Raw genomic sequence first — 57,671 nt, 5'->3', positions numbered from 1 at the left:
ATCCGAAGGAATCATCTCTTCGACAGGGCGTGCCGGCATTTTAGGAGGTGTCTCCGCTATATTTAGATCGACCGACGGATCAGAGATCGTTGGTTGATCTTGCTCATCAGGCCATTGTTGCCACGTTTCTTTATCAGAATGGGTCATGTCGGTAACTCTCCTCCTGTTTTTGTTGTTCGGTCTCTTGTGCTAGAACCTTTTCAATCGTCAAGAGTTCCCGTTCTAAATCAACGGTATCCCCTTCGAGCAATAAGGTTTGTTGTTGTTTTAATTTTTGACCAATCATTTTCAAATTCGAAATCAGTTGATTTTTCGTATCAACTTGAACTTGGGCACCTCGGCGTTCCAGATCGGCGTATTTTTCTGAAATCGATAATAAGGAATCTAGGTAGAATGTAAAGAAGTCTCGGACTTTTTTGACGTCTCGTGGACTTTCATATAACTCTTCGAACAATACATGGGCTTCGCGTGAAACCATTCGCATCTCACTTCTAATTTCACCATCTCGTATGGAGGGAACGATTTGATCATACGTCTGGATTTTCACAAATCCTTCCTCAATCGTCCGTTGCAAGACTTGAAGTTCTAAATCATCCGTCTCCTCAAAGCGTCGTGTCGCCCGCTCGGGTTTTAAGATGACACTGCCCACAAACTCATCTTCGTCATCGAGTAGTAGTTTCTTTTTGACATTTTTCCGCTTGATTTCGGTCGATTTTCGTTCAGTCCGATATCGTCGTCCTGGTTTAGTCCGGTAACCACTCCAAATGAACCATAACCCAAGTGCGATGAAGATTCCCGAAAAGTTGAACGTATCAGCCAATTGTAAAAATACGAACATCATACCGATGGAGCCAAATATCCACCATGAAGACTTCATATCATCCCCTCTTCCTTCTTGCTGATTCTTTTATCAGGTCTACGTGTCTTTATTTTAACATTACGTAACGTTTAACAAAAAGTTTCCCGTTTTCCCGAAATGTTACGCCTCGTATATTTATATTTCAACATACTTTTGCAGTAATGACATCAGACCGAAGAACGAACTGTTCGCCTTTTTTTATATCAACTCTTACGATAAAGAAGGTAGTCGACACACGTTGTCGACTACCTTCCGAGAGTTTTATTTATATATCATCCAAAAATTGGCCAGATGAGAATAATCAAAATCGCAATCGGACTCAAGTAGCATACGCTTACCCGCCACACAGGAACGATTTTTTTCATGAATGGACTTGTTACTAGCTCCTGCTCGATAAGAGTTCGGTCGAGTTTGTAACCGGCAAAAATTGAAATCAATAATGCACCAATCGGCATTAGAATGTTTGAGACGAGGAAATCAACACTGTCAAAGAATGTTTTCCCCATGAATTGTGCATCACCTAGAATTCCAAACGAGAGTGCAGATGGAATCCCGACGATGGCGATTGCGAGTGTCGCAAGCCAAGTCGTCCGCTTTTTATCGCGCATCGTCGCGTTTTCTTTTCGATCCGTCAAGGAAGCAACGACGACCTCAAGCATCGCAATCGATGAAGTGATCGACGCGAAAGCGAACAACAAGAAGAATAGTATCAAGAACAACGAACCAAATTGAATTTGGCTGAAGACGGTCGGCAAGACGATAAAGAGTAACGCTGGACCTTCTGCCGGGTCAAGACCTGAAGCAAAAACGGCTGGGAAAATCGCAAATCCTGCTAATAATGAGACGGCTAGATTCATCGCAACAATCCATGCTGCCGAACGGTTAATTTCTCCACGTTCCTTCATATAGGATGCATACGTCAGCATCGCTGATACACCGAGCGATAAGGAAAAGAACGCTTGCCCAAGGGCACTCAGGACAGAAGTTCGGTTGAGCACCGAGAAATCAGGCTGAACGAAAAACTTGACGCCTTCCATCGCACCATCAAGCGTTAACGATCGTAAGACTAGAATGATGAAACACACGAATAATAATGGCATCATGATCTTACTCATTTTTTCAATACCAGATTGAACACCACGTAAAACGATCCAACATGTCAGAGCGAGGAAAATCAATTGCCCCGAGATGACATAAAGCGGTGAGGCTGAAATCGTTCCGAACAATTCACCGAGTGCTCCACTATCCATTGTCGTTAACCGACCTGTAAAACCAAGAATGGTATAAATTAAGACCCAGCCTCCGATGACGCTGTAGAAAGAGAGCAACAAGAAACAGGCGATGACACCCAGGACACCAATGAACGTGAACTTCTTATGACCAAGCGCCGAGAACGCTTGAAGTGCCGTTTTCCCACTCGTTCGACCGATTAAAAACTCAGCAATCAAGACAGGCAATCCAAGTAGCAAGGTAAACACGAGGAATAAAAGTAAAAAGGCGCCCCCTCCGTTTGTTCCAGTCGTATACGGGAATTTCCAAATGGCCCCCAGACCAATGGCGGATCCCGCTGCTGCTAAAATAAATCCAACTTTTGAAGCCCATGCGTTTCCTTTCATGGTGCTCCACCTCCTTTTCAAAATACTTTTTCATTGTACAGAAAGAAATCATGAAAGTCATCCTTTATCAAATATTTTCTTTAAAGCGTCAAAGCATAACCGCATATACGCATTGCACGAAAATAAAAAAAAGGTCGAATATTATCTCGACCTTCTCTCGACTCAATTTGTATTAATCAGTGCCACCATACATTCGAAGATATTCCGGTAACACTTTGACGGTAATTGGCGTATGGATGGCTTTTTCACCATCTGTATCAATGACTTTTGCTTCTTTTGTCTTTAATTGAAATCCGCTCGTCAAGATATGGGTAAAAGATGGATCATTGGCGAGTCCAATTTTTTGAAGGATGACGTCCCGGATTGTCGTCAGATTTACCTCATCAACAATTACCAAATCTAGTTTCCCATCATTATAAGCTCCATCCGACAAATTCGTCTCGATTCCACCCAGTGATTCTCCATTTGCTGCCAGAATCAATACTGCTTCACCTGTCATATGACGACCTTCATCTAAAATTAATTCATATTCGAATGGTTTTGCTTCTAAACTCGAGCGAATCGTCGATAAATAATACCCCATCTTCCCAAGACGTGCTTTTTCTTCTGTATCGATCCCAATCGATGCTTCGGCGACGAGACCGACACCGAGAAAGTTCAAGAAATAGCTATCTCCGACTTGCCCAAGGTCGACTTGAACGACATGTTGCATAGCAATTGCTTCTGCTGCAAGCCGTGGCGCCATCGGTAAGCCAAGTGTTCGTGCGAAATCATTACACGTACCTCCAGGAATAATGCCAAGTATCGGGCGATTTTCTAATTTCGCTACACCATTGATCGTCTCAAAGACCGTCCCATCTCCACCGATGACGACGACAGCGTCAAACGCGGATGATTCTTCCGCAAAATGCATCGCATCTCCTGCTTGTTTTGTATTTCGAATGACGATCTCGTCGAACAACGTACTTAACGGTTCGATGACTTCTCCAAGTAATCCTGTACCATTCGTACCGGCTGTCGGGTTACTGATCAGTAATAGTTTCATTGGATGATGCCTTCCTTCTTCAAGTAATCGCGGGCGACCGCATTTGCAGTTTTTCCACCATACGCGACAGCTTCGTTCATTTTCGACATCTCTTCATCGGAAATCTTACCCGATAATTGCTCAAGCGCTTGTTTTACCTCTGGATACTCATCGATTGTCTCTTGACGAAGTAAAGGTGCTCCTTCGTACGGTGGGAATAATTGCTGATCGTCTTTTAGAACAAGCATGTCGTATTTCGCAATCTCTGGATCGGTCGAGTACGCATCAATGACATCGATTTCACCAGATTCAATCGCTTTATAACGCAATTTCGGTTCCATCGTGACGACCTTATTGAAATTGACATCATATTTATCTTGGATTCCTTTATAACCATCTTGGCGATCCTTGAATTCTAATGTAAATCCAGCCGTCAGTTGATTCGCGACCTGTTTTAAATCAGAAATCGTCTTTAAATCGTAGCGTTCCGCTAATTTCTTCGGAACGGCTACAGCATAGGTGTTGTTATAGTTCATTGGTGGCAATAAGGTCAAATCTTGTTTTTTCAGACCGGTTTTCGCCTGTTCGTATACTTCTTTTGCATCGTTTGATTTTGGTTTTTCATTCGTCAAACTAGCGAGCACCGTTCCTGTGAATTCTGGATAAGCATCAATGTCTCCTGACTCGAGTGCTTTATAAACGAATGTCGTCTTCCCGAAGTTTGGTTTGACTTGAACCTTTAAATCCGTCTCATCTTCGATGACGATTTTATACATATTCATTAAGATCTCCGGTTCCACGCCCAGTTTTCCGGCAACGACGAGATCTGGTCGTTCGCTACGGCCGAATGCGAAAGGTGCGATGACGATTGCGACCATTAAGACGACTGCCGTCACGAGACGTGCCGTCTGCCGCTTACGAGTTGCGACTTCCGTTTGGCGTAGTAAACCGTCAAATAGAAGAGCAAGGAGAGCTGCAGGAATCGCACCAAGCAAAAGGAGATAGTTATCATTACGGTCAATTCCAAGGAGAATGATCGACCCTAGTCCACCAGCACCGATCAAAGCGGCAATCGTTGCCGTACCAATGATCAATACCATCGCCGTTCGAATTCCGGCCATCATGACAGGCAAAGCTAACGGAAGTTCGACTTTCCATAGACTTTGCATCGGGGTCATCCCACATGCGCGTGCCGCCTCTTTGATTGAAGGATCGACTTCGGCGAGACCTGTGTAGGTATTACGAACGATTGGTAATAAAGAATAGAGAACAAGTGCAATGATAGACGGGACTGTACCAATTCCGACAAGTGGAATCATCAGACCAAGTAGCGCTAATGATGGAATCGTTTGAATGACGGAAGTCATACCAATCGACCACTCACTCAGACGTTTATTCCGTGATAAGTAGATCCCAAGCGGAATGGCGATGATACATGCGATAAGTAACGAAATGACCGATAGTTGAATATGCTCAATTAACGCTTGAAGCAATTCACTTTTCCGATCTTGATACGTTTCAATCAAGCCGTTCATTCGACTTTCCCCCTAACTTGACGCATGAACTCTTGAACAAATGGATCATTACTCGCTAGTACTTCTTCCTTTGTTCCGATGAAAGCAATCTCCCCAGCATTCATCAGACAAATGCGACTGCCCAGTTTTAATGCCTCGTTCATATCGTGCGTAACGAATAAAATTGTTTTTCCAAGCTCTTCGTTTAGATGCAACAAATCATTTTGTAATTGTTCACGTGAAATTGGATCAAGGGCGGAGAAAGGTTCATCCATCAAGATGACATCTTGCTCTGCTGCGAGCGCACGCATGACACCGACACGTTGTTGTTGCCCCCCCGAAAGTTCACTCGGATATTTCTTCTTAAGCGATGTGTTTAAACCTGTCAGACGGAATAATTCATCGACTCGACGCGCCACCTTTTCTTTGTCCCACTTTAATAATTCTGGCACGACACTGACATTTTCTTCGATCGTCATATGTGGAAAGAGGGCAATCTGTTGTAAGACGTAACCGATTCGCCGCCGCAATTCATGTTCGTTGATTGACATGATCGGCTCACCGTCGATCCAAATTTGACCCTCTGTGTGATCGATCAATCGATTGACCATCTTCATCGTTGTTGTTTTTCCGCAACCCGATGGACCAATCAAACAAAAAATCTCACCCTGATCAACGGTGAAGTTAACGTGTTGCACCGCTTTTGTTCCATCCGCATACGTTTTGCCGACATCTTTGAACTCAATCACTCCTCATCCCTCGTTTCCCCTGTTTATTATCTTTGTAAAATTCCCCTTTCTCTCGTATTCTAAAACCTATTTTGACCAATTGATCTCTTGTTTCCTAAACAATTTGTTTTACAACCGAATACTGATTCATCTTTACTAACACAAAAAAGACGATGGAGTTTACCCATCGTCTAGTCTCGATATTCATTTATTCGAACGTTACTGTCACTTGGCGGCGTCCCCATTCTAGTGCTTCTTGTTTTGATCCTACTAGAAGGTCCATGATTCTTCCACGAATCGCACCACCTGTATCGAGTGCGATTGCGTCACCAAAACCTTCTACATGAACTTTTGTTCCAAGCGGCACGATAGATGGATCAACAGCCACGATCCGACGACCTTCATATGTAATCGTATTCGTGACGTCATAACCTGATGCCGTTAAGGCACGACCATTATACAAGCGGCTTCCATTGTTTTCTGGATTTGTCGTATACGCTGTCGTTTCAAATGTTACCGTACGTTTTGATGAACGATCCGTCTTCACTTGCTTCCGGCTTTGCTTCGCAGCTTGTCTAGCTCTCTTTTTAGCATTTGCATTTGCTTTCTGCTCCGCTTCTGCTTTTTGTTTGGCTACGGCTTGTAATCGAGCTCGCTTTTTTGCCTCAGCTTGTTCCCGCTTTTTTTGAGCAGCTTGACGTTTCATCTCTAACGGATTTTGTACGATCGTCTTCTCTGTTCCAATCCCGATTTGTGCCGCTGAAGCTTCATGATGCGGCAAAAGAATAAATATGAATCCCGCTAAACAGAGGGATAATAGGAATGAAGTTCGTTTCATGTTGGTGCCAACCTTTCTCGCCGTTTTACGACCCGCACACCGTATCACGGCGACAAACCGTTTGAAAAGCGAACACCATGATTTGAAATATATCTGTCAAAAAGTAACGAAATGGTTACACGCTTACAAAAAACGCTCTCATTCGTTGTATAGCAACGTTTTTATATTTTGTAACCGTTCTGTTACGATTTATCTTTTGTTACTCTTTTGTAATAAATGTATCTTTTCGATGTTTTCAGTCATTTCGATTGACCTAACAACACTCCAGCCAATATCATATTTCATTATTATTCATTTTTTTGAATGAACATAAAAAAAGCACACCATAGTAGCTTGGTATGCTTTCATGTATTATTTTGTTTTACGTTCTAACAATTCGATCTCTGACTTTAACAAGACTTGTTTTTCAAATTCTAAGCCGAGTGCCTCAAAGTTTTTCGTATGGGATACATCACCGACGACCGTATTTGTCAATACAGCTGTTACTTCCGCAACCCAGCCTTCTTTTGTTTTTACCATATCACCAACGATATAATCGAATAACTCTTCTGTTTCTTCCATTTGACTCATCTCCTGACACGTTCAATTACAGTTAATCATATAAAATAACGACCAAAAAAGCTAGTCACGCGTCAATTGAGCTAAGAACTGGCGCAAGATTTTAGCGGTTAATCCCCAAATTAGATAATCCCCGTGCTCATAGAAATGCTCCGTGACTGTATACGTACGATCAAGATATGCTTCTCGATTCGCCATTCGTTCGGTCGGCACTTCCTTACCAGGGCGTATCCGCCACTCCATATCCCCTTTGATTGGTTTAGAAGTCATCAATTCTGTCAAGGATACGAGAAAGACATGATCGACTTCTGCCGGTGAAGGATTAAAATCCGTTGCATGTAGAATACCAAGATACGGATAAATAATTGACCGGTTTGGTGTCACGAGTGGTTCGAGCGTTCCAATCACTTCAATCTCGGAAGCACTAACATTTAATTCTTCAACCGTTTCACGGATGGCTGCTGCTTTCGGTAATTCACCGATATCGATCCGACCACCCGGAAAAGCGATTTCGCCTGGTTGCGAACGTAGGGTTTTGGCTCGTACTTGAAATAACAGATAGACTTCGCCATCCTGTTCAACCAAAGGAACGAGTACGGCTGCTGCATGTCGAGGTAAACGTTCTTCTGAATCTACATAGTGTTTTCGGATATCGGCTAAGTTCACCTGCTTCATCGCCCTTCTTGTGCAACATGATGATACGCTTCTTCAAGATGGCGCATACGAACGATCAGATCCGCATTTTTAGCGATCCGGTCCGATAAAATCGATCCCGCTACCGTCTTGTAGTAGGCGTTTAAAGCATTGCGCTTTGTCAGATGAGCCTCGTTCTGACGGATATATTCCTTAAAATTCGCAATCAATCGTTCTGTCGTAAAAAGTTGTTCGTTCACAAGTTTCATCCTTTCACACGTCGAGCGTGTCATCAATAGTTTAATGGTAACGAGTTTTGGCTAAGATGTAAATTAAGGGGGGTTATCCGTGAATAAAAAATTAGATGTCCTCATTATTGGTGCCGGACCAACCGGTTTAACACTCGCACTCGCACTCTCGCGCTATGGATTATCCTTCCGCATCGTCGAACGTGCAAGTGGACCATCTGTCGTCTCCAAAGCCATCGGCATTCAAGCACGTTCCCTTGAATTGTTCGCAAGACTTGGCGTGGCAGAAGATTTAATGGAAAATGCGATTAAAATCAATCAAGGAAACCTCTATGTTAATGGTGCATGGCAGGCAAAGCTTGATTTTACTGATTTAAATACACCTTTTCCGTTTGTTACGCTCTTGCCTCAAAGTGAGACGGAACGGATTCTCGAAGCACGACTCGCCACTTACGGACATACCGTTGAACGAGAGACGGAATTAACAGGATTCGCTCAATTCCCAACGTTCGTTACTGCTACCTTACAACATAAAGGAGAGACAGAGACGGTAGATGCTTCCTTTATCATCGGAGCTGATGGCGCGAATAGCTTTGTTCGTCGAGAACTTGGACTTCCATTTAGCGGAAAATCGTTCAAAGAGTCGTGGGCATTGGCCGATATCGAAGTCGACTGGCCACTCTCTTCCGAAGAGGTCCACATTTTCTTCTCTGATCATGGGGTCATCGAGTCTTTCCCACTTCAGTCGAATTTATTCCGCATTACGGGCAATCTAACGAGCGGACCTGTTCCGACTGATCATAAAGCGATTGATGATTTTTTACAAAATCGAGCCAAAGTACCGTTCGAGCTAAAAAAAGTCCATTGGTACTCCATGTTCCGTGTCCATAATCGAATTATCGAGAAATTTGGTCACCATCGAATTTATTTGATTGGGGATGCGGCACACATCAATTCCCCTGTCGGTGGTCAAGGAATGAATACAGGGATTGCTGATGCGATGAACCTTGCTTGGAAACTTTGGTGTGTGCATCAGTTCAAAGCGAGTTTTCCGTTGCTTGATTCTTACAGTGTCGAACGCCGCGAAGCGGCACAAGGTATCTTACGATCAACGAATTTAGCAACCGAACTCTTGCAGATCAACATTCCGTTTTTGTTGCCTCTACAAGAAAAAGTCATTCGAAATAGTCTCAAGATCGCACCCTTACATCATTTCGTGACAAATCGAATTGCTCAACTCAACAGTCACTACCCAGCAAGCCTGACCTTTGTCACGCAAGGATACTTCAGTCCATTGACACCTAAGCCGGGTGAACCGATGCCCTACAGTGAAGTCGTACATCCGCGGACGAAAAAAAATGAACTCTTGTTACGTCGCGCGGATCGAAATTTCTTATTACTGTTGTTCTTACCAAAAAACGCAACTGACGATCTTCTTGAGCCATTTAAGGAACTCGCCTATACCTATCCAGATCTATTTGAGACAGTACCCATCCATCAATCCCTTAAAGAGGATGGTGTCGTCGATCAAGGTGGCGAACTCGCACGACGCTTCGGCATTAAGCAATCCGGACTATATTTGATTCGCCCTGACGGTTATATCGCGTATCGCCAGCAAGGTTTAAAAAGTAAATCGTTCGCCCGTTATGTTGAACGTTTACTTTATGCGCGCTAACTCGGTATGATAGAAGATGAGGTGAAGGCAGATATGGATATACAACTGATTCGAACGATTTTGATCATTCTTCTGATTGTGGCATTTCTTGTCATCGTCAGTAGACGAGCGAAGGAAAATCTTCGATGGTCGCTTCTCGGAGAAGCATTCGGTGAAAAAGGAGAAGATTTATTGAAGGATGCTGCTCGACTTGAGGCAGCTGATCTAGACATTCGAGTCGAACGCGGCGTCAAGACTTCGTTTTTATTCCGACGCTTCAGTAAAGATTTAGACGATCGCGTAGCGGTGTATGTCTTAAAAGAAGACCTGGATCAAGCCGAGAACATCCTTGCGTCTCGACCAAGACGATAAATTTATAATGAAAGGCAGTGAAGCGTTCGCTTCACTGCCTTTATTCATTCCTGTTGCTGCGCGAGATAAAACGCGACTTGTTTTCGTTCTTGCTCTTGAACAGGAGAGGATTTCTTTGAAACAATGAACGCTCGCACATCTTTGAATGTATGACCCGTCGGAAATTTAATTCGTTCCGTCCGCATCTGTGGTGCATTCGGAAAAAGTGTGATGCCATGAATCGGTATGACGATCCCTTGTTTTTTTAGCGTTTTTCGAACCATTTGGACAATTCGTTTCGATTGATTAATCGGATGGGGTAAAAACACCTTTTTCCCATGCATAGGATCGCTGACATGACAGGATTCTTCCGTCATCCATTCTACGACTGCATCGTTTTGCAACACAAGAAACAACCCTTTTGGACCAATCAAAGCAAAGGGAATGATAATCGTTTCAGTTAGACGTATACGTTCAAATAACATCCAATCAAAACGACATACATGACGGATTTCATTGCAGAGCGCATCTGTTTCATGCGTCATCGTATTCACTTGCTTACTTGCAAAAAAGCGACGGCGTGGTGGTGCCGGAACAGAAGCAGTCATGACTTGTAACATGATTCATCATCCTTTGTAATATGTATTAGTAGTTATCTTAACACCGTTTTCGTATACATGACGATTCTTTCAAAAAGAAGGAAATCAAAAAAGACATTTCTGACGATTGGCAGAAATGTCTTTTTTCATTAGTCTTGATGAGGGCGACCGAAAACCGCCTTCTCAAGATTCGAAATACGACGTAACATATCATAATTGGATGAACTCGACACTTGTGGTTCAACGTGTTCAACACGACGCTCTTCCCGTTTTTCTGGTTGAGCAGGTGCTTGTTTCAACGCCTCATTCTCTTTCTTCAGACGCTCGATTTCACGTTCGAATCCTTCATAGTCTTTAATGATTTGATCCAAGTATCCATCGACATCCTCGATGACATAGCCACGGAGGCCGGTCTTGAATTCCTTTTTGTAAATATCGTCCGCTGTCAACAATGGCTTATACATCCTCTTCACTCCCACTGATCATTGTATTGTAATTCTTGTTCGAGCCAAGATAAATCATCTTGTGTAATCAAAAATAACTGATAATCGGATTGTTCCATTTCCATTCTAGCACGCTCTACTAAAAATTTCGCTGATCCTCCATGCTCTTCATCAAAAACCGACAACAATCCTTGGCTTTTTTGGATCATGAATTCAGTTTTATTACGCAACTGCGATGGATCCGTATACGGTTTCTGACTGATTGCTTCGACAAAGTCAGCTTGTTCAAGAATCGAAAGATACTGTGCTTGGACTGGTTCTTTCCAGCGCGCTTCCTGTTCTAAAAACGGCAAGAGGATACCAAGATGAATATCTGGATACTCTTCTTTTAATTCAAGAACGACCTCGCATGCCCAGATTTCGCATCCAGGCGAGGCATTCGTAATGAACCACTCTGTTCCACGGTCTTCAATCAAGCGAATCATCCGCTCTCGGTATGCTGCCTTTAAGACCCGGATACCCGGGTGTTTTTGATCAAAGATGCCTAGTTCATTTGGTTTGTATCCTGTGATGGCGACTACTTTCACGAGTTACACTTCCTTTTTAACCGACGTTCTCGATGATCCAGTTCAGCTAATATTCGTTCTTTTTTAGTGATTAACCAATGATGCCGTTCGACGTGTTGTCGTGCTCGTTCCGTATAATCATAAGCAAGCACAGGATTTTTTGCAATGTGCTCTGCCCACTTCGCAAGTTCGAGATACCCCAAGTAACTATCGCTTTTTAAAAAGCAGTCTCTGGCTTGTTCATGGTTCTTCATTTTTTTATGCAAATACCCTTGGCGTAGCCATCCTTCTGCTGATAATTCTTTAACCTGCTGAAAATGAGCATGGGATCCTTCATGGATTCCAAGATCCGCTAACCAAATCGCGATGTTCTCTTGAATAGGAGAAGGTGCTTCCGCCCGATGCGTGACAAGACGGTTACACGCATCATACAGTCCAACGAGCGTTAAACAGTCATCTAGATGATGTTGTAAGACGCCCGTCATGATTTCCGGTTGCTGATGTTCGACATATTGGAAATAATGCATTGGTGCCAAAAAACCAGGTAGGTCACCTTCCCGCTCGAATCCAATCCGCTCTTCCATCGCTGTCAATCGATACGAGTCATACATTCCTTTAAAAATGCGCCGCGCAACATGGAGTAAATCAAGATGACCGACTTTCGGTAATCGTGGAACACGTTCCCGAACGAAAACGTGTCGTGTCTTGATTTGCGGCCAATCAAAGCTTTTTCCATTATAGGTCACGAATCGGACATCATCCCCGATATCATGCAGGAAGTGATGGTAAAAGGCAGCCTCAAAGTGCGGATGCGGTAAGAAATATTGTCGCATCAACAATCCTCCCTGCTCAAAGCGCGCAAACCCGAGTAAAAAAATCGTCGTTCCGGCTCCCCGCAATCCTGTCGTCTCCGTATCAAAGAAGATGACCTGCTCAAGTGGGACATCCAGCGCAAGTGGTGGATGAGGAAGCTGTAAAGACTCATACACTTCGGCAAAACTCCGGTCTCCATGCCGGTCCGTCAAAGCATAGCGTTTGTCGACCCTGACAATCCACTCTTGTTCGAATGTTAAGATATCCGCCCCACGATCAATCCAGGCTTGTTGCTCTTCAGTCCATCCGCTTGTTGGCTTTAGCGTTTCCATTTCGAGGACAGAAGGCTCTATATTCTCCGATGAGACGTCTGATGTAGATTTCAGCATTCGTCTAAGACGATTTTTCATGATAATTCCTTCTCCATTTCTGCTAACAACTGAATCGTTCGTTCTTTCTCGTCTGCTACGCCGACCATGCCGATACAAGCAGGACAACCGTCCTGGCAAGGACATGTGACAATCGAATCACGCGCTGCGCGTAGCATGACACCGCGTTGTTTGTAGATTGATTCCGCGAGACCAACGCCTCCAGGATAACGATCATATAGATAGACGGTCGGTTGCTGCGTGTGTGTCGCCTTGACTTGCGGCACGACGAAGACATCACTAGCGTCACACATCAAATAAAGCGGAGCAACACGTCGTAAACTATTCGCGACACCTTCCAACACTTGTTCAAGCTCCGTCGAGGAGCGTGCATGATCGGGTAAGGTGAACCAGACACCTGTCGTATGAATCTCTCGTTCTGGTAAGTGAATCGGACCAGACCCGATGTTCTCATGTGTTCCGAACTTGATCTTCTTGAACATCGTCGCCATCCCCCGAACACTGACATCTCCACGCGCAACACTGTATTCTCCCTCTGCATACTGTTCATCTTCTTCGAGAACGGAAAGGTCGACTGAAAAATTAGCATCTGTATAATAATCAACGTCTACTGCACGGACGAATGCTTTTTTCTCCTCAAAATCCAAGTACTCGACTTGGTATTGATCGGCCCCATGCAAATAAATGGCCTCGTCATGTAACAACGTCATTGCACTAAAGGTATCCATCTCGCCGATGACTCGATTCGGTACCTCAGTCTGATCGACGATGATGACATTCTCTTGATCACTGGACCGTAGCGATATCCCGTGTGCTGGAAACGCGTCATTCATCCAATAAAAACGATCGCCTCGCTCGTGCAGGACACGCTCTTCGACTAAGTACTCGAGGATGTCTTCCGTCTCAAGCGTTCCAAATGATTCGCCTTTCGTAAAAGGCAGTTCAAACGCCGCACATTTGACGTGATCGACGGCAATGATCAAATTATCTGGATCAAGTCGCGCTGCTTCCGGGGATTGATTCAAGAATAACTCTGGTCGTTCCGCAACATATTGATCGAGCATACCAGATGAGGCGACAAGAATGATTAGTGCATCATCTTGCCGACGCCCCGCTCGTCCTGCTTGTTGCCAAAGTGAAGCAATCGTACCCGGATAGCCGTTCATGATACACACTTGCAGTTGACCGATGTCGACACCGAGTTCAAGAGCATTTGTCGAGACGATACCTGTGATTTCTCCTTGGCGTAACCGTCGTTCGATATCGCGACGTTCACTTGGTAAATAACCACCTCGATACCCTTCGATGGATCGAGGACCAAGCTCGTGCGGATAGATACTTCTCAGATACGTCAGTAAGACTTCGACGCGGACGCGAGACCGTGCAAAGACGATTGTCTGAAACTTGTTCTTGATGAAGCGCATCGCTAATTGTTTTGTCTCAAGTGTCGCCGAGCGTCGAATACCGAGTTGTGCGTTGACGATCGGTGGTTGATAGACGAGAAAATGTTTACGTCCTGTCGGCGCACCATTCTCATCAATTAGTCCGACTGTTTTCTCCGTTAATCGTTCGGCTAGTTCCTTTGGATTTGCAATCGTTGCACTTGTCATGATGAAGACGGGATTACTGCCATAATACCGACAAATCCGTCGTAAGCGACGAATGACATTCGCGACATGACTGCCAAAGACACCGCGATACGTATGAAGCTCATCGATGACGATATATTTTAAGTTCTCAAATAGTTCGATCCATTTTGTATGATGTGGTAAGATTCCGGAATGTAGCATATCTGGATTCGTAATGACGATGTTCCCGGCTTTTCGTACTTTTGTTCGAATCGTCGGTGACGTATCTCCGTCATATGTGAAACAACGGATTGGAGCCTCTAATTGATCGATCAGTTCGAGTAATTCACTATTTTGATCTTGTGCCAGCGCTTTTGTCGGGTACAGATACAACGCTCGTGCATTTGGATGTTCGAGCAAGTGTGATAAGACCGGTAAATTAAAACAATAGGTCTTTCCCGAGGCGGTTGGAGTGACGATGACCGTCGACTCGCCTGCTTGTACGCGTTCATACGCCAATCCTTGGTGACGGTATAACTGAGTGATGCCACGTGTCCGGAGGGCTTGGCGCAAGCGTTCCGGTAACTGTTCTGGAAAATCGACATAGTGTCCCGCTGTCGCTTCCATCGTTTTCATATACGTAATCCGCTCCATGAATGAACGGTCCTGTTTCAATTCTTCAAGAAATGCAACGAGCGTTTGTTTCGCTTGCATGCCTTCACTTCCTTCCACTTTTCATTATACAAAAAAAGAAGCAAGACCAAAGAACGATCTACTCGTCTTTGGTCTTGTCTTTCTTTACAAGTCGTGCTTATGGTGTTGTAGAATTCGTAGCGTCGTTTCCACGACCATTATTTCCATTATCATTCGAGTTGTTTCGTTCCGTTGAACCGTTCGAATTGTTTTGTGCATTCGCACCATCATTTGAATTCGGTGTATCTGTTGACGGTTCATCTGTCGTTGGTTCGTCTGTCGTTGGCTCGTCCGTTGACGGTTCGTCCGTCGTTGGTTCGTCTGTCGTTGGCTCGTCCGTTGACGGTTCGTCCGTCGTTGGCTCGTCCGTCGTCGGCTCGTCCGTCGTTGGCTCGTCCGTTGACGGTTCGTCCGTCGTTGGCTCGTCCGTTGACGGTTCATCCGTCGTTGGTTCATCCGTCGTTGGCTCGTCCGTTGACGGTTTTTCTTCTTCAGGATCGGTGACCGTTACCGTCGTCGAGACTGGTCCCGATTTTTCTCCTGACGCTTTCGCTACAACTTGGAATATCGAGCGACCTGGCTTTAATCCACTGATACTGATTCGATTCGTCGTACTCGTTCCGACTGTCGATGATTTACCATCAGCATCTGTCATCTTTACTTCAAATGATACATTATCATACCCATTGGCACGAAGCGCAGCGTCATTGTAGTTCCAAGTCAGTTCACCGCTCTTTTTGTCTTCATCGTAAGATGCTTGTAATCCAGTCGGAGCGGGTACCGTCTTTTTTTCAACGACAGGTTCCTTCGTCCCTTTCACGTATAATTCGTTTCCGATACTGAGGACAGAACTTGGTTGTTCAAATGGCGCTGGCGTTCGATCGCGTGTTTTCGTGATGAAATCTTTCCAGATTTGCTGTGCCATCGTACTGTTATACGGACCACTGAGTCCGGATCCATTGTTGTTTCCTGATTTCGTTGTTCCTGTCCAGACACTGATCGAGACATCAGATGTATATCCTGCAAACCAGACATCTTTATAAGCATTGGTTGTCCCTGTCTTACCGGCTGCATCAAACGACAACCCAGCACTTGGGAACGTACCACCTGGTTTCAAGACATCACGAAGCATATCCGTCAACATATAAGCTGTGTAGTCTTCCATCGCCTTTTTCGATTTGATTGGTGACTTGATTTTAGATCCGTCACTGTACTCAATCGATTTAATGACGTGCGGTTTGATATAATCGCCCCCATTACCCAGTGTTGCATAAGCTCCTGCCATCTGAGTCGTATTAAAACCATGCTTCATCCCACCAATTGCATAAGCTGGTGAAATCGACTCATCGTCTTTCATTTTCAAGCCAGACTTTTCAGCGAATGCTTCGACTGCATCCCCACCAATTTCTTGGAACGTTTGAATGGCAGGTGTGTTAGCCGAGATTTTCAACCAATGACGAATCGTATTCGTACCACGATATCCATCATAATAGTTTCCAATCTCTTTTCCGTTGACTTCTGTCGGCTTATCCGTCAATTGTTTCGCAGTCGACCATTTGTCATTTTCGATGGCCGGACCGTATGCGAAGAATGGTTTTGCGGATGAACCCGGTTGATGGGGTTCATTTGCATAGTTTCGTCGCGCTGTTCCTTTACCTGGATTTTTACCATCGACGACTGCAAGAACTTCTCCGGTTTGCGTATTAATTGCCGTAGCAGCCGTTTCAGCATATTCCGGTAATTGAACGATTTGATCTTTTTTGATCGCTTCGTTCATATAGTCATGCATCGGCTTATCAATCGACGTATAGATCTTTAACCCTTGACCATAGATATCTTTTCCTTCTAGACCAAAATCATCTTCTAACTCTTTTGATACCATGTCGAAGATGACACTATCATATGATTCATCCTTCGTTGACTTCGGCGCCGGATTGATTAATTTCGAAATTGGTTGTTTGACCGCTTTATCTCGTTGCGCTTTTGTAATGACGCCTGTCGTTTGCATCGCATTGAGGACTTGTGTCTGACGCCATTTCGTTAGCTTCGGATCTCCTTTGATTGGATCATAAGCTGTCGGACGTTGCGGTAATCCCGCGAGCATTGCAGCTTCCGCATAATTCAACTTATCAACTGATTTATTGAAATAGGCTTTTGAAGCGGTCTGGATGCCAAATGAGTTTTGACCATAGTAGTTTTTATTCAAGTACATCTCTAAAATCTGATCTTTCGTATAATCCTGCTCTAAGCGGATCGCAAGCCATTGCTCTTGGACTTTCCGTGTGATTGTTTTATCAAAGCTGAGGAATGATTGTTTGACGACCTGTTGCGTAATCGTCGAAGCGCCTTCAGAACCAAATCCATCAGTGACGTTCGCGATGATGGCACCTCCGAGACGGCGGAAATCAATCCCGTTATGCTGATAAAAACGACGGTCCTCGATCGAGATGAATGCGTCCTTGACGACTTCTGGTACTTCATCGATCGACACATATTCTCGGCTCGTTCCACCTTTTGTGATTTCCTCTTTATTACTTGCATAAATCTTTAACGGTAAAGCATCACGAAGCTCTGCTTCATCAAGCTCAGGTGCCGTAGCAATCGCATATGCCGCAAATCCGCCTCCGATCAACATCATCAAGATAAATAATCCGGTAGCAATCAACAATAACTTTTTCCAGAGTGGACCTTTCCCACCGGATCCTCCACCTGATTTTTTCTTTTGGGGACGTTTCGTCCGTTTCATCTTTTTCTCAGATGACTTCGTTTCTTCACGACNNACGACGTGCGACACGACTTCTTTCCATATGCTATCCTTCTCCTTCAATCAAAAAGTGTCTGAATTGAAATATAGTTCGTCCACTGCCTTTAAATAATCGATAGCAGGGTACGCGCCAGTCTCGACTTTGATACCGTCTCGTTCGATGATCGTCAGCGGAATGGATTTCCGTCCACTTTCGAGTTGATCCCACCAGGGGAACACGTGCTCGACTGAAAGCACATATTGCACATTATACAGACTGAATCGAATGATGACAAAACAAATTCCTCCATGTTCGACACATTGACGCATGTGTGCGATTTGATGGGGGTGAAAATTTTTTATCGGGAAGGACGTTTTATTTGTCGTCTCCTTCGCTTCGAAATCAATATATTTTCCGCGGTAGACACCATTATAATCGGTCGTCGATGGTTGCTTAAAATAAGCTTCTTTGACGACAGCTGCAGATCGCTTTGGATAATCCACTTGAACGATTTGTAACGGAGTGGGTTTCTTGTGAATGATTGCCCGATTATGAGTCAGATAAAACGTATTACTTTCATTCAATAATTTTTCGAGCGTCATCCCACGATTTGAAAAGGTTGAATCGGTTGATCGTGCCTTCTTGATTCGGGTTCCGTGCGACTCGAGTGGCTTTTGAAATTTTTTCCCATTCGGGTAATTCAAAACGATTCCCCTCCTATCGCGTTTATTGTACCATGATATGTGATTGTACCGTATCGGCCGAGAGGAGTAGTTAAAAACCAATGACAATTGAACCGTTATTACAAGAGATTGAACGTATATATCAAGAAGGACGTGCCGGAACCGAATATGACTTCAATCGAGACGTCGTACCGTTCGTCGAACGAGCAGATCAACTGATTGCGCAGTGGCAAACGAATGCCCAAGATAGTCCTTACTTACGTCCGAGCATGGTCGAAAGTGCTGTGGATCAACTGAAGCAGATTTCTGTCCAAGCCTTTCAGCCGAAGACGAGTCTGAAACGTTTCAATGAAACGATTAAATCCGTCCGCTATATCGATCGATTGATGAATGGCGAAGAATAATAATTAAAAACAGGAATTATCTTCCTTGAGTCGAACACCTAATCTATAAGGGAATGTTTCACCGGTTTCACTTGCCAGGCTATAGCTTTTCAGTCGCCTAGCGTGTAAAGTGGCATCAAGAGCATTTCTTTCTTAAAGACTGTGTAATTATCGTGCAATTGGAGGAGATTCATTTGAACAAACGGGTACAATCGAACGTCAAAGGCGTTGATGTCAAAGGATTTCCTAAGAACTCAACCCCTGCCCCGAAGAAATACATCATGTTCGTTGACGAGACAGGAACACCTAAGGGGAATACACAATTCAATCTAACAGGTGTCTTGATGGAATATAAATATGCCATCGATTCGGATGAGACGGGCGAACCGAGTCCGCTTCGTCAACGTTTAATGGACTTCAAGGCAAAAGTCTTTGAGGATCCACATATTCCGCTTCATCTCAAAGAAATTTTAAAAGCCGAACATCCATATGGAAAAGAAGACGGGATCACGATCGATATGTTGCGTCACTTCTGGATTGCCTTACCGGAATTTTTAGTCGATATCGATTGTACGATCGTCAGTGTCGAAGTCGATAAACAGAAGCTGCAAGACTTCTTCTCGACACCGAAGGATCCGTATGTCGTTGCCTTCGCTCATCTGATGAAATCGTTCTATTCCTTCCTTGATGAGACAGAAGCGACGAGTGCACGTGTTGTGCTTGAAAGTCGTGATGATTATCAGAACTTGCTGATTCAAAAGGCATTCTTCGATATCTTCAATTCAGGAACGGTCCATCTCGACGTTGAAAAAAGCCGTCAAAAAATCAAGGGCTTCATCTTTGCTGAAAAAGACAGCGACCTCTACCAATCTGGTCTTGAGATTGCCGATTTGGTCTGCTTACCTTTGTCCCGCGTCCGTCGTGGTGTCATCGAGGTAAAACCACGGTTTGTCCATTATGGGGACGAAAACCGGATTTTTAAAGCCATCAAAGATAAAATTTACATTCGCCGCGATAGCCCGGACCAAGATTTCCGAAACTGGGGTTTCAAAAAAGTACCAATCACGAAAAAGCGTCGTGAATGGTCCGATACCCCTTGGAATGGTTGATGACTCAAAAAAAGTGGATCCGATAGGGATCCACTTTTTTATGGTGTCGCTAATCCTTTTGTCCGCTTTTTCCCTTCTCGACACATGTCGAGTAACGGGCAAGCTTCACAGTTCGGACGTTGTGCCTTACAGTGATAACGTCCAAAGAAGATGAATTGATGATGGAGTTTTGACCAACGTTCTCGTTTGAAACGGCGCATGAGTGTCGCTTCAACCTGTGTGACATTATCCTTCCACCGACAGATTCCGAGACGTTTCGAGACGCGCTCGACATGTGTATCAACCGCAAATGCCGGGACATCGAAGGCGACAGACAAGACGACGTTCGCCGTTTTACGCCCGACACCAGGTAATGCTTCAAGTCCGGCTCGTTCCGTCGGGACTTCACCGTCGTGTTGCGCAAGGAGTTGTGCTGCCAGTGCCTTGATGTTTTTTGCTTTATTCCGGTATAATCCAAGTCGTTTGATCTTGTCCTCGATTTCCTCAACCGGCGCCGCAGCAAGTGAAGCAGGATCCGGATACGCAGCAAATAATCCAGGCGTCACCTGATTGACGAGTACGTCGGTCGCTTGCGCACTCAGTGCGACCGCGACGACCAGTTCAAACGGATTGCGGTGAATCAACTCGCAAAATGCATCCGGAAACATCTCTTCTAACGTCGCTTCAATCCGATTGATTTCTGCTTTCCGTAACATCTACTCAGCCTCCTCGCCCGGCAAGATCCTCAAGTGTCTTGATGCCTTCGCGTTCCCATGTTCGTAAAATTTGATTGATATAAGTCATCTTGCGAACGTTATGATAGACCGCTTCTCGAAGTGCGGCAAGTACCAGCTCTTCCGAAATGTTCTCGATCGTCAACCACTGAATGATTTGCTCCATCTGAAACGGTGACATCATCCCGAGTTCCCGCTCGAATTGTTGGAAGACGGATGGGTTGATCGTATCAAAGTTCGGTGCTTCCTGTTCCGGTGGTGCCATCAGTTTTTCGTAAAGCGGCACAAGCGAATAACGTTCTGATCCGTTGACGTTCTCCATCGCTAGTAATCCTTTTTGTAATAAACCGAGTGTCGTCTCGATCGTTTCCGTCTCGGATAGTCCAAGTCGATTACTTAACTCTTCCGGTGACGGCATCTCCATGCCCTCTGCCCGACAGGCAAACAATTGACCAATCAACGTGAACTCGACAAAACTGATGCCTAACCGTTTTGCCTCGGTGAACAATCGTTTCGGTAAGACGACCGTCCCTTCCTCGAATAATTGCACTAAATTATGATTCATCGTAATTCCTCGATTCTCTAGTCTAAACAAGAAATCGACCCGTCGAGACGATGGGTCGATGTTTTTCCTTACTGCTTATGGATAGAGGCGGTTCAGCAGACGTGGGAACGGAATCGTTTCCCGAACGTGCTCGACGCCTGTAATCCAAGCAACTGTCCGCTCTAAACCAAGACCGAAGCCACTGTGTGGAACAGAACCGTATTGACGTGTTTCAAGATACCATTTATAGGCACCCGTCTCATCAAGACCATGTTTCTTCATCTCAGCGAGAAGTTTGTCATGATCTTCTTCACGTTGTGAACCACCGACGATTTCCCCGTATCCTTCAGGGGCAATCAAATCATCACATAAAACGAAGTCTGGATTTTCCGGATCTTCTTTCATGTAGAACGGCTTAATTGCTTTTGGCCAATGCGTGATGAAGACAGGGCGCGCAAAGCTGTTTGCGATCGCTGTCTCATGTGGTGCACCAAAATCATCCCCGAATTCGATATCGTCGAATCCTTGCTCTTTGAGCATGTCGATTGCTTCTGTATACTTGACGCGTGGGAAAGGTGCTTTAATGTTTTCAAGGACCGTCAAGTCACGTCCAAGCAACTCAAGCTCCGCACGGCAGTTCTTCAGTGCCGATTGCACGAGGTGCGAGACGTAATTTTCTTGGACTTCGAGGTTCATCTCGTGATCGTGGAATGCCATCTCCGGCTCCATCATCCAGAATTCGATCAAGTGACGACGTGTTTTTGATTTTTCAGCACGGAACGTCGGACCGAACGAGAAGACCTTTCCAAGTGCCATTGCTGCCGCTTCCATGTAGAGCTGACCAGATTGTGAAAGGTATGCATCTTCATCGAAATATTTCGTATGGAACAATTCTGTTGTTCCTTCTGGCGCACTACCTGTTAAGATTGGCGGATCCACTTTGATGAATCCTTCTTGGTTGAAAAATTCGTACGTCGCACGAATCAATTCATTCCGAACGACCATGACCGCATGCTGACGCTTTGAACGTAACCAGAGGTGACGGTTATCCATCAAGAAATCCGTTCCGTGTGCTTTTGGTGTAATCGGATAATCGATCGCTTCATGGATGACTTCGATTTTTGAAATTTCCATTTCATGACCGATCGCTGTCCGACCGCCATCTGATTTGATGACACCTGTTACCCAAAGTGACGATTCCTGTGTTAAGCCTTTTGCTTGTTTAAATAAGTCTTCGCCGACCGTTTCTTTAACGACGACACCCTGCATGAATCCAGAGCCATCCCGAAGTTGGAGGAAGGCGATTTTACCACTCGAGCGTTTGTTTGCTAACCAACACCCAATCGTCACTTCTTCTCCTACGTATTTATTTACATCCCGAATCATTGTTTTCAACAGTCAACATCCTCTCTCTATTAAACGGCTGTATGGGCCGTGATGAATCCTTCAATCCGGTCGAGTGCCTCTAAGACACGTGCCGGATCCGTTGCATAAGATAGGCGGACATAGTCCGGTGCACCAAATCCTGAACCTGGAATCAAGGCAACCTTCGCTTCAGATAAAACAGCTGTACACCAGTCATCGACATTATCGAATCCACACATCTCAGCAGCTTGCTTTGCATGTGGGAACAAGTAAAATGCCCCTTCCGGCTTCAGACACGTCAATCCTTTAATCTCGATGAGTCGTGCGTAGATTTTTTCAAGTCGTTCTTCAAAGATGACACGCATCGCTTCAACCGGTGCATCACCCTCTGCATACGCAGCAACCGATGCTGCTTGCGCAATCGATGTCGGATTCGACGTTGAATGGCTCGCTAAGTTCGTCATCGCTGCGATGATCTCTTTAGGTCCAATCGCATACCCGATCCGCCAGCCTGTCATCGCATGTGATTTTGAGACACCATTGATGATGACCGTCCGTTCGCGCATTTCTGGTAAGGACGCGATCGAGATATGTGTCACACCGTTATAGAGCAACTTTTCATAAATCTCGTCACTGATGACGAGTAAATCGTGCTTGATTGCAACATCTGCTACCATCTCAAGCTCTTCTTTCGAATAAACCATCCCCGTCGGATTCGATGGTGAATTCAAGACAAGTGCTTTCGTCTTCGGAGTGATATGTTGCTCGAGCAATTCCCGTGTCACTTTGAAGCGAGACGATTCGTCCGTCTCGAGAATGACAGGGACACCGTCACTGAGTTTAATTTGCTCTGGATAACTGACCCAGTATGGTGCTGGGACGATGACTTCATCGCCTGGGTCGAGAATTGCTTGGAACAATGTCGAGAGCGCATGCTTTGCGCCAGAAGCGACCATGACTTCTGAACGTTCATATGGCATCCATAAGTCACGGCGTGTTTTTTCAATGATCGCATCCTTCAAGGCAACCGTTCCGCCTGACGGCGTGTATTTCGTATCGCCTGCTTCTGCTGCCTCGAATGCTGCTTGAATGATGAATTCCGGTGTATTGAAGTCGGGCTCTCCCGCACCTAAACCGATGATGTCTTGACCTTCTTCACGTAGTGCCTTAGCTTTCGCAGTGATGGCTAGAGTCGTAGATGGTGTCAATTGTCGTACGCGTTTCGATAACATGTCGCCCACTCCCTTTACTTAATTCGTAATCGTTTGATGAAAGATCCTTCTTGATACGTGTAATACGAATAATCATAGCCTGTCTTCGTCTTTGAAACGATCTCAATGACAGCACGGTCCTCAAAACCGTATTTAGCAGACACGATATCTCCGAGTTCCGGATGATCCGCGATGACCGTTTTAATGGCAATACCATCAGCAACTGGTCGCGTCTCAATCGTTCCTTTTTCCGGAACAAACGCCCGTACCGCCTGTCCACTCTGCTTCATCGTAAAAACGACATATTGGCGTTTTCCGCTAAAGACAGATTCGAACCGGACGTCTGTCGGCTTTAGTTCTTTTTTCAGACGCGTCTCTGCTTGTTCCGCGACGCTCTGTTCTCGGTCTTTTGCCTCAGCGATCGTCACCTGATAAACAGCTGTTCCAAGAACAGCCAAGATGAGGAGTGCACTCAGTAGAGCAAGCGTGACTTTCCACTTCATGTGCGATAGATGGTGAAAACCATCTGCTCCTTGTCTTTTTCATCGAGAGCAAGACCGAACATTAAATCTTCCGTTTTCAGCGTCCGGTTCAATAAGTCGACGATTTTATACGTATCGTCATGGCGGTTCACTTTGACGGTCGCAAGTGTTTCAATTTTTGAATCCATCTGTATGTCCTCCCTCATTTTTCTCTATCTATTATAATGCGATAGGGTTTATCTGAATAGACTCAATCGCCATCATTCAAGAACAATTCAAGTTCTGCGGTCAGTTCATCAAGCGGTTTTGATAAAACAGGCACTTTCGGCAGACTCGTAACGAATCGTTTTCCGTATCTCGTCGTCTCAATCCGGCGATCGAGCACGAAGACAACACCACGATCGTTCGTCGTCCGAATCAAGCGACCAAACCCTTGTTTAAAGCGAATGATTGCTTGCGGTAGGCTGTATTCGAAAAATGATGATTTTCCGAGTTTTTCGATCCGTTCCGAGCGTGCTTGGACAATTGGTTGATCTGGTGGCGCGAATGGTAGGCGGACGATGACGAGACAACTGAGATCATCTCCCGGGATATCGACCCCTTCCCAAAAACTAGCCGTCCCGAACAAGATACAGGCATCGAGTTGCTTGAACTGTTTCATCAGTCGTTGCCGTGAACCTTGCGTGACCCCTTGCGAGAGTAATGTAAACCGGTCTGGCAGCAACGGCTTCGTCGCCTCATGCGTCAGTCGTAGCAAGTCGTTCGAGGTAAATAAGACAAGCATCCGTCCCTCCGTCACCTCTGCGATTTGTAAGATTGCTTCCGCAATCGTCTCCGCGAATTCTGGCAATGGCACATCCTGTAAGAGTGGGAGATCCGTCGGAATCATCAGTCGCACATTATCGGCATATCCGAACGGCGACGGCACAACGAAACGACGAGTATCAAAAGCATCGAGTCCTAATCGGTTCTCAATGAATTGGAATTTGTTCGAGACAGTCAACGTCGCAGACGTCAGGATACACGTGCGTTTTGAAAAGACATCGCGTCGTAATCGCTCTGAAATGTCAATTGGTTGTGTGTATACGCGTGTTAGCTTCCGGTTCTTAACGGACGTCTCGATCCAAGATACCGTCTCATCGTGCGGAGCAAGCATCGTCTCGAAGATCGCGAGCTCTGCTTCTTCGATTTGTGCCGTGATCGCTTTTAAATCCGCGACGAGCGAACGCTCCCGATAACTCATTTGCTCCCGATGTTCATGGAACAGTTTATGAATCGCACGAATTGCTTGACGCAAACGTCGCAACACCAATTCAACCCGCTTGGCACTCTCTTGGACGGCACGCATCGAACGATCAAGTCGCTTAAAGCGAATGCTGACCATTCCTTCCCGTCGTGCTTTACGGGAAGCCAGTTCGAGCCCATATGCTTGAACGATCATCAGTAGGCCGTCTGCTTCTTCGAGCAACGTCGTCAGTGCTTCATCGACCGTCTCACTATGGGCTTCAACCATCTCGGCAATATCCCATTCTTCCGACAGATCAAGCAAACGGTGCAATAATTTTTTGTCAGATGAATACCCGAGTTGGCGGAACAGACGATCAAACGTATGACCATCAAAAACGAGACCAAAATGATGGCTCGCGACTTCTTCGATCTGGTGTGCCTCGTCGAGAATCAACGGGCTTCCTTTCGGTAAGACCCCTGCTTCGAACTGCAGATCACTAAACAACAACGCATGGTTCGTGACGATAATCGTCGCATCTTTCGCTTGGCGAATCGCATGCTGGAAGAAGTCCCGACTGTACCAGGGATCAAACCGTCCAAGCTGCGATTGACTATCGGATTGAATCAATTGCTTGATTCCGATATTGCCTTGCGCTGCACCACCCGGTAAGCTGACTTCCTCTAAATCTCCTGTTTCCGTCTCCGTCAACCATACGAGAAGAATCGCTTTTGCGAGCGTAAAGTTATAGACATCCTCTTGATCATTCAAGAAAAACTCGAATTTCCGTAAATCGATATAGTTATTTCGTCCTTTAAGCAATGCAATCTGGACCGGCGTATCGAACAATTGACGCAATAGCGGTAAATCACGCGCAAACAGTTGCTCCTGTAATTGAATCGTGTGTGTACTGACGACAATCGGCACTTCGTGTTCGAGCGCGTAGTGCGCTGCAGGCACGAGATAACCGAGCGATTTCCCGGTCCCTGTTCCCGCTTCGACAAGTAACGGCGTTTCTTGATCGAGCGACTGATAGACATGACGCATCATCTCGAGCTGCCCACGCCGTTCTTCATATCCTTCGAATAGACGAGGGAACGTCACGGCATTCAATTCATCAACGAACGGTCCGAACGGTTCAAGAATGGGCGGATGTGACAAACGTTCTATTGTCTGACGCTTTTTCAAAGCGATTTTACGAAAACGATCGAATCGCTCATCCTCTTCGATGCCGACTAAACGAATCGCATGGTCGATTTCCTCTTCGATGGCACTAAATAGACGTGGTGATAACCGTCTGAGATGTTTTAATGTCTCGAGCGGCAACGTATGTAGTCGCTTGAGTAGTTCAAGTAACAATTCAGCCGTCGCCGAAGCATCACTTCCTGCCCGATGTGCTTCTTGATGAGCAAGATGCAATGATTCTGACAGATGCGACAACGCATGGCTTTCTGCTGTTGGAAGTAAGATTCGCGCAAGTTCTACCGTATCAATGACGGGACCTGTATACGGCAAGTATCCTTCTTCTTCTAACGCATCGTTTAAGAAGTTTAAATCGAACTGCACATTATGTGCGACGAAGACGCCACCATCGAGCAATGATAAAACTCGTGGTGCGATGACATCGAACGTCTCGGCATCTTTGACATCTTTATCCGTGATGCCCGTCAACTGGGAAATGAATGGAGGAATCGGTTGGGTCGGACGGACGAAGGCAGACAGTTGTTCTGTCAACTGTCCATCTTCAATGACCGCCATTCCGATCTCAATCATCTCATCGCCAGCCTTTATGGAATGACCTGTCGTTTCCAGGTCGACTACGACGTACTTTTTCTTCAACACTGATCCTCCACCTTTAATCCATCCTATCCATGATTGGATGGCATCTCATTCTTCATCTTAACAAAAAAGAGACCCGCTGACATAATCGGGTCTCTAAAATTTCATAAGATCGTGTGGGCGATTTCTTGAGACAACATTTGTTTGATGTCATTCTGCTCATTTAGAACAGCCACTTTTGGGACATGTGTCGCAATTTCTTCCGTCGACAATTGCGCATACGCCATGATAATGACCTCATCTCCAACTTGAAAATGGCGTGCTGCAGCACCGTTCAAACAGATGACACCTGAGCCGCGAGCCCCTTTAATCGCATACGTTTCAATCCGCGCACCATTCTGATTGTTCGTCACTTGGACTTTTTCATTTTCAAGGATCCCGACAGCATCGAGTAAATCCTCATCAATTGTAATCGACCCAACGTAGTGTAAGTTTGCCTCGGTGACCCGGGCCTTGTGTAGTTTAGCATGCATGAATGTGCGTAACATCGTCATACTCCTCTCGTATATAGTAAATTATCGATTAAGCGTGCCGATGCGAACTGCACGGCAACAGCTAAGAGAATCGTAGTCGTTTGTTCAGTGGCAGGTCGTAGTGATGGATAGTCGACAGCTTCGACGTAATCAATCGTCGTCCCCTCAAATTGAAGTGCTGCGCGCGTCTGTTCGAGAACCTTTTCAACAGGCACTCCTTGATCGAGTGCTTGTTTCGCTTGTTGCAACGCCTGTTGAATTCCCGGTGCTTGCGTGCGTTCCGTCTCCGAAAGATAGACATTTCGTGACGATTTCGCTAGACCATCCGCTTCGCGAATGATTGGGCAACGGACGATTTCAACCGGAACGAAGTAATCAGCGACGTACGCTTCGATCAAGGCGAGCTGTTGTGCATCCTTTAAGCCGAAATATGCACGGGTTGGACGGACGACGTTCAACAGCTTACTGACGACCGTCAAGACACCGTCAAAATGTCCTGGTCGCGATGCGCCGCATAAGACATCATCACCGGAGCGGACCGTAACACGGGCCATATCCAGCGGATACATCGTCTCGTTCGTCGGATAAAACAGATAATCGACACCTTCTGCCTCCGCGATCTTCTGATCGCGTTCCGCGTCTCGTGGATAACGATCCAAATCTTCGTTTGGTCCGAATTGTGTCGGGTTGACGAAAATACTTAAGACGACGACATCATTCTCTTGTCGTGCTTGTTTTAGCAATGAGGCATGCCCTTCGTGCAGGAATCCCATCGTCGGTACAAATCCGATTGAACCGGCTCCCGCTAGACGTTCTCGTAACGTCTTAATATCTTGAACAATCTTCATTCCTTGTTTCCTCCATAAAGCGCACCGATCAGTTCCTCGTCCATCTGGAACGAATGTGCAAGTTCAGGGAAGGCACCGGCTTTGACATCTTTGACATAAGCAGCGATTGCTTCTGTTCCTGAAGTATTCCAGTCCGTATACGCTTTGACGAACTTCGGTAAACGTCCGACGCCATACGTCAAGATATCATGATAGACAAGTACTTGACCGGCGACATCTGCACCGGCTCCGATGCCGATGACGGGAATCGAGAGGAGCTCTTGAATTCGTTTCGCGAGCGGATGCGGCACACACTCAAGGACAAGCATTTTCGCTCCGGCACGCTCTGCTTCCAAACTATCTGCAATCAGTTGTTCGGCTGCTTCTAGTGATTTCCCTTGGACCTTGAATCCTTCAAGAACTCCAACGGATTGTGGTGTTAGTCCGAGATGTGCGACGCAAGGCATCCCAGCGTCCGTCAAACGACGGATCGTTTTTAAGATATCCCCTGCTCCTTCTAGTTTCAAAGCATCCGCCTGTGATTCTTGGAAAATACGCGCCGCTGATTCAAGCGTGCGATCAAATGAACCATGATAACTTGCGAACGGCATATCGACGATCATGAACGTCTGTGGTGCGCCGCGGCGAACAGCACGCGCATGGTGGACCATGTCGTCGACCGTGACGGCAATCGTTGAGTCATAGCCGAGGATGACGTTTCCGAGGGAGTCCCCGACGAGTAACATATCGACCCCTGCTGCTTCTGATAATTTTGCTGAAGGATAATCATATGCCGTCAACATGACGAGCTTCTCTCCAGCTTGTTGTTTTTTTAATAATGGACCCATTGTGTGCATCGTGTTCTCTCCTTACGTGTGTAGGGAGGACAAAAGGAAAACGCCTTCTTCTCCAAAATAAACGCATGCGGAAAAGAAGGCGGAATAATTGAATATCGTCCTTCTGTCCCTGTCCGTTAAGATCAAGGCAGTTGAAACAGCTAAAACTGACACCTGTCGATTCGGTATGATTCCGACGAGCGGATACCATCCGTGGCTTTATTATACATGACAGGAAAAGCTCTCTGCAAACCGTCTGATTCAAATCCTCATTCTTTTTCCCAGTAAATCAGCTCTGCCGAATGGAAACGGGTCTCGCCTGTATCCGTCTCAATCCGGATCGTTCCCGTCTCGTCAATACCGAGCAATGTTCCGGAAGCGGTCGCTTGACGTGTCCGTAGCGTCACTTGTTCATGTAGGCGATCAGCGAGTGTTTCCCATTCGAATACGAAAGGTCCGAACCCTAGCTCGACCCACTGCGTATATAGTCGTTCAAATCGATTCAAAAAAGCTGCGACGACTTCCGCACGTCGGAAAGTTCTTCCTGATTCTCGGACAAGTGAGGTAGCACGATCTTTGATCCCTTCCGGAAACTGTTCATGATGCACGTTGATTCCGATGCCGATGATGACTGAACTGATCCGGTCTGCCTCGGTCTGCATCTCTGTTAAGATGCCAGCTACCTTGCGACCGTTGATCAAGATATCATTCGGCCATTTGATTGTAACCGGAACATCGAATGTCCGGAGAGACTGCGCAAGCGCAATACCTGCTACGAGCGTCAGTTGTCCCGCTTGGTGCATCGGTACATCTGGACGGACGAGCAAACTCATCGCGATCCCCTCATTCTTCGCCTCATGCCAAGTCCGTCCCAGTTGCCCGCGACCATTCGTCTGATGATCGCATACGACGAGTGTTCCTTCCTGCGCCTGCTGTTGTGCTTGTTCATGTGCGATTCGTTGCGTCGTGTCCAGTTCTTCGAAATGAAGGATGTGTCGACCGAAACGCACTGTTGTTAATCCGTCCTCAATTGCAATCGGTGTCAATAAGTCACCTTCATCGACTAATTGATAGCCTTGTTTTTTATTGGAGATGATCTGGTATCCTTCTTCCTTTAAGGTTTGCATATGTTTCCAAATAGCGGTACGTGAAATATTTAGTGTCTCCGCTAATTCCTGTCCGGAATACCACGTTCGCTTGCGAAGTGCTATCAAGATTTGTTCTCGGACTGTGTGTGCCATCGCTCTACCTCCTTCATCAATACCGTTCGGTCGTTTGAACAAGACCGTATGACGACGCTGTACTCCAAGTGCAAGAGTGCTTCTTTAATCTGTTGCTTTCGAAGACCAAGACGAATCATGTCTTTTCCGTCAACAGCGAGCTCTTTGCGACCGCGAATCGGTAAATCCGATCGATCCGGATAATCCATTCCAGTCATCTCCCGCAGAATCGCCAGTTCTTCATCCGACAATTGATAACGATCCCAGTCCTGTAACGGTCGGTATAACAGAGGGACTAAACGCACAGCGAGTTGCATTTGATGTTTCGATCGTTTCCAGCGTGTCAATTGATCGCGCGTTAGACCGGCATCAAGTACGAGTGTCCAGACGGCATCCTTTGAAACACCCCGAAACGATTGCTTGGCGAGTCTCTCGACGATTTCTGAAGTCATGCCGGGTAGATAGCGTTCGATCCCTGTCCGGAGCATCGCCTGTAACGCCTGCTGTTTCCCTGGACCAAGTAAGAGCTTCTCAAACTCGGTCGCGATCCGCTCAATCGCAACGGCCTCTAGATGCGGAGCAAGTTCAAAGATTGCTTGCTCGGTCGTCTCGTCAAGCGAAAAATCAAGTTGACTCATAAAGCGGAACGCCCGCATCATACGGAGTGCATCTTCATTAAAACGTTCGACTGGTTCACCGACCGTGCGGATGATCCGCTCTTCGATGTCGCGCGCTCCGCCGAACAAATCCACACGTCCGGATGGTCTGAGTGCCATCGCGTTGATCGTAAAATCACGCCGGGTCAAATCCTCTTCCAAACTAACGCCAAGCGTCACCGCATCCGGTCGCCTACGATCGCTATAGGTTGCTTCCGAGCGGAACGTCGTGATTTCGTACGGTACGTGGTTGAGAACAACCGTTACAGTTCCATGCTCGAGCCCTGTCGGAATGACGACAGGGAATAAGTCGATGATCTGTTCCGGTAACATCGAACTCGCTAAATCATAGTCTCCTGGTGTCCGGTCGAGTAACATGTCGCGAACGGCACCACCAACGATATAAGCCTCACCACCCGCTTGTTCGATCGTCTGAATGATATGATGCGCGCCTTCAAGCAAGTTCATGACGCGCACACACCCGTTCATAGACTTGTTCATAACGACGGACGATCTCATTCGAATCAAAACGACGACGAGTATCGCGAATACCCTCTTCTGCCATCCGTTCTCGTAACAACGGATCATCCGCAAGTTCACCGATGCGCGCCGCAGCGACCTTAACGTCGTAAGTCGGAACGATATATCCTGTCACGCCGTCCTGAATGACTTCTGGTAATCCACCCGCTGTCGAGACGACACTTGGGACACCAATTGCCATCGCCTCGAGGACGACGAGTCCAAACGCTTCTTTTTCCGACAGCAACACATGAATGTCACTGATGGCGAGCAGCTGCGCGACATGTTCCTGTTTACCAGCGAAAATGACTTTGTCGTCAATGCCAAGTTCCTTCGCACGCCGTCTCGTTTGTCCCATCTCTGGACCATCTCCGACGAGCAACAGACGCATCTTCCGATCTTTTGCCGCGATTGCGAATGCCGCGATTGTATCGTCGATTCGTTTGACCGGTCGGAAGTTCGAGATATGGATGACGACGACTTCATCCGATTCGATACCGTAATGCCGCTTCAATCGTTCATCCCGCATCGGATAATAGACACTCTCATCAATCGAGTTCGCGATGACATCGATGTCGTAATGGGCGTTAAGTGTCGCATTCGTTTCAAGCGCAAGACTCTCAGAAACAGCCGTGACCGCATCCGATTGTTCGATACCATACCGAATTGCCGGTTGCATCTCTAAGTCCTGACCGATGACGGTGATGTCTGTTCCATGTAATGTCGTGACGACGGCGACGCCTTTTTTCTTCGCCATGTTTCGTCCGAGTTCTGCACAAACGGCATGCGGAACAGCGTAATGGGCGTGGATCACATCGAGATCGAATAAATCAATGATTTCTGCGACTTTTGACGCTAACGTAATGTCATAGGGTGGATATTTAAAAACAGAATACTGGTTGACCTCAACCAAATGGACCGTGATGTTTGGTCGATATTCCGTCAGCCGAAACGGCATGCTCGATGTAATAAAGTGAACGTCATGTCCACGATCTGCTAGCTTCATACCAAGTTCAGTCGCGACAACCCCACTACCGCCGACTGATGGATAACAGAGAATCCCAATTGCTTTTTTCATGATAAAACCACACTCTCTTTATGACTTCTATTCGTCTCTATTCTAAGCAATATCGATCAGAATGACCATACTGATCACTTTTCGACTGATTTTCGTAGGAAAAGCTAGTCTTTTTCCGACCGTGCCGTTACCCTAGAGAAAGAGTCTTGATTTGAAAGGAGCACACGGAAATGGCACCTCCATTCCAGTTTCCGATTCGGGTTCAGAACATTCTCTGGATTTTAGTCGGGTCATTCATCTTTGCTTTTGGTATTTATCATTTTAACGTCCAAAACGAATTGGCAGAGGGCGGTTTCACCGGAATCACGCTGATTCTAAAAGGACTGTTCGGGTTATCACCATCGATCACGAACTTAGTGCTGAACGTTCCTCTCTTTTTCGTCAGCTATAAGATTTTAGGGCGAACGACGTTCGTCTATACGTTGATTGGTACATTCAGTTTTTCCTTTTGGTACGGAGTGATTGCGAAGTATTCACCACTCGTGATTGATTTACGAGAAGACATGGTCCTTGCTGCCCTGTTTGCAGGTGTGTTCATCGGGGTGGGACTCGGAATCATCTTCAACAATGGCGGAACGACGGGTGGTGTCGATATCATCGCGCGTCTGACGAAACGCTACTTTGGTTGGTCGATCGGTCGAACGTTCTTAGTCTTTGACTTCTTCGTCATCGTTGCTTCTTTGACGTATCTCGATTATAAGCAGGCAATGTATACGTTACTTGCCGTCTACGTCGGTGCCCGTGTCATCGATTGGATGCAAGAAGGCACTTACGCTGGTAAAGCGGCGATGATCATCAGTGACCACCGCACGGAGATCGCGGACGGCATCCATGCGACGATGAACCGAGGTACGACCCGTCTGATTGCGAAGGGTGGATACTCGGGACGCGACCTCGAAGTATTATATGTCGTCGTCGCTCGAAACGAGATCAATCGCTTGAAGACACTCGTTAAAAGTGTCGATCAGCATGCCTTCATCACCTTGCATGATGTCTATGAGGTGACGGGGGAAGGTTTCACGTTCGATGAGAATCGGATTCCGATCAAAGAAACGTAAAAAACACGGATCGCTCAAACGAGCGATCCGTGTTTTTCGTTTTAGTCATCACTTGACGGGTTGAAGACGATTAGTGCGAGACGAAGGAACTCGGCGACGGCAACGAGTGTTGCCGCGACGTATGTCCAAGCGGCTGCGTTCAAGACACGGCGTGAACCACGTTCTTCTTCCGCGTCGATGATTCCGTGATCTGTCAATTGCGCCATTGCTCGGTTCGAAGCATCGAACTCGACCGGTAACGTGACGAGTTGGAAGATGACCGCTCCAAGCATCAGGACGACACCTAGCATCGCAAGACCAGTGAACCCAGCGAATAGACCAATCAACAACAGAGGGAACGATAAGTTCGACGTGATTGAGGCGACAGGTGCAATGCGGTGCCGGACACGCATCATGTTATAATCCGTCGCATCTTGGATGACGTGACCAATTTCGTGTGCCGCAATCGAAACGGCTGAGACCGTCGAACCGTAATAGACGTCTTCTGAAAGCCGGACGACTTTATTTGTCGGATCATAATGATCGGACATCGTTCCACCAATCGGCTCGAGCCGGACGTTCGTAATCCCGTTCTGCTTCATGATGAAGTCAGCGACCTGTGCTCCTGTCACCCCACTCTGAATCGGAACATCTTGATATTTTTTATAGGTGCTCCGCACCCGCATCTGAGCCCAAATCGGGACGATCATGATGATCGCGAGATAAATCAAATAGTTTGCCACGAGACATCGTTCCTTTCTTTTTTGTTTATAGGTCTATTTTATGTTCAAGCGACCTTATTGTCAATTGAATCGCGTACGACAAACAGATATCCCATCAAAAGACATAATCCAGTCAACCAGAAAGAACCGTATCCGATCCATTTGATGTGCTCTGCAAGCGCCGGGTAGCGGGGCCATTGCCCAAGGACATAATCGACGACATCGTTATGAACGACCCAAATCGCAACGAGAACAAGCTCCTTGACGCGAAATGTCATCAAAGGACTGAATAACAACGCCTGAAACGCCATCGCTCCGTGCGACACCATCAGCATCAGTGCCATCGTTGTTAAGTAGGCGTTTGATGTGCCGAGTTCGTTCAACATCAAGGCATTCATGACGACCGCCCAGACACCATATTTGATCAATGTCACGAATGCGAGCACTTCAAACAAGCGGGAACGTCGTCCGAAAATCCATAGAAAAACGATGATCGTAAAGAACAGCGATGCGGTTGGGCTATCCGGAATGAACGGATAGAAGTACCACTTCGATGTCGCGAGTTGTGGTTCATACCAGTAGTAGCCGTATAAGGTGCCTGCTAAGTTGATCAATCCGACGATCCAAAGCACGGCTTTATGACGGAGTAAAGTAAATATTCCTTGCAATCGTTTCACCTCATCATCGACAAAAGCCGGAGGATTGCTCCCCCGGCTTTTGGCTTATTTATTGTTTTCGCCGCCTTCACCGTATGAAGCGATGAATTTCGCAAGTTCTTTATGATCGGCATCTGAGCCTTTGAACTGACCAGCCGGCATCGAACCGACACCTTTGACTGCGATATCATAAATCTCTTTTTCAGTCTTTTTCGTTCCGACGAGCGCTGGAGCTGCTGCTCCACCTTCGAGGTTCTTACCATGACAGTTGACACATGACTGGTTCGAATAAATTTCGTATCCTTTTGCCGATGTATCAATTTTTGGTCCTTCGTTCATCGTCAACTCACCTTGCTTGTGGATTGTATCCCAGTGTGTCGTTTGAACAGATTCCCATGTCAAGAAGACGATCGAGACGACTGCGAGGAGCATCATGCTGACGGCGACTGGCCGTTTCGCAGGACGGCGTTCAAGACCTTGGTCGAGCCATGGCGCGACGAGAAGTGCTGTGAACGCAAGACCTGGAAGGATGACTGTTCCCATCAAGATGTATGGACCTGCAGCGAATTGGTATTTCAAGAGCTGATAGAGGAATAGGAAGTACCAGTCCGGAAGTGGAATGTACGACGTATTCGTCGGATCGGCAATGTTTTGAAGTGGTGCTGCTTCTACGATTGTCAGAGTCATGAAGCCGATCAAGAAGACCGCTCCAACCATCCATTCGCGAAGTAAGAAGTTCGGCCAGAACGCTTCCGTTCGACCTGGATATTCCGAATAGTCTTTTGACTTGTTCGGCATCCGGTTATTGATCGACACCCGTGAATCGGTGACGAATTTCATTCCTTTACCACGATGCATCGTGTTCTCCCCCTTTTTTGTTGTCTAGATGATAGTCGGTTTAAAGTGGTCCAGAGATCCCTTGTTTACGAATCATCATGAAGTGGGCCCCGAGCAAGACGAACAATGCTGCAGGAAGGAAGAAGACGTGAATCGCAAAGAATCGAGCGATTGTACTTGCGCCGACGATTTCTCCACCCGCAAGGAGGGTCTTCGCGATACCACCGATGACCGGGATACTTTCAGCAATCTGAATCGTAACTTTTGTCGCGAACAACGCTTTCATGTCCCAAGGCAATAGGTATCCTGTCAGACCGAGAGCTAAGACGACGAAGAACAAGAGAACTCCGACGACCCAGTTCAATTCACGTGGTTTTTTGTATGAACCAGTGAAGAAGACACGTAATGTATGTAGGAACAACATTACGATAACGACAGACGCACCCCAGTGGTGCATACCACGAACGATTTGTCCGTGTGCGACTTCGTTTTGTAGATAGTAGACGGACGCGTGTGCGTTGATGATGTCCGGTACATAATACATCGTCAAGAACATCCCCGAAAGAATCTGAATGACGATCGTAAAGAACGTCAATCCGCCAAAACAATAAACGAAAGCTGAAAAGTTATGTGCCGGGTTGACGTGCTCCGGTACTTCATGATCGGCGATGTCTCGCCAGAGCGGCGTAATATCCACGCGCTCATCAATCCAATCATAGATTTTTTGCATCATCGCTTACGCACCTCTTTCGACTGGTTTACCAAGGTAGAGGTAACCATCTTTCTGTTGCATTTCATACTCATCGAGTGGTTTCGTTGGAGGCGTACCAGGTACGTTCGTGCCATCCTTCGTATACCGTCCGAAGTGACATGGGCAATAGAATTGCTCCGGGTGCGTTGGATCTGCGCCGAAGCTGACTTGGCAACCTAAGTGTTTACAAATCGGTGAAAGGGCCAAAATTTCTCCCTTATCATCTTTGAACACCCAAGCCGACAACGTTTCTTCGAACTCATACCACGCATCTTGCGTTTGTTTCTTGAAGTCGACCCGTTTTGGTTCTGTCGTGATATCCGACAACTTCATTACTTTTACTTTATCGCCTGCTCCTGATTTCTTCAGGACTGGATCAACTGCGAAGTTGACCATCGGCATGACCATTGTCGCAGCCATGAAACCGCCGACGCCTGTCAATGTATACGTCAAGAATTGACGACGTGTTACGTTAGACCCGTTTTGAGCCATCTCGATCCCCCCTTGTGATGTACGCTGTGCCCCAAGACGACAGTACTTCACACAAATTTCTCACATGGTAATAGTATCTTAATAAAATCATTGCGTCAACCGCTTCATAGCGCGGTCCAACGGTTTCCTAACTGTTCGAGAACTTGTCCAACAAAATTCCCGACCATCTGACCTTGTTGGTCACGACTCATCGTCTCAAGAGCTAGACGTGGCACGTAGATAATCTCTTCTGCGGCAGTCTCCTTCCACCTTAAATCAGCGGTGATGAAGGTGATGAAACGGAATTGCCCGGAAGCAGCCGCTTGACGCCATCCTTCCAACTGTTCGATCGACGGTACATCGATGTAGGTCATGGCAGGTAAGAGCAACGCCCGTCCAGATAGCTGGCGTTCGACTTCGGACGCCACCGTCAATGTCATGTCTGCGCATTCCGCATAAGCATGCATCGCCTCATCGAAACCGATCGGAAGCAAAGGCACGATTAGCGTGTCGATATACGCTTGCTCGCTTCGTGTCCGCTGTACGTCGGATGGTTTGAAACGCAAGTCATTTCCCCCTTTCTTTCTTACTTACAATTCGTCACATTTAATGTATCATATCCACATTTCCTCCTGCTCTCTTAATGTGAACGTTTTATGAAATTCCACCCTATTTTTCTTCATATTTTGCACAAATCTTCACATACGAAAAAGACTCTATCGCCTGTTATAAGCAATAGAGTTCTTTGATTAAGGGAGTTGATTTCGAACGAGACGTAACTGTTCGGAAAGGGAGTGGAATCGATGTTGATCGCGTGCATCAAGTGCTTCATCGATCAATCGGACCAACCGTTCTTCTTCTTGTCGATTGACCGTGACAGCGATGAAATGAGTCGCTTCATCTGCTAAACGCGGTTCAACAGCGACTTCCGGACGAAATGGATTTTCTTCCAGTAAAGACAAGTATTCATCGTCCATCATCATGCCTTGGAAGTTTAGCTCGATGTAGATATCTTCCGATGTCAAACGAATGTCATGATACGCTTTTTCTGGATCTAGCGTCGTGACGTCCCCTTTTTTAAAAAGAAACGGTTCCGCATCGAATCCATATGTCGTCATGATGATGGCTTTCGGAGCGAAAGTCGCATTTTGAACGAAGTGTACCTGCTCGAGTTTTGCCTCGTTACGCAACCAGTAATCGATGATCCATTTTGCTTCCCGTCGCTTTAACGTGTAATAGGTCAAGATGCGGCGTAAGAATCGCTGCTTTCTCTCTATCATCTCAATCCTACTCCCTTCTCCCGTGAAGTCATCCATCCATTCGTTCAACATAGTCGACGAGTTCGTTATCCTCTGGTGTCAACTGTGCAGCGCGTCGTAAGAGACGTTGTCCCTCTTCACGCCGTCCTTCCTCGACGAGTGCAAAACCATACTCTTTCAAGAAAAGCGCGTCTTCCGTGAATGCGCCTTCGACTATCGCATAGTTCTCCATCGCTTGCGTGTATTCCTCTAACGCATATAAAGCGCGCGCCCGGTACCATGTCAGAATCGGAGCCGTGACATGTTCTTCAATGGCTGAGATCGTCTCAATCATTGCTTCATGATCCTCGTCTTCTGCCAGTAACGAAAGCAAACGTTCCGCTGCGACGATTGATTCCGGGTTTAAAGCGAGTGCTTCACGTAACGCTTGAACACTTCCTGCGCGATCGCCGAGTTTGAGAAGGAATAAGGCTTCCATCGTCCGTAACTCGTCATTATAATCATCGCGCTCCATCCCTTGCTTGATGACGTTCAGTGCTTCTTTCGTCAGCCCAAGTTCGGCTTGGCTTTCCGCGTACGGTACATACGCTGATGTATAATCCGGATCCTGCGCAATCAATTGTTGAAATGTCTCGACTGCTTTTTGGTGTTGACCGACACGGTGAGCCGTCATCGCAAGACCAAACAGCGTATGCAAGTCGGAACGTTCTGCGACAGCACGTTCATACAGTGGAATCGCATCCTCAAATTGTCCTGTCATCGCGAGTGATTCCGCGTACAGGGCATCGAGCGGCAATTCAGCACGTAACTCTGGACGCTCTGCGATTTCAGCGAATAGTGGTACCGCTTGATCAAACGCACCGAGCGTCATGTAGAGCTCGGCTAATCCGTATGCCAGTAATGGTTCTTCAGGAGCGAGATTACGTGCTTCCTTCAGCTTTGCTAATGCCACTTCGTCAAGACCTTGTGACTGATAGAGGTCAGCGAGTAATACGAGAGAACGGGGACCATATTCCATGTCCGTTGTGTCGACCTGCTCAAGGACAGAAATCGCTTCCTCTTCCCGGTCCAAATCGATATAACACTCTGCCAGTAACAAGGCGACTCCGGCGTTACCTGCGTATTCGACGTAAAGCGGTGCCAATAGATTAACTGCTCGGTCTGATAATCCAAGTTCGATATAGAGATCGGCAACCGCGAGGCGATCCTCATCCGTCCCTGTCTTTTCGAGTTGTTCTAGTGTCGCTAAGGCTTCCGAGGTATGGCCGTGTTCTAGTTCTTCGATGATGCCATTCAATACTTGTTCATTCAAGGCAAACGCCCCACTTTCTGTCATCCGCCTATTTCTTACTCAGATCGGTCGGATTGAAGTTTCTTTAAATCATCATAGAACGTTGGGTAGCTGACTTCAACTACTTCGCGTCCATGCACTATAATTTCCGGGTTGATTGTCGCCGCGATCGTCAACATCATCGCGAGTCGGTGATCACCTGCACTGTCGACTTCCGCTGCTTGCAAAGGTGTCGGTCCTTCGATAATCATACCGTCATCCGTCGCCTCGATATTCGCCCCGAGACGCCGTAACGCCGTCACGACCGTCTCGATCCGGTCCGTCTCCTTGACACGGAGCTCTTCCGCATCGCGAATGATCGTTCGTCCCTCTGCTTGCGTCGCAAGCAATGCAAGTAACGGGATCTCATCGATCAAGGAAGGGATTTGTTCACCTTCGACCGTGGTCGCTTGCAACGATGTCGTCTCGACGGTCACATCTGCCGTCTCCTCTCCACCATCTTCTGAGCGGTGATCGATTTCGACACTCGCCCCCATCTGGCGCAACGTCTGTAAAAAACCGATCCGTGTCGGATTCATCAAGACGTGCGTCGTCGTGATCCGACTATCCTGCCCGATCGCTGCTGCCGTCCACCAAAACGCTGCTGACGATGGATCCCCCGGGATGTCGAGTGACGTCGCTTGTAAATGTACAGGACCTTGAACACGAATATGTCGACCATCTTCGTAGTCATCGATCGATACGTCAACGCCAAACTGCGGCAACATGCGTTCCGTATGGTCCCGTGATAGAATCGGCTCGATGACCGTCGTCTCGCCCGTCGCTTGTAAACCTGCGAGTAAGACGGCACTTTTCACTTGCGCGCTTGCGACCGGTAACGTATACGTCGTTCCGACAAGTGGCGTTCCTGCAATGTGAAGCGGCGCCGTCTCACCTGTTATGTTCGCTCCGAACAAGGCAAGTGGTTCCGTGATCCGTTTCATCGGACGTCTGCGCAAGGAAGCATCTCCATCAAGTACATACGTTGCTTGACCGCCTGCTAGAATCCCACATAAAAGACGGATCGTCGTTCCCGAGTTTCCGCAATCGATCGTTGCTTCTTGAAACGTTTCCGTACCGGTGATGCGAATTTCTCCTGCTGTTCGTTCGACATGTGCCCCAAGCGCTCGCATCGCTTCTAATGAAGCGAGACAGTCCGCTCCTTCGAGTGCATTTCTGACATGTGTCGTTCCTTTAGCGATTCCACCGAACAGAAAAGCACGGTGTGTCATTGATTTATCGCCCGGTACTTGTACTGTTCCTCTTAATCCCATTCTAAACACCTCATTGTTTGATTGAACGCTTGTTGCAATCGTTCTTCACTGATTGCCTCTAAGTCAAAACGTCCTTCTTTCTCAAGGACGAATCGGATCGTAGTTTGTTGATTCTTTTTGTCGCGACGCATCAGTTCCAGATATGTCTCGAACGATTGTCGGTCCGGCAATCTGGTTCCGAGACGGTGGAGCAACCGTCCGAGTTGTTCCGCCTGTTCCTCATTTCCTTCCAAAAACTTGACGAAGACGAGTCCGATCCCTACTGCCTCGCCATGCGACAGACCCAGGCTCGCATATTCAACGGCATGCCCGAATGTATGCCCATAATTCAAGAAGGCACGCATCCCTTGCTCCGTCTCATCTTGTTCGACGATATCCCGTTTAACGTTAATCCCTCGTGCGAGCCAGTCTTCAAGATCAAGCCCTTTGATAGTATCCAACGAGACATCGAGTAACGTATCTGCAAACGATGGTCGTGCGAGGAATCCATGTTTGACCAATTCAAGGAAGCCGCTCCGCCATTCCCGATCTGGTAATGTCTGAAGAAGCGTTAAATCATACACGACACCGCTCGGTTGATAAAATGCCCCGACCAAGTTTTTTCCAAGCGATAAATTCAAACCGACCTTTCCACCTACACTCGAATCATGTGCTAAGAGTGTCGTCGGAATTTGAATGAACGGGATGCCGCGCAAAAAAGTCGCTGCAACGAATCCCGCTAAATCACCTATCATGCCACCACCAAACGCAAGGATGATACTATGTCGTGTCATTCCATGACGTATTCCCTCTTCCAATAAAGAACCGTAGACCGCAAGTGATTTACTCTGCTCCCCAGTTGGCACAGTGCTGACATGAATGCTTGTTGATTGAGATATAGACCCTAATGCCTCTTGCAACGTGTGCAAGTGCAAGTCTCGAACCGTCTCATCCGTAATGATCCAGATGCGATCCGCCTCGTTCAGCGCCGAAAGATGCGATAAACGTGCTAATGCCCCATTTCCGACAAATACTGGATATGACGTTTTCAACCGGATATCAAGCTCGATCAAAACGTTCGAACCTCCTCTGTATAAGCGGCAACGGCAGCTTGAAGACGATCAATCGTTGATGTTCCGAACATTTCAAGGATAGCGACCGCAATCTCAAACGCAACGACGGCTTCTAAAACAACAGATGCGGCAGGAACGGCACAGGCATCACTTCGCTCGATTTGTGCCGTGAAGGCTTCCTTCGTCTCAATATCGACTGATTGCAGGGGGCGATAGAGCGTCGGAATCGGCTTCATCGCGACCTGGACGCGAATCGGCATCCCTGTCGACATCCCTCCTTCGATTCCACCTAGATGATTCGTCCGTCGATGATATCCGGATGCATCATGGACGATCTCATCTTGGACGGTACTTCCTTTGCGACGACCGAGCTCGTACCCGTCACCAAAACCGACTGATTTCATCGCATTGACGCTGATGACAGCCTGCGCGATTCGGCTGTCGAGCTTTAGATCGTTTTGGGTAAAGGATCCAATGCCTGGCATCATGCCCGTCACGACGACTTCGATCTCACCGCCGAGTGTATCGCCTTCTTTTTTGGCAGCATCAATTTCCTCCATCATTCGTTGTCCTGCAAGTTCGTCGGCACAGCGAACAGGTGAAGCATCAATGGTTTCCTGATATTCTACAGGATCTTTCCAAGGGGCATCAATCCCACCGATCGATCGTACATGCGAGAATACTTCAATTCCGAGTTCATTCAGTAATTGTTTAGCGAAGGCACCGACGGCAACACGTGCTGCTGTCTCACGCGCTGAAGAACGTTCCAGCACATCGCGTAAATCGCGATGACCGTACTTCAATCCTCCGACGAGATCCGCATGTCCGGGACGTGGACGCGTTAATGTCCGTGGGCGTTCCAACTCTTCTTCGAGCGGTTCCGCCTGCATGACTTGTGTCCAGTGCGTATGATCCTTATTCTCGATGAACAAACTGATCGGTGATCCCGTCGTGTATCCGTGGCGAATCCCACCACGTGCATCAATCTGATCTTGTTCGATTTGCATCCGTCGACCTCGTCCATATCCCCCTTGACGACGCGTCATTTCACGCTGAATGGCTTCGAAATCAATCGTGAGTCCTGCCGGCATCCCGTCAATGATGACAGTCAATCCTTTTCCGTGCGATTCTCCTGCTGTCATGTAACGCATTCGCTTCATCCCTTCCTGTTCAACCGATTTTTTCGTAAAAGAAGCTTTGTTTCATCTTTAATCCAAATCGTTCTGGTTGGAAAATTTGTTCCGTTCCTCCAACGAACAGAATACCGCCTGGTTTTAATGCCTCGACGAACGAACGATAGACATGTGCTTTCGCTTCTTCCGTAAAATAAATCAGTACATTACGGCAGATGATTAAATCAAAACCGGTATCGTACCGGTCGCCTAACAAATTATGTTTACTGAAACGAACAAGTCGTTTGATTTCTGGAACAACTTCGAATGTCTGCTCCTGCTCGATGAAATATTGCTTTTTCCGCGCTTCTACGACCTCATTCAATGCGGAAGCTCCGTATCGACCAAGCTTCGCTTTTTCAAGGACAAGCTCATCCAAATCCGTTGCTTGAATCGTAAAAGCCGACGAATCGAGTCGTTCACTTAAGATCATCGCTAGGGAATACGGTTCCTCTCCCGTCGAACAGGCAGCACTCCACGTTCGAATTCGTCCATGTGCACGTGATTCCAAGACCGGTAAGATGTCTTGCTCCAATTGTTGCCAACGTATCGGATTACGGAAGAATTCACTGACATTAATCGTCATCCGATCTAGAAATTCTTCGTATAACGAGGTACTTTTGTCCATTGCCTGCATATAGGACGCAAACGTACTGTACCCTTTTTTGTCACGTAACGCCGTCAACCGTCGTTTCATCTGTGCTTCTTTATACTGACCGAGATCAATCCCTGATTTGGTCTTGAATCGTTGTATGAAAAGTTCATAATCTTCCAATTGGCACACCTCGCTCACTCTCGATATCAAATGGTCATTTCTTTGACCGGTTCAACTTATTTTCTATAGTAGCATAAAGCTATAGGCATTCCAAAAAGCAATTAACCAATCCGGTCAGTCCGTTTTACAAGAATACGACAAAAGGGATTCGATCGAATCGAATCCCTCCCCGCTTGTCCTACTATTCATGTATTAGACATTAACTGGCTGTCCTTGAAACCAAAGACCAAGCTCACGCTCCGCACTTTCGATACTGTCTGAACCATGAATGACGTTCTCACTCATCGTGTTCGCAAAATCACCACGGATCGTTCCAGGTGCTGCTTCAAGTGGTTTTGTTTTTCCGATCATCAAACGAGAAACGGCAACGACGTCTGCCCCTTCAACACGCAAAGCGACGACAGGACCTGACGTCAGGAAAGTGACCAACTCTCCAAAGAATGGTTTCTCCGCATGTTCCTCGTAGTGTGCTTTTGCGAGTTCTTCTGTGACGTTCATCATTTTCATTTCACGAATGATGAATCCTTTGCGTTCGATCCGTCCGATGATTTCCCCAATCAACCCACGTTCTACGCCATCCGGTTTGACCATTAAAAATGTCTGTTCCATCTCTAGTTCCCCCTATGAAATGCTTTTAGAAAAGCGCTTACATAGTCAGTTTACTGGCTTTTTAGAAGAACAGCAAGAAATTTTTGACAATCTTTATCCTTTTCGTTTACCAACGTAGCGCGCCACTTCTTCGAGCGATCGTTTAGCGGAAGATTTAGGTAAGGGTTCGAGCCGGTTGATGGCACGACGAATGTAAAGATCGACCGTTCGTTGTGTTCGTTCGAGGGCACCTGAAGTTTGAAGAAATGCTAGCAATGGTGCAACTTCTTCATGGGTAGGCATCGTCTCGATTTTCGAAAGACTTTCGTAAAAGGCAGCATCTTCCGCTCCATAAAAGACGGGTAACGTCTTATGTCCATGACGTAGATCCTCTGCCACTGGCTTACCAAGTTGCGTTCGATTCGCTGTGAAGTCAAGCAAATCATCAGCAATCTGAAAAGCGAGTCCGATATCTCGTCCAAACAGTCGTAACGCTTTCGTATCGGCCGCTGAACAATTCGCAACGATTGCACCTAGATGGCAACTTGCTTCAATGAGAATGGCTGTTTTTCGTTCAATTCGTTTGATATAACGTTTAATCGACTGTTCCCAATCATATTGATCATAGATCTGTTCAATCTCACCCTCGCAAATTTCACGCATCGTATGGACCATGACTTGGACCAGCTCTGGTTTTCCGACTTCTCCAATCAACCGAATCGCTTCCCCAAACAAATAATTGCCTGAATAAAGCGCCACTTCTTCATCGAAGTATTGCATAACGGTCGGTTTTCCTCGTCGTAGTTCAGCGTCATCAATGACATCATCGTGTACAAGCGATGCCATATGGACGAGCTCAAGACTTGCTGCTACACGGATCAGTTCATCTCGATCTGCCTCACCGAATTTAGAGGCTAACAATACGAACGCTGGTCGAATCCGTTTTCCACCAGCTTTCAACAGTTGTTTTCCTGCTGCATCAATCGTTGGTTCCTCCGAAGCGATATGACTGATCAGAAAACGATCGACTAAATTAACTTCCTTCGTGACATCACGGTAGATGGAATGCAGTGACATCTCACCACTTCTTCCCAAGGTGCATCGCAGCAGCCCCACCCGCGAATGCTTTGACTTCCACTTGCATGAAGCCTGCCTGTTCGAAGAGTTGTTTCAGTTCGACACGGTCGAGGAACACTTCCGTTGATTCTTGTAACCAGTTGTATTGATCATACGATTTAGCAAGCAAACGACCTACTTGTGGCATGATTTTTCCAAAGTATAGCGAATATGCTTCTCGGAAAATCGGTGCCGTCGGTTGACTCGTTTCCAGACAGACGACCGTTCCACCTGGTTTTAAGACGCGATGCATCTCTTTAATGACCTGAAGGTAATCAGGAACGTTCCGTAAACCGAAACCAATTGTCACGAAATCAAATGAGTTGTCACCAAACGGTAAATCCATCGCATTTCCGTGAATCAATTCGATGTTTTTCATATCGAGCGCTTCTACTTTCTCCACGCCGACTTTTAACATGTTCTCTGAAAAATCAAGTCCCTTGATGACACCAGTCGGACCGGCTGCTTTTGCCAGTTGAATCGTCCAGTCTGCCGTTCCACAACAAAGATCAAGACATTTAGCACCTGGGAAGACTTGCATCCGGCGCATCGTTTCGCGTCTCCACAATTTATGCAGTCGGAAGCTGATGACTGAATTCATTTGATCATAGTTCGTTGATATCGATTGGAACACTTCATACACTTTTTTTTCTTTATCTTTTGTCTGCACACTGCTCACCCTTTCCAAGATCTCATGCTACCGCCATCTGTTCGAGATGCGATAACAGTAATTTCTGTGCGACCAGATCTAGCTGCTCTGCCTGTTGTTGAATGATCTGCCGTCCTTGTCGTGTCAGCCATTCTCGTTTGGTGATTGCCGCGAGTCCTTGCATTAATCCGAACTCTGCTGTTAACCATAAGAGAACCCGTTCTTCCGTTGATTCATAGTTCATTTCGTGTAAGGCACACTTCGCTTCATTGACACGTTGAATGGTCCGTCCGAGTGAGACAAGAACCTCTTTCGGCAAACCCGCTAATTGTTCGAAGAAGTAGCTCGAGAAAAGATCTCCAGCTAATACAAGAAGCTGTCTTTCCTTCGAACCGCGTAATGTTTTACTGACGCGTTCATGCAGACGTAAAGCGACTTGTGCGAAATGAATCGCTTTGACGAGTGCTTCTGAATCTAGCTTGTCATGTTGAGCGACATCAATCAACCAACGGATCTGTTCACGATCGATGGAAGGGAAATCCACATGTCGAGCCAATCGTGTCGTTTGTTTAGTGGTGAGTGCAGTGATGATTTCATCCACGCGCAGCTCATGTTGTTCCATGCTTTTACCCCCCGATCTCCAGTGCCATCTCGTTGATGGACGTTCTTCTTTTTTAATATACCATAATCGGCGGGCTTTCACGCTTCTGAATGTCCACAAAAAAGCCGCCCGAGAAAATCTCGGGCGACTATGTAGCCGGATTACTTCACAGCATCTTTCAATGCTTTACCTGGTTTGAAGGCAGGTACTTTGCTTGCTGGAATCTCGATATCTTCTTTCGTACGTGGGTTGCGACCTTTACGGGCTGCACGCTCACGGACTTCGAAGTTACCAAATCCAATCAATTGGACTTTCTCTCCAGACTGAAGTGTCTCAGTGATCGATTCGAATGTTGATTCAACAACTTTCGTCACGTCTTTTTTTGTAAGACCTGATTTTTCGACGACTGCTTGAATGAGTTCAGTTTTGTTCATTACTTTCACCCCCTCCCAATCACTTCTTCGAGGGTAATCATACCCTATAAACGTTGCTATTACAACATTTTCGTGTAAATAACGTTCAATTTTCAGATTCTTCGCTCGATTTCTCTGAAAACACAGGTTCGCCTTTTTCGTTTATCGTGTAGCTTTGAGAATAGGCAGGAACAAATGGTTGATCTTCATAAAGCAAATACCGAATATCCTGACCGACTTTCGGCTTTTTCTTCGCAGTTTGTACAGCTTTCTTCAACTCTGGCAAATAGTTGATGAAAAGACGACCTTGACCATCGACATAGATCGATAGCTTTTCATCTGAGTACGGACTTGGGACAGTCGGTTCTTTTTTGATGAATAACTTTTTATAGTCAAGGGTAAACTGATTTTTTCCGATGGAGCCTTTAAATGGGTACTTATCATTCTTCTTGCGATACGCATCAATTCGGACTTGAAGCTTCTGTAGTTCTTCCGCGACAAGCAAATCCATCAATTTGACAGTCGGCTTCGTCTCAACGTCGACCAACAAATAGATGAATGTTCCCCCGCCTTCGAAACTGTTCGTTGGTGGATCACTCATATAACGAGGTATCAGACGGCCCAGTTCGATTTGATAACGTTCCATGAGTGGCGTATCTGCCTCCATCGTTTTGATCGGCAAAACACCTGTGTCTTTCTGGTATGCATCGACGGCATCCTGAACGGTACGTAATTGTTGCGGATACGGCACGCGGTTCGACGGTTTCTGGCTGTCCGGAAAGAGACAACCTGATAATAACGTCACCGGAATGAGCATGAGTAGTACGAACCACTTTTTCATGCGCTCGGTCCCGCCATGACGATAAATACCATGATGATCGACGCAACGATGAAACAAACGAATGCCAAGGTTGACACGAGAATCTGCCAAATCCCTTTCAACTTCGTCCGACTGACCGTGACCAGCAAGACACTGATCGCAAAGAGTCCGATGCCAGCGAACGAAATCCACATTTTTAATAATCCTGGACTCAAGGTTTCCACCCCACTCCGTTAATCTTTCGTCGTGAAGAGATGCTCGATCTCATTTTTTTGTGGTCGTTGCATCAACTTTTTGACTTCTTCTTCCGGTGTATGACCGTCAAAGAGAACATGGTATAAAGCAGAAGTAATTGGGAGTTCACATTGTTTCGACTCTGCTAGATCATATGCAGCTTGTGTCGCACGAACACCTTCTACGACCATTCCCATGTTTTCAAGCACTGTCTCTAGTTTTTCTCCTCGACCGATGGCATTTCCCGCACGCCAATTTCGGCTATGGACAGAAGTACAAGTGACGATTAAGTCACCCATTCCTGTCAAGCCGGTGAACGTCATTGGGTTTGCCCCAAGCATCGTTCCAAGACGAGCCATCTCGACCATTCCACGTGTAATCAAGGCTGCCTTGGCATTGTCCCCGTAACCGAGACCATCTGTCATACCCGCAGCAAGTGCAATGATATTCTTCAGTGCTCCACCGAGTTCTGCCCCGATGATGTCCGCATTGAGGTAGACACGGAAGTTTTCATTTGTAAACAATTCCTGCACACGACCAGCCTCTTCTAAATCATCCGATGCAACGGTCACCGTCGTCGGTTTACGTAACGCAACCTCTTCAGCATGTGAAGGACCTGTCAAGACACAAACCGCTTTACGTTTCGCCGGGTCGACCTCTGCTTCGATCAACTCAGACAATCGAAGATGTGTCTTCGGTTCGATTCCTTTTGATGCATGAATCAGGACGACTGGTTCTGTCAATAGTTCATTTAATTGACGAGAAACCGCACGAATCGCAGATGACGGTGTCACGATCAAAATATGTGTTGCGCCTTCGACCGCCACTTTGAGATCCGTCGTCGCCTTCAATGATTGTGGCAACACGACGCCCGGCAAGAATTGCGCATTTTCATGATGCTCATTGATACGGTCGACATTTGTTTGTTCACGACCGTAAAGAATGACTTCCTGATCATTATCGGCTAAGACGAGCGAGAGCGCTGTTCCCCAGCTTCCTGCTCCGATGACAGCGATTTTGGTCATACTGAATCACCTCATTATTGTTTTTGACGAGCTAAAATCCGGATTGGTGTACCTGTGAAATCAAATGCCTCCCGAATCCGGTTCTCGAGATATCGTTTATAAGAGAAGTGAAGCAATTCTGGATCATTGACGAACAAGACGAACGTTGGCGGACGCGACGCGACCTGAGTCGCATAGTTAATCCGTAAACGAACTCCTTTATCTGTCGGCGCAGGGTTCATAGCGACAGCATCGACGATGACATCGTTCAAGACACTTGTCTGAATCCGTTGCGCATGACTGTGCGCTGCTTGCTGAATGACTGGTAATAACGTTTGTAAACGACGTTTTGTTTTTGCTGAGACGAAGACGATTGGTGCATAGTCAAGGAAACGGAATTCTTCCCGAATCTCTTCTTGCATCTTTTTCATCGTCTTATCATCTTTTTCAACAGCATCCCATTTATTGACGACAATGATGACCGCGCGACCTGCTTCATGGGCATATCCTGCTACTTTTTTATCTTGTTCGATGATACCTTCTTCACCATCAAGAACAACACAGACGACATCTGCTCGTTCGATTGCTTTTTGAGCACGCATGACACTAAAGCGTTCTGTCGATTCATAGACTTTCCCGCGTTTTCGCATCCCTGCCGTATCGATGATGACGTATTCTTGTTCATCCCGCGTAAATGGTGTATCGATTGCATCACGTGTTGTACCAGCGATATTCGAGACGATGACACGCTCTTCACCAAGAATCGAGTTCGTCATACTTGATTTCCCGACGTTCGGACGACCGATGANNGGACGACCAATCAAGGCAAACTTAATCGTACTTTCGTCATATTCCAACTCTTCTTTATCTGGTGCTAATTCAAGGACACGGTCGAGTAAATCACCAAGTCCAAGACCATGTGTACCAGAAATCGGGAATAAGTCTCCGAATCCAAGAGAGTAGAATTCATACATTAAATCACGCATCTCAAAATTATCCACTTTATTGACAGCTACGACGACTGGTTTGTTCGAACGGAACAACATGTTCGCGACTTCCTCATCCGCTGCTGTGATTCCTTCGCGTCCGTTCACCATGAAAATGATGACGTCCGCTTCATCAATGGCGAGCTCCGCCTGATGACGCATCATTTGAAGTAGGGGCTCATCCCCAACTTCGATTCCACCTGTATCAATCAAATGAAAATGACGATTCAGCCATTCTCCAGTTCCGTAAATACGGTCGCGGGTAACGCCTGGCTTGTCTTCTACGATTGAAACCCGATCTCCAATCACCCGGTTAAAAATCGTCGACTTTCCGATATTTGGGCGACCTACGATCGCCACGACTGGAATTGCCATCCCAACACCTTCTTTCTCTTCTCTCGCTTCATAGCCGTTCTATTGTATCAAATCAAACTCTCATATACCATAACAAACCGCATATAAAAAGCGGACACGCTTGTGTCCGCTTTGTGTCATCCTTTATTCTTTCGTCTCTGAATCGTCTTCTGTCAAGTCAGCGACAGAAAATCCTTCTGATTGATTCGAGTAATCCGAATAGTCCTCAGAAGCCCCTTCTTCCTCTTCGAGAACACGTGTCGAGAGCGAGATCTTGTGCTCATCAAGACGCACTTCGAGTACCTTCGCTTCAATTTCTTGTCCTTCTTCAAGTACTTCTGAAGGCGATCCGATATGACGGTTCGCGATTTGTGAAATATGCAAAAGCCCTTCTACCTGCGGTGCAAGCTCAATGAAGGCACCGAACTGGACAAGACGACGTACACGTCCTTTGACAATATCCCCAGCTTCGATTTTCCCTTCCATCTGTTGCCATGGACCCGGTTGTGTTTCCTTGATCGACAACTTAACCTTTTCTGTATCACGGTCGACGCCAAGTACTTTGACTTCGACTTTCTGACCTTCCGTGACGATGTCCGAAGGACGTTCGACACGATGGTGTGCCATTTCCGAGATATGAACGAGACCATCGACGCCACCGATATCAACGAAAGCACCGAAATCTGTCAATCGTTGGACTGTTCCTTCTAGAACTTGCCCCACTTCTAGATTTTCGAGTGTCTCTTTTTTCTTCGCGTTCAATTCACCTTCAACGACGGCTTTGTGCGAGAGAATGACACGGTTCTTCTCTTGATCGAGTTCAACGACCTTGACGTCAATCGAACGACCGATGTAATCCGAGAAGTCCTCGACGTAATGCCGCTCGACAAGCGACGCTGGGATGAATCCACGGACACCGATATCAACGACGAGACCACCTTTAACGATGTCTTTCACGACAACTTCAAAGATCTCACCTGATTTATACTTCTCTTCAACTTGCTCCCACGCTTTAAGTGCATCAATTTCTCGTTTTGAGACGACGACCTCTTCATCCGTGATTTTCTTGACCTTCACTTGTAGTTCATCTCCGACGTTCAACACACCACGAATATCATCGAGATGAAGACTCGATACTTCGCTGATCGGTAAGATGGCTTCTGTTTTATATCCGATATCAATGAGTGCTTGCTTGTCTTCAATTTTCACGACCATTCCGGTAACTACCTGGTCCCGATGAATTTCAAAATCAGGCATATCTTTCATTTCTTCGACCATTCCAAAACAACCTCCTCACGATGAGTACAAGAAACGCCTGACACGTGTCAATGCGTTTATCCTGCTTCTAACTTCTTACAATTCTGACTATTTGTCAAGGTATTAAGCGTGATTGTAGTAGACGGATTTGATTTCGTCCATGATTCGATCAGAAATCGCTTTCGCAGCACCACGTTGATCACGTAAATCCGAAATATCGACCGGTTTTCCGATCGCGACGCGCATTCGTTTGAAAGGGCGATACGATCCAATGATGGCAATCGGTAAAATCTGAGCATTCGATCGTAAGGCGAAGAACCCTACACCGGGTTGTGCTGATGTGAATTCTCCTGGAGCAGAACGCGTTCCTTCTGGGAAAATGCCAACAGTCTCATCCGTATTTAACAGCTCGATCGTCCGTTTCAAGGCTTGACGGTCCCCTTGACCACGACCGACAGGATAGGTTCCTGCCGCAATCATCAGCTGCTTTAAGGCAGGGACTTTAAACAACTCCTCCTTCGCCATATAACGAACCGAACGTTTCGGTGGAATCGCACTGACGAGGAAGACGGGATCCCAATTTGAACTGTGGTTGGCACAGATGAGTAAGGAACCGTCTTTCGGAATATTCTCTTGCCCCGTCACCTTCAATCGGAAGACTGTTTTGGCTATGACCCAGACGACAAACCGCGCAATCCGATAAACGGTATCTTTACGTTTCATTTTAGAACACCTTCCGCTAGTTCCATAAGGTGAACAACGACTTGATCAATCGTCATCTCTGTCGTATCTAGATATAATGCGTCGTCTGCTTGGCGTAGAGGAGAGACTTCACGTTCACTGTCCCGTTTGTCCCGCAGCGCGATTTCTTCTTGAAGAACTGTGATATCGCTATCCATCCCACGCGCGATGTTTTCCCGGTGCCTTCTAGCTGCACGCTCTTCCACAGTTGCCGTCAAGAAAACTTTTAATTCAGCATCAGGTAATACGACTGTACCGATGTCACGACCGTCCATGACGATGCCACCCTGATCTGCTAATTTTCGTTGCGCCGTGACGAGTGCTGCTCGAACTTCTTTTTGACGAGCGACGAACGATACATTATTCGTGATTTCGATGGAACGGATCGCATCCGTCACTTCGCGATCACCAATAAAGACACGTTGCCCGTTTTCGCCTGGTGTTAAACGAATATCAAGCGATTTCATCAATTCGCCAAGCACTTCTCCGTTGTTCAGATCAAGCGATTGTTCGAGTGCTGCGAGCGTAACGGCACGATACATCGCCCCTGTATCGATATATACATAGTCAAGGCGTGCCGCCAGTTGTTTTGCGATCGTACTTTTCCCAGCACCTGCTGGTCCATCTAATGCAATTTGAATCTTCTTCATCATCCATCCAATCCTTCCATCTTCCCCATATTTGATGGGGATTCATTCTTCCGAACGTTATCATAGCAAAAAAATGCGGTCAGGTGAATGGATTCATGCCCCTTCTTGAACTTTTCATTTGCATTTGATAACAGTGACGCAATACTAGCTCACGACTTCTGTCAGGAATCATTGTAAATTGGAATGCGAGTTCATACCGTTCTTCCCGTCGATCGATACGGACGAGCTCAGCAATAACATCTAAAGTACTCGAAATACCGTCACCAGTAGGTAGAATGAATGTCATCTCCACCTCTTCCTCTTTTTGAATCGGTAACTGATCCGACAAAATCATCATGCCACCAGCCGATAAGTCAAGCGTCACCGTCGTAAACGGATCAAATTGCGTTTTATGCGGATGAACGGCGACGTCGAGCATTTGTGGTACTCGAACGAATTGACGTCGTTGGATGCGCTCGATTTGATCATCACTCGGTCGCTTTAAGGCGTACCGCTGACCACGAAGTGGATCATTTTGTCGTTCCACGACGACCGTATCAAATCCAAATAATTTACCCTTTTCTTTAAAAAAGTAAAAAGAAACTTCTTCGTGATCTGACAAGATGAACGTTTTCAATGTCGCGACCTCACTTGGCGCCTCGATCCAAATCAATCGATTCGTTACGGCTGTTACTTTTGACCGTCCTTGTCGATCCTCACTATTCGAAAGCATTACTAAATCCCCGATTTCCATCATCCTACTTCGCTCCTACTTTCTATTCGATGCCATCTGAATGTTGTTTTTTTCGTTTGAATCGACGATTCAAACGGTTGGCACCTCGTACTTGAAATAATCCGATCGTCCATAAAATGATCATGAAGACGATTGGCAAAACAGATATACCACCATTTTCCAATATTAACAAATTAAATAAGATATGTGCAAATACCGGAATCGTTATCGATAAGGACAACCACCGATACGGGTGAGGCGAGAATTTCGCCATTCCCATGAAGAAACCCATGATGACAGCAAACAAAGCATGACCGGATACCGGTAGTAAAGCTCGGAATAGCATGTGTTCGACCGTTCCATTCACCATCAGATATAAGATGTTCTCAAGGGTAGCAAATCCAAGCGAGCACGCTACGGCATAGATGATCCCATCATAATAATCATTAAACCGTTGATGAATATACACGGTATAAAAGACGACGAACCATTTTGCAAACTCTTCTGTGACTGCTGTTCGAACCAATTGCACCTCTTCACGCCCACCAAACTCCGTTTGAACGATGTAGTCGATGAACATCAAGGGAAAAACGAGTAAAATTCCAAAAATGAAGCTTCGAAGGATATATCCAACGGGCTCTGATTCATGTTCGTGACGTAGATAAAAATAAGTTAGGAGTGCGATGCCTGGGGCAACTCCGGAGAAAACGATTTGAATCACGCTTCCTCTCCCCCTTTCTTCCTCTCCATAAGAATAAAGGTTTCTTGGAAAAAAGAAAACGTCCTCGTTGTTTCGGGAGGGAAAAAGGTTACAATATGGAAGAACTAATTGAATATGCTATAGAAAGTAGGTGAAGGTCTTTTGTCTTTTGACACAGACCATTTAGAATGAAATCATTATTATTAATTCATACGGGTGGAACGATTGCGATGGCGCAAGATCACTCTGGTCACGTCTTACCGAATGACATCAATCCACTGGATGCTTCACTACCTCGAGCGACGGATATCGCAAACATCACAACGCGTCATTTTTCAAATTTACCTTCTCCACATATGACGCCCGACATCATGCTACGTTTGGCACACTTCATCGAAAGTGAACTTGCTAAGGAACACTACGATGGAGTCGTCATCACCCATGGGACGGATACACTTGAAGAGACCGCTTATTTCTTGCATTTGACAATTGGTGCACCTGTTCCGATTGTTTTGACTGGAGCCATGCGTTCATCCAACGAAGTCGGATCGGATGGCGAGTTTAATTTGATCACGGCACTCCGTGTCGCAGTCAGTGAAGCAGCGCGTGAAAAAGGTGTTCTCGTCGTCTTTAATGGTGAGATTCATTCGGCATTCAACGTCACGAAAACGCATACGTCATCCGTCGATACGTTTAAATCGGTTCACTTCGGAAATCTTGGCATGGTGACGAAAGATCACGTTTACCTATTCAACACGCCACTTCTGAAGCAAACACATATGGTAACCTCGCTCTCTAAACGTGTTGCTGTTTTGAAAGTATATGCCGGAATGGAACCAGATTTATTACTAGCCGTGAAACAACTCGGTTACGATGGACTCGTACTTGAAGTTCTCGGTCAAGGAAACGTCCCTCCGAGTATCGTCGATGCCATTGCCGAATTGATCGCAGTCATGCCGATCGTCATCGTTAGTCGATGCTTCAATGGAATCGTGCAAGATGTTTATGGATATACAGGTGGCGGTCAACAGTTAAAAGAGATCGGTGTCATTTTCTCAAATGGACTGAACTCACAAAAAGCACGACTTAAATTAATGATTGAACTCGAAATCAATGCGACCCAATCAGAACTCGAAGAGTCATTCAGGGTCGAATAAATGAAAAAACCTCTTGACTCGGAACTCATCATTCCGAATCAAGAGGTTTTTTAGACGTGAATTGATAGACCACGTAATCGTTCGACGAGATGATTCGCGATGTTCGCGCCATGAAAACGTCCGTTTTCAATGAATATCTTATTGGCATCGTATCCTGCTGCAACGACGCCGGCAATATAAATCCCAGGAACATTCGACTCCATCGTCTCTTCATCATGACTCGGAACACCTGTCTTGCGATCGATCGCGATACCAGCATCAGCGAACAAGCCGACGTCTGGTGTATAACCCGTCATCGCAAATACGAAATCTGCTCGGACAGTCCGCTTGTCTCCCTTCACTCGGTAAACGACTTCTTGGTCCGTGATTTCCTCGATCATCGCGTCAAACACCATCTTGACCTTTTCCGAACGAACGAGTGATTCGAAGTTCGGCAAGACCCATGGTTTGATCGATGGACTATACTCGGGTCCACGATAAAGTACAGTTACGCGTGCTCCTGCTTTTTCAAGCTCGATCGCTGCATCAACACTTGAATTCTTCCCACCGATGACGACGACATCCTGATCAAAGTATGGATGCCCTTCCGTAAAATAGTGCGATACGTGGGGTAACGTTTCTCCTGGGACGTCCATTCGGTTCGGTAACCCATAATAACCTGTCGCAAGCACAACAGATCGTGCTTCTCGCTGTTTCTTCACTCCAGAGCGTTCTGAATGGATGATGAAGCGATCCGCCTGACGTTCAATGTGCTCGACTGTCTCAAAGGGACGAATCGTCAACTGCTTTCGTTTGACGACTTCTCGATAATAGACGAGTGCATCGAGACGACGTGGTTTTAATTCCTTATTGATGAACGGCACGCCACCGATTTCTAATTTTTCACTACTTGAAAAGAACGTTTGATGCGTCGGATAACGATAGATCGCTTCAACGATATTTCCTTTTTCGAGCACTTCGACGTCTAGTCCTCGATCTTGCATTTCGATCGCTGCCGATAAACCACATGGTCCTGCACCGATTACGATACAATCTAACATTCGAATATCTCCTCTTCCGGTTGCTTTTTTTTATATCTTAGCAAATCTCATCAAGAGACGAAAGAAATTGCAATAGGAAAACACCCGCTCCTCATCTAGAGGAACGGGTGTTACGTATTTTTAACGTTTAATTAGACCCAACCACGGAAACGGGATGCTTCTGCCATTTTCCGCACACCTACCATATAAGCGGCGAGACGCATATCGACATTTCGCGTCTGTGCTGTCTGATAGACTTGGTTGAATGAGTTCACGAGGACCTTTTCGAGTTTCTCGTGGACTTCCTCTTCCGTCCAGTAATACCCCTGATTA

General features: G+C 46.4%; 63 protein-coding genes and 1 pseudogene (1 of these 64 cut by a window edge). 6 read left to right on the top strand and 58 right to left on the bottom strand.

The annotated features are described in order from the left end of the window. The 10 genes from B2751_RS12390 to yvfG form a co-directional block, all read right to left on the bottom strand. Positions 1-147, bottom strand: the 5' portion of a protein-coding gene (locus B2751_RS12390; RefSeq protein WP_035407301.1) for a toxic anion resistance protein. It extends 1,062 nt beyond the left edge of the window; only the first 147 of its 1,209 coding nucleotides appear in the window; its start codon is at positions 145-147; the stop codon falls past the left edge of the window. After that, positions 134-877, bottom strand: coding sequence for a 5-bromo-4-chloroindolyl phosphate hydrolysis family protein (locus B2751_RS12385; RefSeq protein WP_035407298.1), 744 nt, complete (start codon positions 875-877; stop codon positions 134-136). The genes B2751_RS12390 and B2751_RS12385 overlap by 14 nt, the downstream gene beginning before the upstream one ends. Positions 878-1,131: 254 nt before the next feature. Beyond that, a complete protein-coding gene (locus tag B2751_RS12380) occupies positions 1,132-2,475 on the bottom strand; it encodes a sodium-dependent transporter (RefSeq protein WP_290775017.1) in 1,344 nt (447 codons plus the stop codon). 172 nt (positions 2,476-2,647) lie between these two features. Next, a complete protein-coding gene (locus B2751_RS12375) occupies positions 2,648-3,520 on the bottom strand; it encodes a diacylglycerol/lipid kinase family protein (protein ID WP_035407293.1) in 873 nt (290 codons plus the stop codon). Next, positions 3,517-5,034, bottom strand: coding sequence for an ABC transporter permease/substrate-binding protein (locus B2751_RS12370; RefSeq protein ID WP_290775015.1), 1,518 nt, complete (start codon positions 5,032-5,034; stop codon positions 3,517-3,519). Before B2751_RS12370 ends, B2751_RS12375 begins: the two co-directional genes overlap by 4 nt. After that, positions 5,031-5,762, bottom strand: a complete 732-nt coding sequence (locus B2751_RS12365; protein ID WP_035407287.1) for an ABC transporter ATP-binding protein — start codon at positions 5,760-5,762, stop codon at positions 5,031-5,033. The genes B2751_RS12370 and B2751_RS12365 overlap by 4 nt, the downstream gene beginning before the upstream one ends. A gap of 187 nt (positions 5,763-5,949) precedes the next feature. Further along, on the bottom strand, positions 5,950-6,579 hold the full coding sequence (locus tag B2751_RS12360) for a 3D domain-containing protein (protein ID WP_290775013.1): 630 nt from the start codon (positions 6,577-6,579) through the stop codon (positions 5,950-5,952). A 351-nt stretch (positions 6,580-6,930) separates the two neighbouring features. Continuing rightward, positions 6,931-7,140 (bottom strand): hypothetical protein, encoded by a 210-nt coding sequence (locus B2751_RS12355; protein ID WP_023468601.1) that lies wholly within the window; start codon positions 7,138-7,140, stop codon positions 6,931-6,933. A gap of 60 nt (positions 7,141-7,200) precedes the next feature. After that, the gene (locus B2751_RS12350) at positions 7,201-7,812 is read right to left on the bottom strand and encodes an NUDIX hydrolase (RefSeq protein WP_035407281.1); all 612 of its coding nucleotides are present in this window, start codon (positions 7,810-7,812) and stop codon (positions 7,201-7,203) included. Continuing rightward, positions 7,809-8,039, bottom strand: coding sequence for a protein YvfG (yvfG, locus tag B2751_RS12345; RefSeq protein WP_231496844.1), 231 nt, complete (start codon positions 8,037-8,039; stop codon positions 7,809-7,811). The genes B2751_RS12350 and yvfG overlap by 4 nt, the downstream gene beginning before the upstream one ends. Positions 8,040-8,118: 79 nt before the next feature. Here yvfG and B2751_RS12340 point away from each other — a divergent pair, with 79 nt between their 5' ends. Next, a complete protein-coding gene (locus B2751_RS12340; RefSeq protein WP_290775011.1) occupies positions 8,119-9,693 on the top strand; it encodes an FAD-dependent monooxygenase in 1,575 nt (524 codons plus the stop codon). A gap of 33 nt (positions 9,694-9,726) precedes the next feature. Next, on the top strand, positions 9,727-10,044 hold the full coding sequence (locus B2751_RS12335) for a hypothetical protein (protein WP_056062146.1): 318 nt from the start codon (positions 9,727-9,729) through the stop codon (positions 10,042-10,044). A gap of 44 nt (positions 10,045-10,088) precedes the next feature. Here the strand turns inward: B2751_RS12335 and B2751_RS12330 are convergent, their stop codons facing one another. From B2751_RS12330 to recU, 7 genes are all read right to left on the bottom strand, one after another. After that, positions 10,089-10,643, bottom strand: a complete 555-nt coding sequence (locus tag B2751_RS12330) for a nuclease-related domain-containing protein (RefSeq protein ID WP_290775008.1) — start codon at positions 10,641-10,643, stop codon at positions 10,089-10,091. 128 nt (positions 10,644-10,771) lie between these two features. Further along, positions 10,772-11,086 (bottom strand): cell division regulator GpsB, encoded by a 315-nt coding sequence (gene gpsB, locus B2751_RS12325; protein WP_035407267.1) that lies wholly within the window; start codon positions 11,084-11,086, stop codon positions 10,772-10,774. A 5-nt stretch (positions 11,087-11,091) separates the two neighbouring features. Continuing rightward, positions 11,092-11,652: an SLOG family protein gene (locus tag B2751_RS12320; protein ID WP_035407264.1), complete on the bottom strand. Its 561-nt coding sequence runs from the start codon at positions 11,650-11,652 to the stop codon at positions 11,092-11,094. Next, positions 11,649-12,854, bottom strand: coding sequence for a ribonuclease H-like domain-containing protein (locus tag B2751_RS12315; protein WP_290775006.1), 1,206 nt, complete (start codon positions 12,852-12,854; stop codon positions 11,649-11,651). The genes B2751_RS12320 and B2751_RS12315 overlap by 4 nt, the downstream gene beginning before the upstream one ends. After that, positions 12,851-15,115 carry a DEAD/DEAH box helicase gene (locus B2751_RS12310; protein WP_290775004.1) on the bottom strand — a complete coding sequence of 755 codons (2,265 nt, stop codon included), beginning with the start codon at positions 15,113-15,115 and terminating at the stop codon, positions 12,851-12,853. The genes B2751_RS12315 and B2751_RS12310 overlap by 4 nt, the downstream gene beginning before the upstream one ends. 97 nt (positions 15,116-15,212) lie before the next feature. Next, positions 15,213-17,729 carry a PBP1A family penicillin-binding protein gene (locus B2751_RS12305; RefSeq protein WP_422653604.1) on the bottom strand — a complete coding sequence of 839 codons (2,517 nt, stop codon included), beginning with the start codon at positions 17,727-17,729 and terminating at the stop codon, positions 15,213-15,215. Positions 17,730-17,921: 192 nt separating this feature from the next. Beyond that, the gene (recU, locus tag B2751_RS12300; protein WP_215148244.1) at positions 17,922-18,548 is read right to left on the bottom strand and encodes a Holliday junction resolvase RecU; all 627 of its coding nucleotides are present in this window, start codon (positions 18,546-18,548) and stop codon (positions 17,922-17,924) included. A gap of 74 nt (positions 18,549-18,622) precedes the next feature. On the opposite strand from recU, the gene B2751_RS12295 reads away from it, so the two are divergent. Continuing rightward, entirely contained in the window at positions 18,623-18,925 is a 303-nt protein-coding gene (locus B2751_RS12295; protein ID WP_023468613.1) for a DUF1798 family protein, read from the top strand. Positions 18,926-19,098: 173 nt separating this feature from the next. Next, positions 19,099-20,013, top strand: a complete 915-nt coding sequence (locus B2751_RS12290) for a DUF3800 domain-containing protein (RefSeq protein WP_023468614.1) — start codon at positions 19,099-19,101, stop codon at positions 20,011-20,013. A gap of 38 nt (positions 20,014-20,051) precedes the next feature. Here the strand turns inward: B2751_RS12290 and nth are convergent, their stop codons facing one another. The 13 genes from nth to bshA all read right to left on the bottom strand — a co-directional run bounded on the left by nth (position 20,052) and on the right by bshA (position 33,001). Beyond that, positions 20,052-20,708: an endonuclease III gene (gene nth, locus B2751_RS12285; protein WP_035407250.1), complete on the bottom strand. Its 657-nt coding sequence runs from the start codon at positions 20,706-20,708 to the stop codon at positions 20,052-20,054. A 4-nt stretch (positions 20,709-20,712) separates the two neighbouring features. Continuing rightward, a complete protein-coding gene (locus tag B2751_RS12280) occupies positions 20,713-21,291 on the bottom strand; it encodes a DnaD domain-containing protein (protein ID WP_023468616.1) in 579 nt (192 codons plus the stop codon). A gap of 75 nt (positions 21,292-21,366) precedes the next feature. Next, positions 21,367-22,665 carry an asparagine--tRNA ligase gene (gene asnS / locus B2751_RS12275; RefSeq protein WP_035407248.1) on the bottom strand — a complete coding sequence of 433 codons (1,299 nt, stop codon included), beginning with the start codon at positions 22,663-22,665 and terminating at the stop codon, positions 21,367-21,369. A 20-nt stretch (positions 22,666-22,685) separates the two neighbouring features. Next, a complete protein-coding gene (locus tag B2751_RS12270) occupies positions 22,686-23,867 on the bottom strand; it encodes a pyridoxal phosphate-dependent aminotransferase (protein WP_290774998.1) in 1,182 nt (393 codons plus the stop codon). Between the two features lie 14 nt (positions 23,868-23,881). Beyond that, positions 23,882-24,349 carry a hypothetical protein gene (locus B2751_RS12265; RefSeq protein ID WP_056062159.1) on the bottom strand — a complete coding sequence of 156 codons (468 nt, stop codon included), beginning with the start codon at positions 24,347-24,349 and terminating at the stop codon, positions 23,882-23,884. Continuing rightward, the gene (locus B2751_RS12260; RefSeq protein WP_012370646.1) at positions 24,346-24,516 is read right to left on the bottom strand and encodes a YpmA family protein; all 171 of its coding nucleotides are present in this window, start codon (positions 24,514-24,516) and stop codon (positions 24,346-24,348) included. Before B2751_RS12260 ends, B2751_RS12265 begins: the two co-directional genes overlap by 4 nt. A gap of 62 nt (positions 24,517-24,578) precedes the next feature. Continuing rightward, complete coding sequence (gene dinG, locus B2751_RS12255; RefSeq protein WP_290774996.1) at positions 24,579-27,395, bottom strand: ATP-dependent DNA helicase DinG; 2,817 nt, start codon at positions 27,393-27,395, stop codon at positions 24,579-24,581. 101 nt (positions 27,396-27,496) lie between these two features. Continuing rightward, complete coding sequence (gene panD / locus B2751_RS12250) at positions 27,497-27,880, bottom strand: aspartate 1-decarboxylase (protein WP_029341994.1); 384 nt, start codon at positions 27,878-27,880, stop codon at positions 27,497-27,499. A 2-nt stretch (positions 27,881-27,882) separates the two neighbouring features. Beyond that, a complete protein-coding gene (panC, locus tag B2751_RS12245) occupies positions 27,883-28,713 on the bottom strand; it encodes a pantoate--beta-alanine ligase (RefSeq protein WP_290774995.1) in 831 nt (276 codons plus the stop codon). Continuing rightward, complete coding sequence (panB, locus tag B2751_RS12240) at positions 28,710-29,549, bottom strand: 3-methyl-2-oxobutanoate hydroxymethyltransferase (protein ID WP_290774993.1); 840 nt, start codon at positions 29,547-29,549, stop codon at positions 28,710-28,712. Before panB ends, panC begins: the two co-directional genes overlap by 4 nt. A 248-nt stretch (positions 29,550-29,797) precedes the next feature. Further along, complete coding sequence (locus tag B2751_RS12235; RefSeq protein ID WP_290774991.1) at positions 29,798-30,769, bottom strand: biotin--[acetyl-CoA-carboxylase] ligase; 972 nt, start codon at positions 30,767-30,769, stop codon at positions 29,798-29,800. Further along, positions 30,739-31,872 (bottom strand): CCA tRNA nucleotidyltransferase, encoded by a 1,134-nt coding sequence (locus B2751_RS12230; protein ID WP_290774989.1) that lies wholly within the window; start codon positions 31,870-31,872, stop codon positions 30,739-30,741. Before B2751_RS12230 ends, B2751_RS12235 begins: the two co-directional genes overlap by 31 nt. Further along, the gene (bshA, locus tag B2751_RS12225) at positions 31,859-33,001 is read right to left on the bottom strand and encodes an N-acetyl-alpha-D-glucosaminyl L-malate synthase BshA (protein ID WP_290751204.1); all 1,143 of its coding nucleotides are present in this window, start codon (positions 32,999-33,001) and stop codon (positions 31,859-31,861) included. Before bshA ends, B2751_RS12230 begins: the two co-directional genes overlap by 14 nt. Before the next feature lie 170 nt (positions 33,002-33,171). On the opposite strand from bshA, the gene B2751_RS12220 reads away from it, so the two are divergent. Beyond that, on the top strand, positions 33,172-34,059 hold the full coding sequence (locus B2751_RS12220; protein WP_035407218.1) for a YitT family protein: 888 nt from the start codon (positions 33,172-33,174) through the stop codon (positions 34,057-34,059). 41 nt (positions 34,060-34,100) lie between these two features. Here B2751_RS12220 and B2751_RS12215 read toward each other — a convergent pair whose 3' ends face one another. From B2751_RS12215 to prsW, 26 genes are all read right to left on the bottom strand, one after another. After that, a complete protein-coding gene (locus tag B2751_RS12215) occupies positions 34,101-34,781 on the bottom strand; it encodes a zinc metallopeptidase (protein WP_035407205.1) in 681 nt (226 codons plus the stop codon). 44 nt (positions 34,782-34,825) lie between these two features. Further along, positions 34,826-35,428, bottom strand: coding sequence for a DUF1405 domain-containing protein (locus B2751_RS12210; RefSeq protein ID WP_290774986.1), 603 nt, complete (start codon positions 35,426-35,428; stop codon positions 34,826-34,828). A 54-nt stretch (positions 35,429-35,482) separates the two neighbouring features. Beyond that, a complete protein-coding gene (locus B2751_RS12205; protein WP_035407183.1) occupies positions 35,483-36,274 on the bottom strand; it encodes a menaquinol-cytochrome c reductase cytochrome b/c subunit in 792 nt (263 codons plus the stop codon). Positions 36,275-36,314: 40 nt separating this feature from the next. After that, the gene (qcrB, locus tag B2751_RS12200; RefSeq protein WP_012370658.1) at positions 36,315-36,986 is read right to left on the bottom strand and encodes a menaquinol-cytochrome c reductase cytochrome b subunit; all 672 of its coding nucleotides are present in this window, start codon (positions 36,984-36,986) and stop codon (positions 36,315-36,317) included. Between the two features lie 3 nt (positions 36,987-36,989). Further along, on the bottom strand, positions 36,990-37,496 hold the full coding sequence (locus B2751_RS12195) for a ubiquinol-cytochrome c reductase iron-sulfur subunit (RefSeq protein WP_035396830.1): 507 nt from the start codon (positions 37,494-37,496) through the stop codon (positions 36,990-36,992). Between the two features lie 104 nt (positions 37,497-37,600). Further along, a complete protein-coding gene (locus B2751_RS12190) occupies positions 37,601-38,041 on the bottom strand; it encodes a DUF2487 family protein (protein ID WP_035407181.1) in 441 nt (146 codons plus the stop codon). 183 nt (positions 38,042-38,224) lie between these two features. Next, entirely contained in the window at positions 38,225-38,755 is a 531-nt protein-coding gene (locus B2751_RS12185; protein WP_035407179.1) for a ReoY family proteolytic degradation factor, read from the bottom strand. A 28-nt stretch (positions 38,756-38,783) separates the two neighbouring features. Further along, complete coding sequence (locus B2751_RS12180) at positions 38,784-40,070, bottom strand: tetratricopeptide repeat protein (RefSeq protein ID WP_231496842.1); 1,287 nt, start codon at positions 40,068-40,070, stop codon at positions 38,784-38,786. 11 nt (positions 40,071-40,081) lie between these two features. Next, entirely contained in the window at positions 40,082-41,338 is a 1,257-nt protein-coding gene (gene aroA / locus B2751_RS12175) for a 3-phosphoshikimate 1-carboxyvinyltransferase (RefSeq protein ID WP_290774984.1), read from the bottom strand. Next, positions 41,329-42,390 (bottom strand): 3-dehydroquinate synthase, encoded by a 1,062-nt coding sequence (aroB, locus tag B2751_RS12170; RefSeq protein ID WP_290774982.1) that lies wholly within the window; start codon positions 42,388-42,390, stop codon positions 41,329-41,331. Before aroB ends, aroA begins: the two co-directional genes overlap by 10 nt. After that, entirely contained in the window at positions 42,387-43,541 is a 1,155-nt protein-coding gene (gene aroC, locus B2751_RS12165) for a chorismate synthase (protein ID WP_035407171.1), read from the bottom strand. The genes aroB and aroC overlap by 4 nt, the downstream gene beginning before the upstream one ends. 19 nt (positions 43,542-43,560) lie before the next feature. Beyond that, entirely contained in the window at positions 43,561-44,337 is a 777-nt protein-coding gene (locus tag B2751_RS12160) for a CheR family methyltransferase (RefSeq protein ID WP_290774980.1), read from the bottom strand. A gap of 192 nt (positions 44,338-44,529) precedes the next feature. Beyond that, the gene (gene ndk / locus B2751_RS12155) at positions 44,530-44,946 is read right to left on the bottom strand and encodes a nucleoside-diphosphate kinase (protein WP_035407166.1); all 417 of its coding nucleotides are present in this window, start codon (positions 44,944-44,946) and stop codon (positions 44,530-44,532) included. A gap of 93 nt (positions 44,947-45,039) precedes the next feature. Further along, entirely contained in the window at positions 45,040-46,002 is a 963-nt protein-coding gene (locus tag B2751_RS12150; RefSeq protein ID WP_035407163.1) for a polyprenyl synthetase family protein, read from the bottom strand. Position 46,003: 1 nt separating this feature from the next. Next, positions 46,004-46,711, bottom strand: coding sequence for a demethylmenaquinone methyltransferase (locus B2751_RS12145; protein WP_035407160.1), 708 nt, complete (start codon positions 46,709-46,711; stop codon positions 46,004-46,006). A 22-nt stretch (positions 46,712-46,733) separates the two neighbouring features. Then, a complete protein-coding gene (locus B2751_RS12140) occupies positions 46,734-47,312 on the bottom strand; it encodes a heptaprenyl diphosphate synthase component 1 (RefSeq protein ID WP_035407157.1) in 579 nt (192 codons plus the stop codon). 140 nt (positions 47,313-47,452) lie between these two features. Then, complete coding sequence (locus B2751_RS12135; RefSeq protein WP_012370671.1) at positions 47,453-47,725, bottom strand: HU family DNA-binding protein; 273 nt, start codon at positions 47,723-47,725, stop codon at positions 47,453-47,455. Positions 47,726-47,810: 85 nt separating this feature from the next. Then, positions 47,811-48,545 (bottom strand): hypothetical protein, encoded by a 735-nt coding sequence (locus tag B2751_RS12130; RefSeq protein ID WP_035407154.1) that lies wholly within the window; start codon positions 48,543-48,545, stop codon positions 47,811-47,813. Next, positions 48,542-48,739, bottom strand: a complete 198-nt coding sequence (locus tag B2751_RS12125) for a DUF2768 domain-containing protein (protein WP_231496841.1) — start codon at positions 48,737-48,739, stop codon at positions 48,542-48,544. Before B2751_RS12125 ends, B2751_RS12130 begins: the two co-directional genes overlap by 4 nt. A gap of 18 nt (positions 48,740-48,757) precedes the next feature. After that, on the bottom strand, positions 48,758-49,783 hold the full coding sequence (locus B2751_RS12120) for an NAD(P)H-dependent glycerol-3-phosphate dehydrogenase (protein WP_035407152.1): 1,026 nt from the start codon (positions 49,781-49,783) through the stop codon (positions 48,758-48,760). 14 nt (positions 49,784-49,797) lie between these two features. Beyond that, the gene (gene der / locus B2751_RS12115; protein ID WP_290774977.1) at positions 49,798-51,123 is read right to left on the bottom strand and encodes a ribosome biogenesis GTPase Der; all 1,326 of its coding nucleotides are present in this window, start codon (positions 51,121-51,123) and stop codon (positions 49,798-49,800) included. 123 nt (positions 51,124-51,246) lie between these two features. Beyond that, positions 51,247-52,380, bottom strand: coding sequence for a 30S ribosomal protein S1 (gene rpsA, locus B2751_RS12110; protein WP_290774975.1), 1,134 nt, complete (start codon positions 52,378-52,380; stop codon positions 51,247-51,249). Between the two features lie 102 nt (positions 52,381-52,482). Continuing rightward, positions 52,483-53,082 (bottom strand): lysophospholipid acyltransferase family protein, encoded by a 600-nt coding sequence (locus B2751_RS12105; protein ID WP_290774973.1) that lies wholly within the window; start codon positions 53,080-53,082, stop codon positions 52,483-52,485. Further along, complete coding sequence (cmk, locus tag B2751_RS12100) at positions 53,079-53,753, bottom strand: (d)CMP kinase (RefSeq protein WP_290774971.1); 675 nt, start codon at positions 53,751-53,753, stop codon at positions 53,079-53,081. The genes B2751_RS12105 and cmk overlap by 4 nt, the downstream gene beginning before the upstream one ends. Before the next feature lie 76 nt (positions 53,754-53,829). Continuing rightward, complete coding sequence (locus B2751_RS12095; RefSeq protein ID WP_035407143.1) at positions 53,830-54,486, bottom strand: flagellar brake protein; 657 nt, start codon at positions 54,484-54,486, stop codon at positions 53,830-53,832. Positions 54,487-54,505: 19 nt separating this feature from the next. Beyond that, positions 54,506-55,183, bottom strand: a complete 678-nt coding sequence (gene prsW / locus B2751_RS12090; protein ID WP_035407140.1) for a glutamic-type intramembrane protease PrsW — start codon at positions 55,181-55,183, stop codon at positions 54,506-54,508. A gap of 167 nt (positions 55,184-55,350) precedes the next feature. Here prsW and B2751_RS12085 point away from each other — a divergent pair, with 167 nt between their 5' ends. After that, positions 55,351-56,319, top strand: a complete 969-nt coding sequence (locus B2751_RS12085) for an asparaginase (protein WP_056062186.1) — start codon at positions 55,351-55,353, stop codon at positions 56,317-56,319. A gap of 50 nt (positions 56,320-56,369) precedes the next feature. On the opposite strand, the gene B2751_RS12080 is transcribed toward B2751_RS12085, so the two are convergent. After that, positions 56,370-57,359: a YpdA family putative bacillithiol disulfide reductase gene (locus B2751_RS12080; RefSeq protein WP_290774969.1), complete on the bottom strand. Its 990-nt coding sequence runs from the start codon at positions 57,357-57,359 to the stop codon at positions 56,370-56,372. 131 nt (positions 57,360-57,490) lie between these two features. Further along, positions 57,491-57,671 (bottom strand): annotated as a pseudogene (locus tag B2751_RS12075) (glutamate dehydrogenase); the annotation flags it as partial.

It is taken from the genome of Exiguobacterium sp. UBA6282, assembly GCF_002440475.1.
Taxonomy (GTDB): domain Bacteria; phylum Bacillota; class Bacilli; order Exiguobacteriales; family Exiguobacteriaceae; genus Exiguobacterium_A.
The sequence above is the reverse complement of the archived record's forward strand: the minus strand, read 5'-3'. Positions and strand labels throughout refer to the sequence as shown.

Bases quoted from the DNA above. Each gene is read 5' to 3' on its own strand.
- B2751_RS12140 (WP_035407157.1), bottom strand. From the start codon at position 47,312: ATGGAACAACATGAGCTGCGCGTGGATGAAATCATCACTGCACTCACC.
- B2751_RS12355 (WP_023468601.1), bottom strand. From the start codon at position 7,140: ATGGAAGAAACAGAAGAGTTATTCGATTATATCGTTGGTGATATGGTA.
- B2751_RS12230 (WP_290774989.1), bottom strand. From the start codon at position 31,872: ATGAACTTGCTTGAAGGCGCGCATCATATCATTCAGACGATCGAACAA.
- B2751_RS12120 (WP_035407152.1), bottom strand. From the start codon at position 49,783: ATGACCAAAATCGCTGTCATCGGAGCAGGAAGCTGGGGAACAGCGCTC.
- B2751_RS12315 (WP_290775006.1), bottom strand. From the start codon at position 12,854: ATGAAAAATCGTCTTAGACGAATGCTGAAATCTACATCAGACGTCTCA.
- aroA (WP_290774984.1), bottom strand. From the start codon at position 41,338: ATGGGATTAAGAGGAACAGTACAAGTACCGGGCGATAAATCAATGACA.
- panB (WP_290774993.1), bottom strand. From the start codon at position 29,549: ATGCACACAATGGGTCCATTATTAAAAAAACAACAAGCTGGAGAGAAG.
- B2751_RS12375 (WP_035407293.1), bottom strand. From the start codon at position 3,520: ATGAAACTATTACTGATCAGTAACCCGACAGCCGGTACGAATGGTACA.
- ndk (WP_035407166.1), bottom strand. From the start codon at position 44,946: ATGGAACAGACATTTTTAATGGTCAAACCGGATGGCGTAGAACGTGGG.
- nth (WP_035407250.1), bottom strand. From the start codon at position 20,708: ATGTTACGGAAAGCAGAAATCAATCGGATTGAAGCGACGTTAGAAGAG.
- B2751_RS12220 (WP_035407218.1), top strand. From the start codon at position 33,172: ATGGCACCTCCATTCCAGTTTCCGATTCGGGTTCAGAACATTCTCTGG.
- B2751_RS12205 (WP_035407183.1), bottom strand. From the start codon at position 36,274: ATGCATCGTGGTAAAGGAATGAAATTCGTCACCGATTCACGGGTGTCG.
- yvfG (WP_231496844.1), bottom strand. From the start codon at position 8,039: ATGAAACTTGTGAACGAACAACTTTTTACGACAGAACGATTGATTGCG.
- B2751_RS12080 (WP_290774969.1), bottom strand. From the start codon at position 57,359: ATGTTAGATTGTATCGTAATCGGTGCAGGACCATGTGGTTTATCGGCA.
- B2751_RS12335 (WP_056062146.1), top strand. From the start codon at position 9,727: ATGGATATACAACTGATTCGAACGATTTTGATCATTCTTCTGATTGTG.
- B2751_RS12130 (WP_035407154.1), bottom strand. From the start codon at position 48,545: ATGAAAAAGTGGTTCGTACTACTCATGCTCATTCCGGTGACGTTATTA.
- B2751_RS12180 (WP_231496842.1), bottom strand. From the start codon at position 40,070: ATGACAGAAAGTGGGGCGTTTGCCTTGAATGAACAAGTATTGAATGGC.
- B2751_RS12195 (WP_035396830.1), bottom strand. From the start codon at position 37,496: ATGGCTCAAAACGGGTCTAACGTAACACGTCGTCAATTCTTGACGTAT.
- B2751_RS12280 (WP_023468616.1), bottom strand. From the start codon at position 21,291: ATGAATCATAATTTAGTGCAATTATTCGAGGAAGGGACGGTCGTCTTA.
- B2751_RS12360 (WP_290775013.1), bottom strand. From the start codon at position 6,579: ATGAAACGAACTTCATTCCTATTATCCCTCTGTTTAGCGGGATTCATA.
- B2751_RS12235 (WP_290774991.1), bottom strand. From the start codon at position 30,769: ATGGCACACACAGTCCGAGAACAAATCTTGATAGCACTTCGCAAGCGA.
- panD (WP_029341994.1), bottom strand. From the start codon at position 27,880: ATGTTACGCACATTCATGCATGCTAAACTACACAAGGCCCGGGTCACC.
- panC (WP_290774995.1), bottom strand. From the start codon at position 28,713: ATGAAGATTGTTCAAGATATTAAGACGTTACGAGAACGTCTAGCGGGA.
- B2751_RS12295 (WP_023468613.1), top strand. From the start codon at position 18,623: ATGACAATTGAACCGTTATTACAAGAGATTGAACGTATATATCAAGAA.
- qcrB (WP_012370658.1), bottom strand. From the start codon at position 36,986: ATGATGCAAAAAATCTATGATTGGATTGATGAGCGCGTGGATATTACG.
- B2751_RS12265 (WP_056062159.1), bottom strand. From the start codon at position 24,349: ATGAAGTGGAAAGTCACGCTTGCTCTACTGAGTGCACTCCTCATCTTG.
- aroC (WP_035407171.1), bottom strand. From the start codon at position 43,541: ATGCGTTACATGACAGCAGGAGAATCGCACGGAAAAGGATTGACTGTC.
- B2751_RS12305 (WP_422653604.1), bottom strand. From the start codon at position 17,729: ATGTTGATCGGAGGCGGATTTGCGGCATATGCGATTGCTACGGCACCT.
- B2751_RS12270 (WP_290774998.1), bottom strand. From the start codon at position 23,867: ATGTTATCGAAACGCGTACGACAATTGACACCATCTACGACTCTAGCC.
- gpsB (WP_035407267.1), bottom strand. From the start codon at position 11,086: ATGTATAAGCCATTGTTGACAGCGGACGATATTTACAAAAAGGAATTC.
- B2751_RS12185 (WP_035407179.1), bottom strand. From the start codon at position 38,755: ATGATAGAGAGAAAGCAGCGATTCTTACGCCGCATCTTGACCTATTAC.
- cmk (WP_290774971.1), bottom strand. From the start codon at position 53,753: ATGATGAAGAAGATTCAAATTGCATTAGATGGACCAGCAGGTGCTGGG.
- B2751_RS12095 (WP_035407143.1), bottom strand. From the start codon at position 54,486: ATGATGGAAATCGGGGATTTAGTAATGCTTTCGAATAGTGAGGATCGA.
- B2751_RS12330 (WP_290775008.1), bottom strand. From the start codon at position 10,643: ATGTTACAAGTCATGACTGCTTCTGTTCCGGCACCACCACGCCGTCGC.
- bshA (WP_290751204.1), bottom strand. From the start codon at position 33,001: ATGAAAAAAGCAATTGGGATTCTCTGTTATCCATCAGTCGGCGGTAGT.
- B2751_RS12260 (WP_012370646.1), bottom strand. From the start codon at position 24,516: ATGGATTCAAAAATTGAAACACTTGCGACCGTCAAAGTGAACCGCCAT.
- B2751_RS12135 (WP_012370671.1), bottom strand. From the start codon at position 47,725: ATGAACAAAACTGAACTCATTCAAGCAGTCGTCGAAAAATCAGGTCTT.
- B2751_RS12380 (WP_290775017.1), bottom strand. From the start codon at position 2,475: ATGAAAGGAAACGCATGGGCTTCAAAAGTTGGATTTATTTTAGCAGCA.
- rpsA (WP_290774975.1), bottom strand. From the start codon at position 52,380: ATGGTCGAAGAAATGAAAGATATGCCTGATTTTGAAATTCATCGGGAC.
- B2751_RS12085 (WP_056062186.1), top strand. From the start codon at position 55,351: ATGAAATCATTATTATTAATTCATACGGGTGGAACGATTGCGATGGCG.
- B2751_RS12350 (WP_035407281.1), bottom strand. From the start codon at position 7,812: ATGAAGCAGGTGAACTTAGCCGATATCCGAAAACACTATGTAGATTCA.
- B2751_RS12370 (WP_290775015.1), bottom strand. From the start codon at position 5,034: ATGAACGGCTTGATTGAAACGTATCAAGATCGGAAAAGTGAATTGCTT.
- B2751_RS12385 (WP_035407298.1), bottom strand. From the start codon at position 877: ATGAAGTCTTCATGGTGGATATTTGGCTCCATCGGTATGATGTTCGTA.
- B2751_RS12105 (WP_290774973.1), bottom strand. From the start codon at position 53,082: ATGAAACGTAAAGATACCGTTTATCGGATTGCGCGGTTTGTCGTCTGG.
- B2751_RS12150 (WP_035407163.1), bottom strand. From the start codon at position 46,002: ATGTCACTGCATTCCATCTACCGTGATGTCACGAAGGAAGTTAATTTA.
- B2751_RS12310 (WP_290775004.1), bottom strand. From the start codon at position 15,115: ATGCAAGCGAAACAAACGCTCGTTGCATTTCTTGAAGAATTGAAACAG.